The organism is Streptomyces sp. NPDC089919 (assembly GCF_040684615.1).
Taxonomy (GTDB): domain Bacteria; phylum Actinomycetota; class Actinomycetes; order Streptomycetales; family Streptomycetaceae; genus Streptomyces.
This window is the reverse complement of the sequence record NZ_JBFBGK010000044.1, coordinates 1-57,671: the sequence shown is the minus strand read 5'-3', so window position 1 is coordinate 57,671 and position 57,671 is coordinate 1. Positions and strand designations below refer to the sequence as shown.

Sequence of the window (57,671 nt, the reverse complement as noted above, 5' to 3'; positions counted from 1 at the left end):
CGGGCGACCTCCAGCCGGCGCTCCTCGGGGCCGGCGAAGAAGAGCCGGCTGCCGCTGTCCATCGTGTGCTCGATACGGCGCCAGGGGTGGGCGCGGTAGGTGGAGTACCGGTCCATGCCGCCGGCGACGGCCGGATGGGCCGCCTGCAGGACGAGCAGCCGCCAGGCGACCAGTCCGATCCGGCGTTCGCCGAGGGTCCGGCGCAGCGCGAGGTCGGCAGCGGGCGTGGGGTTGCTCGTCACTGGTGTACTCCTGAAGTGCGGGTGGGCGTCGCGGAGTTCAACGCCGCTCGCGGGTCTTCGGGCCCGCCCGCGGCAATGGATCACCCGCACGTGGGTCGGTGCGAACGCCCGCCCGCCGGACCGCCCGCACAATCGTGCGGCATCCGGCCGTTGTGTCGTTCGGCCGTTCCGCCGGATCCGGGAATTGCTGGTGCCGCAATACAAAGACCATTGAATTTCGATCGACCGTTTCCGGACCGGTATCCGTGGGCTTAGCGTGGCTTGAGCGGTGAACGAACGGTGAACGCAGGGATTCAAAACCGGCGGTGCTGTTTGTAGCATCGGATATCGATGCGGATTGTCGCAAACGGGGAGACAGAGCATATGGATTTCGCCATGGTGTCAGGGAGTCGACCGGTCCATGAGTTAGGCGGCGCGAACGTACGGGGCGTCGCGGGCCTGTCGGAGGTCCACCGGGTGAGGGTGGGTTCGCTGCTGGTGGCGGACTCGCCGCGGCGGGAGTCCTTACAGGACGAGCACGTCCGCCTGCTGGCCGACAGCGACGCGGAGTTACCCCCGATCGTCGTGCACCGGGCCACGATGCGCGTGGTCGACGGCATGTACCGGGTGCGGGCCGCGGTCCTGCGGGGCGAGGCCGAGATCGCCGCCCGGTTCTTCGACGGCTCGCCCGAGGACGCCTTCGTCCTCGCGGTCGAGGCCAACACCAGCCACGGGCTGCCGCTCTCCCTCGCGGAGCGCACGGCGGCCGCCGCCCGGATCCTGGCCACGCACTCGCAGTGGTCGGACCGGGCCATCGCCTCCATCACCGGGCTCTCCGCCAAGACCGTGGGGGTGCAGCGGCGCAAGCTCGGCGGGCCCGGGGCCGAGGTCACCTCCCGGATCGGGCGGGACGGCCGGGCCCGGCCGGTCAGCAGCGCCGAGGGCCGCCGGCTGGCCGCCCGGATCATCCTCGATTCCCCCGGCGCCTCGCTCCGGCTGATCGCCGAGCAGTCCGGCGTCGCCCCCGGCACCGTCCGCGACGTACGGGCCCGGCTGCGCCGCGGTGAGGACATCGTCCCCAACCGGCAGCGGGCCGAGGGGCCCCCGCCGCAGCCGGCCGGTGAGCCCGCGCCGCCGGAAGAGCGGCAGCCGGCGCCCGCCGTGCCCGCCGCCGACCTGGCCGGCATCTTCCGCAGCCTGTGCCGGGACCCCTCCATGCGGCTGACCCACAACGGCCGGCAGCTGCTGCGCATGGTGGAGCTGCACCTGCTCGACCCCCAGGGCTGGGACAGGGTCGCCGAGTCCGTGCCCCCGCACCGGGCGGAGGTCGTCTCCGCGATGGCCCTGGAGTGCGCCCGCAAGTGGGAGCGCTTCGCGCACCACGTCCACGACACCGCGGTCGATCCCGTCGCCTGAGCGGCGGCCCCGCACACCCCTTCCCGGCAGCCGGACACCACACCGCCCGCACGGCGGCGATTCCGGCTGCCGGAAACGCGTGCGGGCCCGGAAGCAGGTCCGGACATCTGGGAACACGTGCCGGTTCCGGAAACGCGCCCGCAAACGCCTCCGGCGCGTGCAATCGAGGAAAATCCCCGATTGCACGCGCCGGAGTGGGCCGCCCGCGGACCTCAGGCCGGCTGCGCCGCCCGGACCTCGGGCCGCGGGGCCGGCTCCCGCCCCAGCGCCAGGCAGCAGGCCACGGCCACCAACAGCACCGCCAGCGGCAGGATCATCGCCAGCCGCAGCGCCGGGGCGAGGGCGTGCCCGCCGAGCAGCCCCTGGAAGAGCGCGCCGACCGCGGCGCTGCCCAGGACGTTGCCGACCTGCCGGGTGGTGTTGTAGACCCCGGAGGCCGCGCCGGCCAGGTTCCGGTCCAGCTGCCCCATGGCGAGGTTCGACATGGGAGCGAAGACGCACCCGAGTCCGATGCCGCAGACCAGCATGGGCGCCAGCAGCCACCAGGCCGTGACGTCCGGGCTGGCCAGCGCGAGGGTGCCGCCGAGCCCGACCCCGTAGCAGACCAGGCCGCGGACCAGCATCCCCTTGCTGTTCTGCGCCGTGGAGCGGCGGCCCACGAAGATGCCGACCACGCCGAAGGCCGCCGACAGCGGCGCCGTGGTCAGGCCGGCCCGCAGCGGGGTGAGCCCCAGGGCGGTCTGGAGGTACAGCGTCAGCAGCAGCAGGCTGCCGGCCAGCGCGAAGGAGACGATGGCCACGATGCCGTTGGCCAGGGTGAAGTTGCGGTACGCCAGCAGGGAGCCGGGGATCAGCGGGTGCGGGCTGCGGCGCTGCTGGAGGGCGAACAGCCTCAGCAGCACCACCGAGGCCCCCAGGACCAGCGGGATGGAGAGCGGCCCGGCGATGGTGCCCCAGCCGTACCGCTCGCCCTCCAGGACGCCGAAGGACAGGGCGAAGAGCCCGCCGGAGACCAGCGCGATGCCGGGCAGGTCCAGACCGGTCCGCCGGGGCGCGTGGTGTCCGGGCACCAGCAGGACCACCATGACCAGGCAGACCACGCCGATCGGCACGTTGATGAAGAACAGCCACTCCCAGCCGAAGCGGGTGACGACCAGGCCGCCGAGCAGCGGGCCGGTGATCGTGGCCAGCCCCGCCACCCCGCTCCACATCCCGTACGCGGCGCCCCGCCGCTCGGGCACGAACAGCAGCGCGATGAAGGCCGTGGTCTGCGGGGTCAGCAGGGCCGCCCCCAGGCCCTGGAGGGCCCGGGCCGCGATCAGCGGGCCGATGCTGTCGACCAGACCGCACCAGGCCGAGGAGGCGGTGAAGACCAGCAGGCCGGCGAGGTAGAGCCGCTTCTGGCCGAAGAGGTCGCCCAGCCGGCCTGCCGCCACCAGCAGGGCGGCGTACGTCAGCACGTAGGCGTTGGCCACCCACAGCACCTGGTCCAGCCCGGCGTTCAAGTCCTCGAGAATGACCGGAACGGCGATGTTCACGATCGTGGTATCCACCATGATCATGAAAAATCCCAGGCACAGCGCGCTCAGTGCGATCCAGGGGTTTCGAGTGGGAGTCACGCATCTCTCCTCGCGATTTCGGACGGCCGCTCGCGCACGCCCTCATCAGCGTTTATACAACCGCCACTTGCCGATGGGTAACTGTGTACTTCCCTCAGTTGCCGGTGTTTGACGCGAAGTTGGGTCGGCTGTTTACCTGGCAAGCCGCGCCCCGCTGAAATGCCCTCGGTGGTCGGTGGAATTCCGCTAGAGAGGTTTTGTCAAATGACGGAAAGTGTGATCGCCCCGGATTCCGGGGCGCTGGCCGGGGAACTTCCGTTCAACCCGGCCGACCCCGCCTTCGCGGCGGACCCCTACCCCGGCTACGCCTTCCTCCGCGACCACGCCCCGGTGCTGCGCGGCCCGTTGGGTGCCTGGCTGGTCAGCCGCTACGAGGACTGCGAACTGCTGCTGCGGGACCGCCGGATGGGCAAGGACTTCGCCAACTCGAAGTTCTTCGAGCAGGTCATGGGCGCGGCCGGGGACGAGCCGCCGCCGTTCCTCGGCCTCGGCCTGGACGACTGGGACGCCAAGCTCTTCATGCTGACCGACCCGCCCGAGCACACCCGGCTGCGCGGCCTGGTCGCGCAGGCCTTCACCCCGGCCACCATCACCGCCCTGCGGACCTCCGTCACCGCGATCGTCGAGGAGCTGCTGGGCGAACTGCCCGCCGCCTTCGACCTCATGGAGCGGCTGGCCACCCCGATGCCCATCCGGGTGCTCGGCGCCATGCTGGGCATCCCGGCCGCCGACCAGGCGCAGTTCACCGAGTGGTCCGTCGAGATCGCCGGGCTCCTCGACCTGGACGTCGAGCTGTCCCCGGAGGTGGCCCGGGCCCGCCGCACCGCGGTGGCGGCCTGCACCACGTACTTCGTCGAACTGGCCGCCGCGCGGGCCGAGTCCACCGCCGACGACCTGATCTCCACCCTGGTCCGGGCACGCGACGAGGGCAGCGCCCTGACGACCCAGGAGATCGCCGCCACCTGCGTGCTGCTGGTGGTGGCGGCCCAGGAGACCTTCTCCAACCTGCTGGGCAACGCGGCCATCCTCTTCTCCCGGCACCCGGAGGCCTACGCCCGCCTGGTCGCCGACCCGGGCGCCATGGACGCCACCCTCGACGAGGTGCTGCGGCTGGAGCCGCCGGCCCACCAGGTGGGCCGGATCGCCCTCCAGGACATGGAGCTGCACGGCCGGCAGATCGAGCGGGGCGACGCCGTCATCCTGATGGTGGCCGCCGCCAACCGCGACGAGCGGGTCTTCACCGAGCCCGACCGCTTCGACATCGACCGCGGGGGCAAGGGCCACCTCTCCTTCAGCCGCGGCATCCACTACTGCCTGGGCGCCCCGCTGGCCGTCATGATGGCCAAGGAGGCCCTGACCGGCCTGACGTCCCGGGTCACCGCCATGGAACTGGCCGAGGAGGCCATCACCTACAAGCCCGGCATGGGCCTGCGGGGCCCGGCCCGGCTGCCCCTGCTCGTCACCAAGCGGGTCGGCTGAGATGGCCGGCCAGCGACGCCGGAGCGCCCCGGGGGAGCGGGCGGGCGGCACCCCGGCCGCCCTGCTCCTGCTGCGCAGTTGCAGCGTCCGGTTCACCGCCTACTACTGGGTCGGCTTCTCCGTCGGCCTGGCGGCCAACGGCCGCCTCGACCTGCCCTGGGCGCTGCTGGGCGTCCCCCTGTGGCTCGCGTACTGCGTCGGCACCGAGGCGATCAACCGGATCGCCGACCGTGACGCCGACGTCATCAACCGGCCCGAACGCACCCGCCTGTGCGAGGAGTTCGGCTGGGCCAGGCTCACCAGGGTCTGCGTGGGCGCCTGGGTGCTCTTCGCCCTCATCGGCGCGGCGCTGGTGTGGACGCACCCCGGGTACGCCCTGCCGGCGCTGCTGCTGGTCGACATGGGCGTGGCCATCGGCTACTCGATCGGCCCGGCCTTCAAGCGGCACCAGCTGCTGTCCCTGATGGCCCTCACCGCGCCCATGGTCACCCCGCTGCTGACCGGCTGGGCGGTGCACGGCGACCGCGACACGCTGCTCTCCCCGGTGCTGCCGATCGCGGCGGTGCTGGCGGCCTTCAGCCTGGGCCTGGCCGGGATCAAGGACATCACCGACGTCGAGGGCGACCGCGAACTCGACTACAGCAGCCTGTGGCTGGCCCTGATCAAGCTGCGCCGGGGCGCCGCGGTGTACGCGCTGATCGGCTTCCCCTTCGTCCTGCTGGCGGTGTTCACCGCCGTGGACCGGCTGCCGGACGTCTCGCTGACGCTGCTGCCGCTGGTGGTCCTGTCCGCACTGGTGGTGCTCGCGGCCGCCCGCGCCGAGGCCCCCGCGGACCGCGAGGCGGCCCGCGAGGTGATGCACAACTACACGTTCTACTTCCTGGCGCTCGGCCTGCTGGTGGCCGTGCCCGAGACGGCGACCGCCCTGGCCTTCGCCGCCGCCGTCGGCTGGTGGCTGCTGGCCTCGAAGGTCCTGCACTGGTCCGGCGGCATGACCGCGGCCCATCTCGGGCGCTGGGGAGCCCTGTCCGTCAAAACGGCTGGAAGGTGAGGCACACCATGAACGAGTCAGACATCAAGGTCGGGGTCCGGGAGATCGTCGCGGGCGTCCTGAGCCTGCCCGAGGACCAGGTCGAATGGGACGCCGACTTCTACGACGAACTCGGCGGCGACTCGCTCCAGAAGCTCGAGGTCATCGCGTACGTCGAGGACCGCTTCCGGGTCCGGCTCACCCACGACCAGGCCGCCAACAGCGACACGGTCAACGCCCTGACCCACGAGGTGGCCCTGAATGTGGAGTGACGAGGGGGGCCGGCCCCGGGTCGTGGTGACCGGCATGGGCCTGGCCTCCCCGCTGGGCGCCGAGGTCGAGACCTTCTGGGAGCGGCTGACCGCCGGCACGGTGGCGACCGGCCCGGTCACCCGCTTCCCGACGGACGGCTACCCCACGCACCGCGCGGCCGAGGTCGACGACCCGGTCCTGACGGCCCCGGACACCCCGGACGGGCGCGGCACCCCCCGTGCGGTCCGGTACGTCAGCCACTCCGCGGCCCGCGCGCTGGGCGACGCCAAGCTGCTGCCCGGGGCGGACCCGCGGCGGGTCGGGATCGTGGTGGGCACGGTCATGGGGACCCGCCCGCACCTGGAGGAACTGCGCCGCCAGGGGCGTGGGTTGGACACCGACCGGTCGTGGGACGAGCCCGCGCTGCTGGCGGACCTGCCGGCCCACGAGTTCGGGCTGCGGGGGCCCCGGCACGTGGTCGCCGCGGGCTGCGCGGCGGGTAACACGGCCATCGCCACGGCCGCGGACTGCATCCGCTTCGGTGAGGCGGACGCGATGGTCGCGGCGGGCGTGGACGAGTTGTCGCAGGCGGTGTTCCGGCTGTTCACGGCGTTGCGGGCGCTGGCTCCTGATGAGGTGCGGCCGTTCGACCGGGACCGGCAGGGCATGATGCCGTCCGAGGCGGGGGCGGTGCTGGTCCTGGAGTCGTTGGAGCACGCGGTGGCCCGGGGCGCGACGATCCTGGCCGAGTTGCGCGGGTACGCGGTGGCGGCGGATGCGCACCACATGACGGCCCCGCACCCGCAGGGCGCCGGGATGCTCCGCTGCATGCGCGAGAGCCTGGACCAGGCGGGTCTGGCCCCGGGGGACGTGGACTACGTCAGCGCGCACGGCACCGGCACTCCTGCCAACGACACCCTGGAGGCGGCGGGCATCGCCGAGTTCTTCCACCGGCACGGCCGCAGGCCCGCGGTCTCCTCCATCAAGGGCATGCTCGGCCACTCCCAGGGCGGCGCCAGCCTCCTGGAGGCGGTTGCCTGCGTGCTGGCCGTCCAGCACGGCCGGGTGCCGGGGAACCCGACCCTGCGCGAGCCGGAGGACGGCTGCGCGGAGCTGGACCTGGTCACCGGCCCGGCCCGGGACCTGCCCGTGAAGGTCGCCCTGAGCAACGCCTTCGGCTTCGGCGGCAACACCGCCACCGTCGTCTTCGGCCGCTACCCCGGCTGAGCCCGGCACCCCGCGCCGGGCCCCGTACCCGGGCGGGCCCCCGTACCCGTACCGCGCCCGGAGCGGCCGCCCGATCCCCCTCCTCTCACACCCCAAGGACTGATGTGCGTACCCCGAACCCGTCGCCACCGGCCACCGGCTTGGCGGTCACCGCAGTGGGCGCGGTGACGGCCTCCGGAACATCGGTCGCGGCACTCTTCGACGACCTGCTCGCCGAACACCGGCCGTTCGCCGGCCGGGAGGTCCCGCTGGTCGCCAACGCCATGCCCGGCCCGCCCGGCGAGCGGGCCCGCGGCCGGGCCCGCGAGCTGTACGCCGGCCACGTGCAGGCGCCCCTGGGCCTCGCCGAGGCGGTCGGCGCCCGCACCGACCGCACGCTCGGCCGCGACAGCCGGCTCCTGGTGTACGCCATGCACACCACCGGCGCCCCGCTCGCCGCACAGGAGCACCCCGCCACCGACCGGACCGGCGTGGTCCTCGGCACCCTGCACGCCGGCCGCAACGAGTACATCGCGATCCACGACGCCGCCGACGGCAACGCGGGACCGGTCAACCCCGTCTGGGGCCCGCAGTCCGGCTACAACGCCCCGGCCGCCCAGCTCTCCATCCAACTGGCCGCCCGCGGACCGAACCTGACCCTCTCCTCCGGCGCCACCGCCGGGCTGGACGCGGTGGTCACCGGCGCCCTCCAGATCCGGGCCGGGGTCTGCGACACCGTCGTCGCCGCCGGACTCGACACCCTCTCGGCCGCCGCCGGCGCCCCCGCACCGGGGCCCGGAGCGGTGCCCGAGGGGGAGGCCGCGGCCGTCCTGGTCCTCGAGGAGGCCGCGCCCGGCGACGCCCGGGTCCGCACCCGGCTGCTGGGCACCGGCCAGGCCGCCGGCATCCCGGCCGCCGGCCCGGGCGCGCCGCTGACCGTACGGGAGCTGGCCGACGCCGCCGAGGAGGCGGTGCGCGCCGCGCTCGCCGAGGCGGACCGGGACGCCGCAGAGGTCGGCCTGGCCGTCACCACGGCCGGCGACGCCGGCCCGGCCGCCCGGGCCGAGGCGGAGGCCCTGGCGGCCGTCTTCGGCCCCGGCCTGCCGGCCTGCAACGCCACGAGCACCACGGGGCGCACCGGCGGGGCCGACGGCGTGATCGCCGTCGCCGTCGCGGCCGAGGCCCTCGCCCGGGGGATCGTCCCCCCGGCCGCGGGGAGCCGGCCGCAGCCGGTCGCGCCGACCGGACCCCTGGCCCTGTGCCTGAGCGTGGACCGGGGAGGGAAGGCCACCGCCGTCCTGGTGGGCGGCACAGCAACGGAACGGGGAGAGACGGCATGAGCGCAGACACCGCGCACGGCACCGGCGCAGCCACCGTGCGGACCAACGCGGGCTGGTGGTACCTGGACCGGCACCTGGAGCAGGACACCGCCGACCGCCTCTGCCTGATCGACGGCGAGGAGGAACTGACCTACCGCCAGGTGCACGACCGGGTGTGCCGCACGGCCCGGGTGCTGGCCGAGGGCGGGATCGCCCCCGGGGACCGGGTGGTGACCGTGCTGGACGACGGCACCGACGCCGTCGCGGTGGTGCTGGCCGCCATCCGGCTGGGCGCGGTCCCGGTACCGGTCAGCCCGATGCTGACCGCGGACGAGAAGCTGTTCGTGGTCGCCGACAGCGGGGCCCGCGGCTTCGTGGCCGAGGAGGTCGGGGCCGCCCAGGCCGCCGACCTGGCCGACCGCTTCCCCGGCATGGCCGTGTGGAGCCGGACCCCCGGCGCGCCCGGCATCCGCAGCCTGACCGAGGAGGTCCGGGCGGCCGCGCCCCGGTACGAGGTGGCGCCGCGGGCGGCCGCCGACCCCGCCGTCGTCCAGTACACCTCCGGCAGCACCGGCCGGCCCAAGGGCGTCGTCCACCTGCACGGCGGCCTGCTGGCCTTCCCGCAGGGGCTGGGCGGCCGGCTGGGCCTGACCCGGGAGGACCGGCTGCTGTCCACCGCCAAGCTGTCCTTCGGGTACGGCTTCGGGAACTCGCTGCTGCTGCCCTTCTCCGTCGGCGCGAGCGTGGTCCTCTTCGGCGGGCGGTCCGAGCCGTTCGCGGTGGCCGGCCTGCTCAGCCGGACCCGGCCGACGGTGCTCTTCGCCGTGCCGACGCTCTACGCGGCGATGCTCGCCCTGCCCAACGCCCCCGAGCGGCTGGACTTCTCCTCGGTACGGCTGGCCGTCTCGGCCGGCGAGCACCTGGGGGCCAGCCTCAGCCGCCGGCTGTCCGGGGAGTTCGGCCTGCGGATGGTCAACGGCCTGGGCGCCACCGAGTGCCTGCACATCTTCATGGCCACCGAACCGGGCGTCTCCCCGCCCGGCACCACCGGCACGCCGGTCCCCGGCTTCGAGGCCCAACTCGTCGACGACGAGGGCCGGGTGCTGGGCGTCGGCGACACCGGACAGCTGCGGGTGCGCGGCGCCAGCACGGGCGACCACTACTGGGGCCGGCCCGGCCTGTCGGGGGAGACCTTCCGCGACGGCTGGGTGTACACCGGCGACACCATGACCCTGGACGCCGAACGCGGCTGGCTCTACCTGGGCCGCAACGACGCCATCCTCAACGTCGCCGGGATGAAGATCGTCCCGAACGAGATCGAGGACGCCATCCACGCCGTGCCCGGGGTCGAACTGTGCACCGTGATCGGCGTCCCCGACGAGGACGACGTCACCCGCATCGTCGCCCACGTCGTCCCGGCCGGCGGCGCCGGGGACGAGCTGCGCGGCCAGGTCCTCGCCTCGCTGCGCCGGACCCTGCCGCCGTACAAGCAGCCGCGCACCGTGCGCCTGGTGGACCGGATCCCCACCACCTCCACCGGCAAGACGGCCCGCTTCCTCAGCCGCGAGCGGGAGATGGAGAGCCGGCGATGAGGGGCGGACCCGACCGGGTGGTGCTCAAGGAGGGCCACACCTTCTCCCTGCTCTGCCTGCCGTTCGCGGGCGGCTCGGCGCGCTCCTACGTCCGGCTGGCCAACCACACCGACGGCTGGAACGTCACCGCCGTCCAGCCCCCCGCGGGCTTCGCGCAGACCCGGCCCGGCCTGGACGAACTGGCCCGGTGCTACCTGGAGATGCTGGCCGGGGACCTGCGCGGGCCCGGCATCCTCTTCGGCCACAGCCTGGGCGCGGCGGTCGCCCACCGCATGGTCCAGCTGCGCTCGAGCGACTGGCCCGAGGATCTGCAGGTGGTGCTCTCCGCACCGCCCGTACCGGGGCGGGACACCGGTGAACTGCTCGGTCTCGACGACGGGGGGCTCCTTGCGGCGGCGACGCGCACGGGCATGCTGCCCGACCTGGGGACCTCCGACGACTTCGCCATCCGGTTCCTGCTGCCCGGGCTGCGGGAGGACCTTGCGGTCCTCGGCTCCCGGGGCTGGCGGCCCGCGCCGGCGGCCGCGCCGGTCCACCTGCTCGGCGGCACCGACGACGGCTGCTGCCCGCCCGCCGCCCTGGCGGCGGTGGCGGACGCCCTGCGGCCCCGGTCCGTACGGCTGCTGGACGGCGGCCACATGTACGTCCTGGACCGCCCCGCGGAGACCGCCGCCGCCCTGACGGAGATCAGCACCGAGCTCGCCGCCGGCAGCGCGGCCGCCCGGGCCGGCTGAGCCGCCGGCGCCGGCCCCGACCACCCCACGTACCCGCCGGGCCGGCCGTACCGCCCGTACGGCCCGCCCGGCCGGTCCGACGTTCGACGCACCAATGAGGAGAACCGATGAGCAACGAGGCCCAGGCCGAACCGTTCGTGCTGGCGTTAGACGACCCGAGGGCGCTGGAACGCTCCGCGGTCGGCGGCAAGGCCGCCGTGCTGGCCCTGATGAAGCGCGCCGGGTTCCCCGTACCCGACGCCGTGGTCTTCACCGCCCCCGCCATGCTGGCGCACGTGGCGGGGCTGGCGGAGCCGGACAGCGAGGCGGTCTCCGGGCGCGCCCTGGACGCCGGCCTGCGCACCGCCGTCGAGGAGGTCGCCGCCCGGCTGACCGGCCCGCTGGCGGTCCGCTCCTCGGGCATCGACGAGGACGGCGAGCACGCCTCGCACGCCGGCCAGTACGACACGATCCTCGACGTCGAGGGCGCCGACGCGCTCGACGCCGCCCTGCGGTCCTGCTGGGCCTCGGCGTTCAGCACCGTGGTCCGCAGCTACCGCAGCGGCGCGGGCGCCGGGGACGATGCCCCGCTGGCCGTGCTCGTACAGCGGCTGGTGCGCGCCGACAGCGCCGGGGTGGCGTTCACGGTCAACCCGGTCACCGGCGCCCGGGACGAGGTCCTGGTCAGCGCGGTCAACGGGCTCGGCGAGCAGCTGGTCTCCGGTGAGGTCTCCCCGGACGAGTGGACCGTCCCGGCCGGCGGCGCGGGCGCCCCGGTGAACACCGACGGCCGGCACGGCGCCCTCACCGCGGAGCAGGCCCGCGAGATCGCCGCGCTGGCCGAGCAGGTGGCCGAGGTCATGGGCGGCCCCACCGACATCGAGTGGGCCCGCTCCGAGGGCCGGCTGTACCTCCTCCAGGCCCGGCCGATCACCGCCATCGCCGAGGCCCCGGCCGACGCGGTGGCCGTCCTCGCCGACCCGCCGCCGGGCTTCTGGGCCAAGGACAGCACCCACGCCCCGCTGCCGCTGCTGCCCATGACCCGCAAGCTCCTCGACCACAACAACGCCGTCCTGCGGGACGTGTGCGCCGAGTTCGGGCTGCTCCTCAAGGGCATGGCCTTCGAGACCATCGGCGGCTGGCGCTACATGGGCACCCTGCCGCTGGCCCCCGCGGACGTGCCGGCCCGGATCGGCGCCTGCATCGAGGCCGCACGCGGCGACCGGGCCGGCCAGGTGATCGACGAGTGGCTGGCCACCGTCCGCCCCGCCTTCGCGGAGCGCATCGCCGAGCTGGGCCGCGCCGACCTGACCGGGCTCTCCGACCGGGACCTGGCCGCCCACCTGGAGGCCGTACGCACCCTGCACCGCGAGGGCACCGAAGTGCACTTCCGGCTGCTGGGCGCCGTCTCCATCGCGCTCGGCCGGTTCGGCCTGTACGTGACCGGGGCCCTGGGCTGGGCGCAGACCAAGCCGTTCCAGCTGCTGGCGGGCCTCTCCACGGAGAGCACCGGACCGGCGGTGGCCCTGGCCGAGCTGGCCGGCACCGCCGCCAAGGCCGTCTCCGGCACCCCCACCCTCGCCGCGCTGCGCACCGCCCTGGAGCAGGACGAGGCCTTCGCCGCCGCCTTCGAGGAGTACCGCACCGCCTACGGCTGCCGGGCCCTCCAGTACGAGGTGGCCCAGCCGGCCCTGGGGGAGCGGCCCGAGCTGATCCTCTCCCTGCTGCGCGACCAGCTGACCCAGTCCACCGACCTGACCGAGGTCGGCGACGCCGCCGCGCAGGCCCGGCTCGCCGCCGTGGCCGAGGCGCACGGGCTGCTGGCCGGCACCGAGGAGGGCGTCCGCTTCGCCGCCCTGCTCTCCGCGGCCGAGCACGCGTACCCGGTCCGCGAGGACAACGAGTACTGGACGGTCAGCGCCCCCAACGCCCTGCTGCGCTGGGCGATGCTGGAGGCCGCCGGCCGGCTGGTCGGCCGGGGCCTGCTGGAGCGCCCCGAGCACGTCTTCTACCTGGAGCCCGCGGAGGCGGTGGACGCCTTCACCGAGGGCGCCGACCACCGCGAGCTGGTCCGGCGGCGCCGCGGCGAGCACCGCTGGGCGCTGGAGAACCCGGGCCCGGACAGCTACGGGGAGCGCCCCGGCCCGCCGCCCTCGATGGACCAGCTGCCCGCCGAGGTGCGCGAGACCATGGGCGCCTTCCAGTGGACGCTGGTGCACATGGGCGGCGCCCCCGCCGCGCCCCAGCAGGCCGACGGCGACCGGCTGACCGGGGTGCCCGCCTCCGCTGGCCGGTACACCGGGCTGGTGCGCGTGGTCCGCAGCGAGAGCGAGTTCGACAAGATCCGCGCCGGTGACGTGCTGGTCTGCCCGATCACCTCGCCCGTCTGGTCGGTGGTCTTCCCGAGCATCGGCGCGCTGGTCACCGACACCGGCGGGGCGCTCTCGCACGCCGCCATCATCGCCCGCGAGTACGGCATCCCGGCCGCCCTGGCCACCGGCAACGGCACCGAGGTGCTGACCGACGGGATGCTGGTGACCGTGGACGGCGGCACCGGCACCATCGAGATCCTCGAGCGGTAGCCACCCGGGACCGGGCGGTGCAGAACAGGGACCTCGCCGCCCGGATGTGCCCTGCCCCCGCAGCGGGGGCAGGGCACATCGTCGTGTTCCGGCCCTCAGAGCAGGCGCGCCCGCAGCCGTGCCAGGGTGGCGTCGTCGGCCCCCAGGCCGTGCCGGACGAAGGCCGGGAAGGAGCCGTACTGCCGGACCGCCTCGTCGAAGGCGGCGCCCAGGTAGTCCGCGTCCACGTCGAGGAAGGCGTCCAGCAGGTGCGGGTCCTGCATCCCGCCGGCTTCCAGCCGCCCGATCATGGCGGCCTTCCAGGCGGCGAGTTCGTCGTTGGAGCGCAGGTACTCGGCGAAGACGTCTTCCTTCGAAGCGCCCAGGATCCGCTGGACGACGGCGGCCATCCAGCCGGTCCGGTCCCGGCCACCGGTGCAGTGCACGAGGGTGGCCGAGGAGCGGGGCGCGTACGCGATGTCGTGCAGCGCCCGGGCGAACTGCGCGCGCTTGGCGGGGTCCGAGACGAACTCCCGGGACGAGCGGAGCATCATCGCCTTCGCCCGGCCGTCGCCCAGCAGCTCCTGCTGCTCGGCGGCCGTCATCCTCAGCACGGTGTCGATGGAGTCGATCTGCTCGTTCGCCACGACCGGGTAGGAGACCGCCGTCGTCCCGGCCGGCAGCCGGTCCTGCCCGGCCACGGCCTCCTTCTCGCTGCGGAAGTCGATGACCTTCCCGACCCGCAGGGCGGCCAGGCTCGCCACGCCCGCGTCGGTGGCGCCGTACAGGGCCGCCGAGCGGTAGAGCACACCGGTGCGGATGCGGCCGCCGTTCCGGGTCGCCAGCCCCCCGACCTCGCGGAAGTTGAGCACCCCCTCGACCGCCGGCGTGCTCGCCGCGGCCAGGGCCACCGAGTGCGGCGGCGACGGGAGTTGTACGGCGCCGGCCGCGGTGGTGGTGCCGGCGAGCAGTGCGGCGGCGGTGAGTGCCGCGGCGGCGGCCAGACGCGCCCCACCGCTTTTACCGGGACGCCTGAAGTCCTTCATCGATGAACCCCCTAGAGAATTGCCGGAACCGGCTCGAATATCGCCGGAATCAATTGGGCCGGCTGTGGCCCAATGGCTTGTCGCAGACGTGGACTTTCTCCCGAACCGGGCTTCCGAGACAAGGGGGATGGGGGTTGTCGCCGTTTGCGCCGCCGTTTCTCGGCAACTGTGGAAATTCCACGGTTGAGCGGGCCTTTGCACAAAGGTGTGCTGGGCGGTCCCGCGGTCTATCCTTCAGGCCTTGAGTTTCCCGACATCGAACTCCGGTCGTATGTCGAACGGACTTCGAAGCCCGGCAGCCTTGTGAGGAGGCAGATTCTCGATGGGATCTCAGCAATTAGGGACGGGTCTTCTGGAACAGGCCGGCCAGGTGGCGGCGAAACGCGTCGTCCTGGCCGAACCGCGGGGCTTCTGCGCCGGGGTCCGGCGGGCCATCGGCATCGTGGAGCGGGCCCTGGACCTCCACGGCGCCCCCGTGTACGTCCGCAAGGAGATCGTCCACAACCACCACGTGGTCGCCGAACTCGCCGCCCGCGGCGCGGTCTTCGTCGACTCCGAGGAGGAGGTGCCCGAGGGCGCGGTGTGCGTGTTCTCCGCACACGGCGTCTCGCCCGCGGTCCGCAGCTCCGCCGCGGACCGGCGCCTCGAGGTCATCGACGCGACCTGCCCGCTGGTGGCCAAGGTCCACCAGCAGGCGGTCCGCTACGCCCGCCACGAGCGCACCATCCTGCTGGTCGGCCACGCCGACCACGAGGAGGTGGAGGGCACCCGCGGCGAGGCCCCCGAGCGCACCATCGTCGTGGAGACCGAAGAGGACGTGGCCCGGCTGGAGTTGGCGGACGACGCCCCGGTGGGGTACCTGACCCAGACCACCCTCTCCTTCGACGAGACCGCCCGGGTGGTGGACGCCCTCAAGCGCCGCTTCCCGCAGCTGGCCGGACCCCAGGGCGACGACATCTGCTACGCCAGCCAGAACCGGCAGAACGCCGTCAAGGAGCTGGCCCGTACCAACGACCTGGTGCTGGTGGTCGGTTCCCACAACTCCAGCAACTCCATCCGGATGGTCGAGGTGGCCCGCGACCACGGCGCCCGGGCCCACCTGGTCCCCGACCCGGACCGGCTGGACGAGAGCTGGCTGGCGGACGTCCGGTCCGTCGGCGTCAGCTCCGGGGCCAGCGCCCCCGAATTCCTGGTCCGCCGGCTCGTCGAGCGGCTGGCCGAACTGGGCTACGGCGACGTCGAGGTGGCCTCCGGGGCCGTCGAGGACGTGGTCTTCGCCATGCCCGCCCGGTTGGCGGACCCCGCCACCGGACGGATCCCGAGCACCCCTTTGGCCGAGGAGCGGCATTGACCATCACAGTCGGCAACTCACCGCGCACCGCCGAGCCGGTGGCGGCCCTGCGGGCCGAGCGCAACGCGGTCCTGACGGACGTCGAGCAGGTCGTCGGGACGCTGCTGGACGGCGAACGCGCCCGCTGGCGGTACGACGCCGGCCGGGCCCTCGGCCTGGTCGACGGGATCGGGGACCTGTGCGCCGCCGGCGGCAAGCGGCTGCGACCGGCCTTCTGCGTCTCCGGCTTCCTCGCCGCCGGCGGCCGCCCCGGCGCCCCCGGCCTCACCGAACTGGCCGCTTCCCTGGAGCTGTTGCACGTCTCCGCGCTGATCCACGACGACGTCATCGACGAGGCCGACACCCGCCGCGGGCGCCCGGCCCTGCACACCGCCCAGTCCCGGCAGCACCGGGCGGCCGGCTGGCGGGGCGACTCCGGGCACTTCGGAGAGAGCGCCGCGATCCTCGCCGGCGACCTCGCGCTGGTCTACGCCGGCCGGCTGCTGGCCCGTACCGCCCCCGAGGTGCGGGAGGCCTGGGCGGACCTGTCCTCCGAGATGCTGGTGGGCCAGTACCTGGACGTGGCGGTGGCGGCGGAGTACGACGCCGACCCGGACACCTCCCGCTGGGTCGCGGTCTGCAAGTCCGGCCGCTACTCCATCCACCGCCCCCTGAGCATCGGCGCCCTGCTGGCCGGCCGCCGGGACCTGGAACCGGCCTTCGAGGTCTACGGACGCGCCCTGGGCGAGGCCTTCCAGCTCCGCGACGACCTGATCGACGCCTTCGGCGACGACGAGAGCGCCGGCAAGCCCACCGGGCTGGACTTCGAGCAGCACAAGATGACCCTGCTGCTGGCCCTGGCCATCCGCCGCGACGCGCGGGTCCGGGCCCTGGTCCTGCCCCGGGCCGGCGGCATCGACCGGGCCGACGCCGACGAGCTGCGCGCCCTGCTCGTCGACAGCGGCGTACGCGCCGAGGTCGAGGGGCGCATCGACGACCTGGTGGCCCGGGCCCTGGACGCACTGGAGCGCTCCCCGCTCGACGCGGGCTGGCGGCGCGAACTGACCGCGATGGCGTACGAGGTCGCCTACCGGGACCGGTGAAGCGGCGGCAGCGCTCGTGACGGACGCACAGCACACGACGGAGAAGGGAGAACCTCTCATGTCCTACCTGGACACCATCCAGGGGCCCGGCGACGTGCGGTCCCTGTCCCCGGACGGGGCGAGGGAGCTGGCCGGGGAGATCAGGGAACTCCTGGTGGAGAAGGTCACGCGGACGGGTGGCCACCTCGGGTCCAACCTCGGCGTGGTCGAGCTGTCGATCGCCCTGCACCGGGTCTTCGACTCCCCGCGCGACCGCATCCTGTGGGACACCGGGCACCAGACCTACGTCCACAAGATCCTCACCGGCCGGGCCGGCCGGTTCGACTCGCTGCGCCAGACCGGCGGCATGTCCGGCTACCCCAGCCGGGCCGAGTCCGAGCACGACGTCATCGAGAACAGCCACGCCTCCACCGCCCTCTCGTACGCGGACGGCCTGGCCAAGGCCCACCGGCTGCGGGGCGCGGACGACCGGGCCGTGGTCGCGGTGATCGGGGACGGCGCGCTCACCGGCGGAATGGCCTGGGAGGCGCTGAACAACATCGCCGCCGCCCCGGACCGCCCGGTGGTCGTCGTGGTCAACGACAACGAGCGCTCCTACGCGCCCACCGTCGGCGGCCTGGCCCACCACCTCGCCGCGCTCCGCTCCGGCGCCCGCACCCACAGCGGCTGCGACCGGCTCCTCTTCGAGGACCTGGGCCTGACGTACCTCGGCCCGGTGGACGGGCACGACATCGAGGCCCTGGAAGACGCCCTGCACCGGGCCCGGCGGGCCGGCCGCCCGGTCATCGTGCACTGCCTGACCGAGAAGGGCCGCGGGCACACCCCCGCCCTCCGGGACGAGGCCGAGCGCTTCCACGTGGTCCGGGCCCAGGCGCCGGCCCGGCCCGCGGCCGAGGTCCGGCACCCCTCCTGGACCGCCGTGTTCGGCCGCGAGCTGGCCGAACTGGGATCCAGCCGACCGGACCTGGTGGCGCTCACCGCGGCCATGCCGGGGCCCACCGGACTGACCGAGTTCGCCGAGCGCTTCCCGGACCGCACCTTCGACGTGGGCATCGCCGAACAGCACGCCGTCACCTCGGCGGCCGGGCTCGCGCTCGGCGGCCTGCACCCGGTCGTCGCCCTCTACGCCACCTTCCTCAACCGGGCCTTCGACCAACTGCTCATGGACGTCGCCCTGCACCGGGCGCCGGTGACCTTCGTCCTGGACCGGGCGGGCGCCACCGGCGACGACGGGGCCTCCCACAACGGCATGTGGGACCTGTCCCTCTTCCCGCTCGTCCCCGGCCTGCGGGTGGCCGCGCCCCGGGACGCGGCCACGCTGCGGTCGGCGCTGCGCGAGGCCGTCGCCGAGGACGGCGGGCCGACGGTGGTCCGCTTCCCCAAGGGCGAGACCGGCCCGGACCTGCCGGCCCTGGCCCGCGACGGCGGCCTGGACGTCCTGCACCGCTCCGCCGGCCGGGACGTCCTCCTGGTCAGCGTGGGCGCGATGGCCCCCACCTGCCTGGAGGCCGCCGAGCGGCTGGTCGGGCACGGCTTCGGCGTCACCGTGGTGGACCCGCGCTGGGTGACCCCGGTACCGCAGCGGCTGGTCGAACTGGCCCGGGACCACCGGACGGTGGCCGTCGTGGAGGACAACGGCCGTATCGGCGGCATCGGTTCGGCCGTCATCCAGGCCCTGTCCGACCAGAGCGTCCGCACCCCGGCCCGGACCTTCGGCATCGCCCAGCGCTTCCTGGACCACGGCTCGCGCGGCGAGATCCTCGCCCGCAGCGGCCTCACCGGGCGCAACATCTCCCGGGTCCTGGTGGAGGACCTGGCCCGGATGGCCGAACAGCTGCCGGTGGCCCGGCCTTTGGCGGCCGCCGCCGAGCACCGGTCCGGCTGAGGCGCCCGAGCACACCCCGCGCACGGATCCCGCGTACCGACCCCATCCGACAGACGTCGAGAGGAATCATCATGCCGGTCTCCCTCGGAATGCCCCAGGCACCCGCCCCCGTCCTCGCCCCCCGCCGGGCCACCCGTCAGCTCGACGTCGGCGGCGTGGGTGTGGGCAGCGCGTCCCCGATCGCGGTGCAGTCCATGACCACGACCCTGACCAGCGACGTGAATGCCACGCTCCAGCAGATCGCCCAACTCACCGCGGCCGGCTGCGACATCGTGCGGGTGGCCTGCCCATCCCAGGACGACGCCGACGCCCTGCCGGAGATCGCCCGCAAATCCAAGATCCCGGTGATCGCCGACATCCACTTCCAACCGCGGTACGTCTTCCAGGCGATCGAGGCCGGCTGCGCCGCGGTCCGGGTCAACCCCGGCAACATCAAACAGTTCGACGACAAGGTCAAGGAGATCGCCCGGGCCGCCAAGGACCACGGCACGCCTATCCGCATCGGCGTCAACGCGGGCTCGCTGGACCGCCGGCTGTACGGCAAATACGGCAAGGCCACCCCCGAGGCGCTGGTGGAGTCGGCCCTGTGGGAGGCGGGCCTGTTCGCCGAGCACGGCTTCCACGACATCAAGATCTCGGTGAAGCACAACGACCCGGTCGTCATGGTGCGCGCCTACGAGCTGCTGGCCGAGTCCTGCGACTACCCGCTGCACCTGGGCGTCACCGAGGCCGGACCGGCCTTCCAGGGCACCATCAAGTCCGCCGTGGCCTTCGGCGCCCTGCTGCGGCAGGGCATCGGCGACACCGTCCGGGTCTCGCTGTCGGCCCCGCCCGTCGAGGAGGTCAAGGTCGCCACCCAGATCCTGCAGTCCCTCAACCTGCGGCCGCGCAAGCTGGACATCGTCTCCTGCCCGTCCTGCGGACGCGCCCAGGTGGACGTGTACACCCTCGCCGAACAGGTCTCCGCCGGTCTCGAAGGCATGGAGGTGCCGCTGCGGGTCGCGGTCATGGGCTGCGTGGTCAACGGCCCCGGCGAGGCCCGTGAGGCCGACCTGGGCGTCGCCTCCGGCAACGGCAAGGGCCAGATCTTCGTCAAGGGCGAGGTCATCAAGACCGTCCCCGAGTCCAAGATCGTGGAGACGCTGATCGAGGAGGCGCTGCGCATCGCCGAGGAGAGCGACCTGGGCATCGGCGCCCCGGAGGTGGTGGCGGCGGGCTGACCGGGCGGGGACAGCGAGGGGCGGGGACGGGGCAGGTTCCCGTCCCCGCTTCCGTGCGACCCGTCACCGTCCGGACGGACGACGACACGTGAGAGGGCCCCGACCGGTCCAGCCGGTCGGGGCCCTCCACCGTCGTGCGGGCTAGCGGGCCGCGCCGTGCGCCAGGGCCGGCCGCAGCGCGGCGACCGCGTTCTCCACCAGCCGCCGGCCGGTACCGCTCTGCGCGCTCATGATGGACTCCGGGTGGAACTGCACCGCCGCCCACGGCAGTTCGCGGTGCTCCACGGCCATGACCACGCCGTCCCCGGTCGCAGCCGTGACCCGCAGCCGCTCCGGCACCGCGTCCACCGGCGCGTACAGCGAGTGGTAGCGCCCCACCTCGAACCGCTCCGGCAGGCCGGTCAGCAGCCGGGAGTCCGGGGCGGTCACCCGGATCGCGGAGGGTTTGCCGTGCACCGGCCGGTCCAGGACCTCCAGCGCCCCGCCGCAGTACTCGACCATGCCCTGGAGCCCCAGGCACACCCCGAAGACCGCGCAGCCCAGCCGCTCCGCCTCCGCCAGCGTCTGCGCCACGCCGAAGTCCGCCGGCCGTCCCGGACCCGGGGAGAGCACGACCAGGTCCGGCCGCTCCCGCCGCAGCACCGGCAGGTGGCTGCCGCTGCGGAAGGTGGTGACCGCCGCCCCCGTCTGCCGCAGGTAGTCCGCCAGGCAGTGGGCGAACGAGTCGCGGTGGTCCACCATCAGGACCCGCAGCCCGGCCCCGGGGCCCGTCCCGGGCCGGCGGTGCGCCCCCCGGCGGCGGTCCCGGTCCACCCGCGGGGCGGTGGCCCCCGCGGCCCCGGGGCGCTCGTCCAGGACGCTCAGCAGGGCCTTCGCCTTGAGCTCGGTCTCCGCCTCCTCCGCCGCCGGGGAGGAGTCGTGCAGCAGGGTGGCCCCGGCCCGCACGGTGGCGACCCCGTGGGCGATCTGGATGGTGCGCAGGGTCAGCACGGTCTCCAGGGTCCCGTCGAAGCCCAGCCGTCCCACCGCGCCGCCGTACCAGCGCCGCGGGGAGCGCTCCTGGCGCTCGATGAAGTCCACCGCGGCCAGCTTGGGCGCCCCCGTCACCGTCACGGCCCACAGGTGCGCCAGGAAGCCGTCCAACGCGTCGCAGTCCGGCCGCAGCACGCCCCGTACCCGGTCCACGGTGTGGATCAGGGCCGAGTACATCTCGATCCGGCGCCGCTCCACGACCTGTACCGAACCGGGCACGCAGACCCGGGACTTGTCGTTGCGGTCGACGTCGGTGCACATCGTGAGCTCGGACTCCTCCTTCACGGAGCCCAGCAGCTCGCTCACCCGCCGGGCGTCCTCCAGGGCGTCCCGGCCGCGCGCGATGGTGCCGCTGATCGGGGAGGACTCCACGACCAGGCGGTCGGCGCCGGGGACGTGGGTGCCGGGGCCGCCGGGGCCGTCCGCGCCGTGGCCGCGCGCGCCGTACCCGTCCGTGCCGTGGCCGTCCGCGCCGTGGCCCGGTTCGCGGCGCACCCGGACGAACATCTCGGGGGAGGCGCCCACCAGGTACTCGCCGTCGCCGAGGTTCATGAAGAGGCTGTGGGGCGCCGGGTTGACCTCCCGCAGCCGCCGGAACAGCGCGGCGGGGGAGCGGTGGCACGGCCGCCGGAAGACCTGGCTCGGCACCACCTCGAAGAGGTCCCCCGAGCGGAAGAGCGGCATGGCCTCCGCCACCACCCGTGCGTACCCGCCCGGCGGGTGGTCGCGGTACTCGGCCGGCTCGGCGGGCACGAAGGCCCGGGCCGGGGTGGTCCGGGGCAGCCCGTCGGTCCGCCCGGCCGCTCCGCCGAACTCGTACCGGTGGCGCACGGCCTGGTCGGTGCGGAGGTCCAACTCCCATATCTCGTCCGGCAGGTGCAGGACCAGGTCGCGGTCCCCGGCGGCCCGGTCCTGGCGCCGGGGCAGCGGGTCCACCTGGAAGATCAGGTCGTAGCCGAAGGCGCCGTACAGCCCGAGGAGCGGATCGGCCGGGGCCGGGCCGCCGACCGGCGCGAAGGCCCCGAGCAGGGCCCGGACCGCGGCGAAGGCGCCCGCGTTGCGGGTGCGGTCCTCCTCCGCGAAGACCTCCGGCGCCGGCCGGGACCGCCCCCGCACGGTCCCCGCCCCGGCCGGTACCAGCTCCAGCGCCCCGGCCAGCGCGGCGCGCAGCGCGGGCAGCAGGACCCGGCCGCGGTCGTTCAGCGCGCGGGCGGTCACCTCGGTGCCCCGGACGCTGATCTCCACCGGCGGATCGCAATAGCCGATCAACCGGTCCGGCCCGCGGAAGAGCAGCATTCCCCGCCTGCTGTCGAGCGCGGATTCCAAACGCGACCGCGCAGCGGCGGCACTCCCCGCCGGATCGCTGTCCAGGCTCACCTCCAGCCCGGCTCCGGTGGCCCACCGCCGGCCCGCGGAGCCTCCCGTCACGGCGGAATCCAGCGCACCGAAGGTGTCCAAGGTGTCCAGGGCGTCCAGTAAAGACATAGGACCTCACATCCAATGCAGAAGTCATACACGGATCGGTCGGGATATTCCCATGGTGGGGAGAGAAATGGAGGAGCGCTCGATTCCGATCACTGCCGGAAGGGGCAACTGAGAACCGAATTCCTCAGTCGCACAGGGCGCTTTTCTGCAGGTCGACGGAAGTTGACGGAATTCCCCGGGTGCCCCTTAAATGCAGGGAGGCCCCCGCCGACCACCACGGGACGGAACACCCCATGCACCAGTCGAACGCGATCCCGGAAGGCCCGGACGCCCCGATCGGGGCCGGCGTCCCGGAACGTCAGTCCGGCGTCTCGGAACGTCAGGACGGCGTCTCGGTCGGAGCCGGCGTCCCCCAAGGCCTCGACCACATCGTCTACGCGACCCCGTCCCTCGAGGACACGGTCGCGGAGTTCGCCCGGCGCACCGGCGTGCACCCGGCCCCCGGCGGTTCCCACCCCGGCCTCGGCACCCGCAACCACGTGGTGGGGCTGGGTGGTTCGGCCTACCTGGAGATCATCGGCCCGGACCGGGGGCAACCGGCCCCGGACCACCCCCGCCCCTTCGGCATCGACGGCCTGCGGGAGCCGGTGGTGGCCACCTGGGTCCTCCGCCCGCCCGACCTCGACGAGGCGGCGGCCCGCCTGCGCGCCCTCGGCCACGACCCCGGCCCGGTCCGCACCATGTCCAGGACCGCCCCCGACGGCACCACCCTCTCCTGGCGCCTCACCGACCCCGCCGCCGCCGGCCTCCTCCCCTTCCTCATCGACTGGGGCACCACCCCCCACCCCACGACGGCCCCCCTCCCGCAAACCCCCCTGACCTCCTTGACCCTCCATTCCCCCACCCCACCCACCCCCCTCCTCGCATCCCTCAACACCCACCCCACCCTCCAACCGGGCCCCACCCGCCTGACCTTCACGGTCACCACCCCCCGGGGCGCCGTCACCTTCGGGTGAAGTCAGGCCCCGGTACGACGTGTTGGCCTACGGTGAAGCCGGAGGCGGGCTGACCGGCGGTGGAGGGGAGGCGGGGTGCGGCTGTCGCGGGAGGTGACCGGGTGGGCGTTCGTCGCCGAGGTGGCGGGGGTGCGGCATGCCGGGCTGGCCGTGGGGCCGGTGGGGGTGAGCCCGTTCGTGACGGGCCACGGGGCGGGCGGCAGCCTGTTCGCCCGGGCCCGCGGGTGGGGTCTGGCGCCGCTCCGGTCGTTGGACGAGTTGCCCTTCGGCGGCCCGGTCGCCCCCGGGTGCCGCGTCACGCAGGACGAGGCCGGCGTACTCGCCGTACGGGGCCCGGGCGGTGCACCGCTGGTCCACGACCTCCTCCTGGAGCAGCCGCCCGGATGGTCCGCGGCGGCGGCCGCCGCGGGCTCGGTCCTGCTGGTCGTGTCCCACGTCCTGCCCGCCACGGACGATCCGCTGGGCGCACTGGACTTCGAGACGCGGCGGGGGATGGTCTGCGCCGGGCCGGTGCGCTTCGGTGCGCCCGGTGCCCCGTCGGACGATCCGCATGAGGCCGGCGAGCCACGCGAGGAGGGTGACCCGCACCAGGCGGACGACGAACCGCACGAGGGAGGCGAGCCGCCGACGGTGCGGGTCGTGGTCGATCCCGTCGGGATCCTCATGGAGCTGGCGCTCTCCGTGTGCGACCGGATCATGTCTCTGGAGGAGGCCAAGCGCCGGGCGCGGGGCGTGGAGGAGGCGAGGCGGGCGCTGGCCGCACACCACCGGCTGTCCGCCGGGGAGTTGGTCGATCTGTTGTGCCTCGACGACCTGCGTGCGCACCGAGGGGGTGCGGAATTCCCCTACGTGTACTGGAGGTTGGTCGCCGAGGTCGCAGAGGTCGGCGCCGTGCCGTCGGCCTGGCGGATCGCCGCGCTCCGGACGGTCGAGGCGGCGGTCCGGGTGGTCGAGGAGCGGTGCGACCGCGAGGTGTTCGAGGAGGCGGCCGCCCTGGCGGCCCGGCTCGTCGAGGGGGCGGAGGGTGCCGCCGGGCTGGAGGCCGCGCTGCTGGCCGCCGCATCCCTGCGGATGGCGGTGCGGGGGCCGGCCGAGCTGGCGGCCGACCGGTACGCCGACCGGCTGCTGACCACCTGGTCCGCGCGGTTGACCGCCGAGCTGTACCGCCTGTGGTCCACCCCTGCGGAGCCATTCGTGGCGGAGTCCCACCGGCTGCTGGTGGAGGCGGGCCATCTCGTCGTACGGGCACTGGAGTTGACCGGCGGGGCGCGGCGTCCCCGGCTGCTGGCGCTCCTGGCACAGCTCCTCGTCGACGAGGAGGAGGTCCACGCCGACGCCCTGCGGGCCGCCTGGGCGGCCTGGCTCGACGAGCCCGAGGGCGAGCCGGACCTCGGGCTGTTCCTCCTGAGGACGGCCGACGGGATCGCTCCGGAAGCCGCCGACCGCCTGCTCGTGGACGTCTTCGGGATGCCGCCCGCCGCCTTCGCCGCCGCGTACGGCACCGCGGTGACCGCGCGGGTGATCAGCCAGGGCGTCAACCTGGCCCGTGAGAGGGCCGACCGACGGCTGCTGCGGGCCGTCCTGAGCTGGGCCGGAGAAATCGACCTGCACTGGGACGCCGCCCACCGGAGGCAGTTGACCGAGGCGCGGCTGCACGTCCTGCCCGACGATCCGACGGAGTGCCCCGGGCCCGACGAAGCGATGCCGGTCTCCTCCCCGCCGGTCTTCCCGGCGTCCTGGCCGCCCGCGCGCCGGTCCGCGGCCCTCCTGCACGCGGCCGCACACGCCCGCGACCGGCAGCAACCAGCCCTGGGAATTGCCCTGTTGCGGCAGGCCGGCGACGACGGGAGCGAGGAGGTCCGGCTGCTCACGGCCGACCTGTACCACCAGGCGGCGACGGCGGGTGAACCCGGCCCGGGCCCGGTTCCGTTCCCCTGGGGCTACTTCACGTACGCCGCTCTCGCCTATGCCACGCTCCGCTTCGAGGAGTTGGCGCGGGCCAGCCTGGTGCCGTTCGTCCAGCAGCTGGCGGGACTGAGCGGCGACGGGCTCCGGGACGCCCTGTACGCGATCATCGTGGACGTACCGAACTTCGACCCGAGGGACGCCGTGGAACTGGGCGCGATCCTGCGCGACCTCGTCCACGGCGCGCACTGGCAGCTCGTCGCCCAGGCCGAGAGCCAGCCGGTGGGGCTGCTCCTCGGCCTGCACCAGGCGGGCAAGGGCTCCCAACTCGGCGTGTGGTGGCGGATCGAAGGCCCGCTCGCGCTCCCCGTGCACGTCCAGCACTTCCTCGGGCGGCTGCGGGACCTGGAGGATCAGGCGAGCACCGAGCCGGCACCCGGCGCGGAACCGGCGAGCCTGCTGACCGCCGCGGACGGCGACCGCCGGCCCGGCGGGCAGGACCATGCGCAGCTCGCCCGGAACCTGCGCCGGCGCATCTCGTCCTTCATCGACGAGGAGCTGTTCCGCCGCTCGGCCCCGCTCGTGGACGACCGGCGGCTCTGGGCCGACGCCTCCGCCCTGCTGGACGACCGGACCGTGCTGCTGACCTGGTTCCTGCCCACCGCCGTGAACGGAGCGGCCGTACTGCTCGCCGTCACCCGGGAGGGCCGTGAGCTCGTGGTGCAGCTCGGCGAGGGGGCGGAGGACGACGACGAGCGGCACCCGCTCGCCGACCGCATCGAGGCCATCCGCACCGAGATCGAACGCGACCCCCTCTTCGGCGAGGTGACCCCGGAGGGCGCCCGGCTCCTGGCGGAGCCCGGACTGCCGCTGGGCAGGCCCGAGTTGTGGGACCGGTGGCGTGCCCGGGGCAAGGACCGCATCCTCGCCTGGCCGCACGGCGCGCTCCACTACCTCCCCCTCCCGCTCTGCCGCACCGGCGGCCGGCTGATCGTCGACGACTGGACGGTCACCACCATCGCCGGTCTCGAAGCCCTGGCCCCCGTCGAGGTCGCCGCGCGGGAGCGCCGTACGGTCGTACTCGCCTCCGCCGCGGGCGGGGTCCCCTACGGCCTGCCGGCCGAACCGGCGCTCGAGGAGCACGCGCGGCAGGTCGCCGCGGCGGTGGGCAGCGCCGCGCTGACCGGTCGCGCGGCCACCCGCGACCGGCTGCTCGCCGAGATCGCCACGGCGGACGTGGTCCACATCGCCGCCCACGGCACCCTGGACGAGGACGCGCCCTGGCTGCACTGCCTCTACCTCTCACCGGACGGCGACGACGACGGCCGGCTCTTCGCCTACGACTTCCTCGGCGCCGACCTGCGCGGCGTCCGCCTGGTCACCGTCGCCGCCTGCGAGTCGGCGCTCGGCCGGTTCGACCGCGGCGACAACGTCCGCGGCATCCCGTCGGCGCTGATCACGGCCGGGGCGCAGGCGGTCGTCGGATGCCTGTGGCCGGTCCGCCCGGAACCGACCACCTACTTCCACCACCACCTGCACCGTACGGTCGCGGCCGGTGCGGACCCGGAGCCGGCCTTCCGGGCCGCCCAACTCGCCACGCGTGAGGCGTACCCGCACTACCGTGACTGGGGAGCATTCACCTATCTGCACGGCAGGAACAAGGGAGCGGCCCCGTGACGGAGATCCGGCTGCACGACGTCGAACTCCTGCCGGAGCGCACCCTCGGCACCCCCGCGGACGACCGACCGCTGCGCGGCCGGCTCACCTTCGGCTGGGACCTGCTCCCGGCCGGCCACGCGGGCGCGCCGACCGGCTGGTCCTCCTACCTCGAGGCCGCGCCCGAGCGGGAGTTCCGCCACCTCCTGATGGTGTGTTCGTTCCGGCCCGAAACCCCGGAGAACAAAGGGGTGTTCCGGCACGCCGCGCTCGGCGTGGCCCTCGCCACGCCCGACCCCGCCCACCGCCCCGTCGCCCGGCTGATCGACCCCGGCGAGCGCACCCGCCCCGTCCCCGGCACCGGCACGGGCGTCAGCTTCACCGTCACGACCGGCGTCCTGGACGTGGGCGTGGAACGGCCCCCGGGCGCGACCCCCGCCCGCGAGGAGTGGATCGTACGCGGCCACGGCGCCTCCCAGCCCGACCCCCAATGGGAGTTCCGCCGCCTCAAGGCCTTCCCGCTGCTGGGCGACCACCCGGTGTCCGCCCTGGTCGAGCTGGTCCCCGACCACCCCAACACCGCCCACATCCTCCTCTCCGCCGAACTCCACAACCGCACTCTCCGCCGCTACCGAGCCCACCTCACCCCGACCCCGATCACGCTCTGAACTACGCGCAGCGGGACGACAGTTCACTTGCGCCCCGGGGTCCACTTCATCCCGAGCCGGTAGGCCCTGGAGATCACATCCTGTACTCCGGGTCCGTCCTGGGGGGTGAACCACCGCACCTCGCGCTCGATCACCAGCTCACCTTTCCGCCGCCGGATCAGGGCGATGGCACACGCACGGGCGTGCGGCGGACACTCGTCGAGCACGACCCGGAAGCTGTCCCCGCGGTCGGAGGTGAGGGTCACCACTGCATCGAGCCCGCGAAAGTCGCCCGAGCCCTCGTAGATGTAGACGAAGAGCAGGAGCTTCTGGAACTCGTCCTGGTGGTCCAGGTTGATGACGAGGTTCTCCCCGGCGTCGTTCGCCCCGGTCCGGTCGTCCGCATCCAGCGCGACATAGGGGAAGCTGCGTACCGCGCCGAAGGCGTTCCCGAGCGCCTGCACCACGGTCTTGGTTCCGTCGGTGCACACGATCATGCAGCCCAGATCGAGATCCACGTCCCTGGCGGCCGCGGCCTGCAGCGAGGCCCGGATCCGTCCGAACACCCCGCGCGCCTCTCCCCTCGACCGCTCGGCGGCGGCACCGGGGGACGTCCAGTTCAGATTGACCTTGATCAGCCCTGACGTCACCCCGTGCTTGGCGAGCGACACGACGGGCGAACTCTTGGTCAGGCTGACACGGGCAGGCTCGCTCATGCGCCCCACCCTCGCACGGGATCCCATACGGGGGCGAGACCAGCCCGGTGCGCTGTGGTCATCCCTTCCGGGATGACCACAGCGGCTGGAGTGTCAGTGAGGCGAGCAGAAGTTGGCCGTGCCGGGTCCGCTGCGCTGACAGCGCGACATCTCTTCAGGGCGATCCATCAGGAGTCGTAGCGCTTGGTCACCACCATCGTGGTCCCCGCGAGCGCCGTTTCCATCGGGGTCTCAGCCCACTGAGCGATCAGCAGCGGCTCCTCGTCCACCGACTTCAGCAAGTGTGTGATCGCGTCCGCATCTGGTGCAGCCGGAAGAACACACCCGACCAGGGGGCTACCTGTCGCGCTGGTGTGTTCTCCATACTCTTCGTCTGGATTGTCCGACTCCCAGCGCCCGATCTCGATTTCCCACAACCCGTCGGCGTCACCGGGTTCCGGCGCGTGGACCGCCAAGTAGAAGCCGTCAGAGTCGTATGGCTCTGCAAAGAGCTCGCAACTGGGGTCATCCAGTGAAGCCCACATCCCGCTGCTCCTGGAGTGTGCGGTGACCAGCACTCGGAGGTTACTGACGGCCCTCTCTCGATCCACCGAGGTGAACTGCTCCTCATGGAGGTCGAGCTGTGAGCGCGTCTCGTCGCTCAACGTGTTCATTCCGTCGTCATACTTCACGAAGGGATGGGCGAACTCCCAGTGGCGCTCGATCTCGGGCCCGTCTCCCGAAGAAGTCCCCGAAAAATCATCGAGCGCCGCACACAACTCACGTTGCTCTGACTCTAGTTCGGAGCGGATTGCCCTGCTGACCGTATCTGGCACAGCCGCCAAGGCGTTCTCGAGAGCAACCAGTGCCTGATGAAGTCGTAGGCAGACGTACTCGTACCACAGGCTGTGGGTGCCGCTGAGGAGATCGGCTCGGGCGGCAGCGTCGGTCAGCGCCGCAAGATGTTGGCGTGGGTAGTAGCCCACACGCCGTTCCCGGCGGTCGTGGACACTGACAGGGACGGTAGCGAAGGCGGAGATCCGATTGAGAGCGTCGACGATCGGAGCGGCAAGGTAAACGTCGCCAAGACTCGTCACAGTCTTGGACACGACGCCGTCCGGCCCCTGGTAGGTCGCCAGGATCTGCGTCTTCCCACGGTTGGCATGCTGGGAGTAGATGGTCAAGGGAACGCCTTTCGCCTGTCCGGCAGACGGCAGCCGAGACAGGATGGGTGCGTAGAAGTCTGGAGGGAGGTGGTGGCGAAGGCGCTGTCCGACGCTCCGTACCTCAAGATGATCAGCGGTGGCCCAGGTACTGTCCCGAGCTCCGTGCCTATCGGCAGGCTAGAGAGATTCCTAGTGTGCCGCAAGCGGATTTCCCAGGCGCCCTCTCGTGGTCTAGATCGTCAACCCTGACGCAGGGGATTAGGTCAGGGCTGTGCGCTGCCGACCGCCTGCGAGACCAACTCGTCGAAGGCGACGAGCTGCCCGGCGGGATGATGGCCTTCCCCGTCGAGAAGCAGCTGCTCTACGCCAGCAGCACGCACTTGTGGCTGGCGGGCACGCAGCACCTCAGCGACGCCGAAGCCCGGGCCGACGAAGCGGTGGAGCCGTTCCAGTCCGTGCCTCCGGGGCAGCAGCGACTTGGTGAGATGTCCCTGGCCCGTATGGATTTGGCGATGGCTCGGTTGGGCCGAGAGGACATCGACGCAGCGGCGACCCAGATCCACGCGGTCCTCGGGGTCAGTGTCCGGCGCCGCACAGAGAGCGTCGACCGCCGGATCGGCCACTTCAGCCGTCAGCTCGCGCTGCACCCCGGGGCCGGATCGCCTGCCGCGATCGGCCTCCGTGAGGTGATCATTGCTCATCAGGAAGGCATGCCCGCTCAGCTCCCGCCAGGAGGCAGCCAGTGACGACCTTGACCCTCTTGCACCCCGGCGCCATGGGCGCGGCGGTCGCCGCCCAGGCCGTCGCCGCAGGCCACGAGGTCCTGTGGGTGTTGGAAGGCCGAAGCGAGGCGACCCACCGGCGGGTGAAGGAAGCTGGCGCCACCACCTGTGACTCGCTCGCCGAGGCGCTGGAGCACAGCGAGATCGTCCTGTCGATCTGTCCGCCGCAGGCTGCCGAAGAGGTGGCGGCCACGGTCGCCGGCCACGCCTTCGCCGGCGTGTACGTGGATGCCAACGCGATCAACCCTCAGCGCATGCAGCGCATCGCGGAGGAGATCAGACCCGGCGGCACGGTCCTCGACGGAGCGATCTTTGGTCCGCCGCCCGGTGGCCAACGGGCTGCTCGTCTCTACCTGGCTGGCGAAGCCCAGGCCATGGACACGATGGAGTCCTTGTTCAAGGACACCGCGTTGCACGTCCGCCGAGCGAGCGGCAGCGTCGGCTCCGCCTCCGCGCTGAAGATGGCGTTCGCCAGTTACCAGAAGGCCGCCCGAACCCTTGCCGGTGTGGCCCACGCGCTCGCCGATGCCCACGGAGTCGGTGACGAGCTCACGGCCGAGGCGCAGACGATGGCGTCCAACATTCTCTCCGACCCCGGATACCTGCCCAGCGTGGCCGCACGCGCCTGGCGCTGGGCTCCGGAGATGGAGGACATCGCCGAAACGCTCCGCGCCGCCGGGTTGCCTGTGGACATGGCCGAAGCGGCGGTCGCGGTCATGGCTCGATGGGCAGGAGACAAGGACCACTACGACCTGCCGGTCGCAGAGGTCTTGTCCCATCTGAGGGAGCAGCCTGCTCGCTGACTGGCGGCCGCCTCAGACTGATCGCACAATGTTGCTCGCCCGCTCACGCGCCACCTCCCGGCACCCGAAAGCCGAGCGCCCTGTGGGTCGAAGCTGCCGCGCCTACGCCCAGCAGGGCCGCCTGGCCGACGGCTACCAGGCCCTGCGGATCGCCGAGACCTGCGCCGCCCAGGACGTACGACGTCCCGCCGTCCGCGAGCTGGTTGCCGACATGGCTGCGCGGGACCGACGTCGTACGCTGCCGGAGCTCCACCACTTCTGCCGCCGACTGGGAGTACCCGCGTGACCGAGCCGCAGTCCGAGCCCTTCCTGTACGTCGTCGTGTGCGCCGCCGGTATCGCCGGCGACGTCGGCAGACTCGTCACCGCGGCGCAGGAACGGGGCTGGGAGGTCGGGGTCATCGCCACCCCGCAGGGTCTGGAGTTCCTCGACGTCCGGGCGATCGAGGAGCAGACCGGGTACCCGGTCCGGTCCGCCTGGCGCTCGCCCGGCGAGGCACGGACGTATCCGCGGGCCGATGCCATCGCGGTCGCGCCGGCCACGTTCAACACGGTCAACAAGTGGGCCGCGGGCTTCGCCGACAACCTGGCCCTCGGAATCCTCTGCGAAGCCCCCGGTATGGGCGTCCCCACGGTCCTGCTGCCCTACGTGAACACCGCGCTCGCCGCCCACCGTGCCTACCGGCGCAGCATCGACGAGCTCCGGGAGATGGGCGTGCTGATCGGCAGCTACGAGCCCCACCGTCCGAAGTCCGGCGGTGGGGCGGACCGCTTCCCCTGGGAGGAAGTGGTCGATCTGCTGGCGCCGCTCCTCCGCGCCGGGGCCGAGCAGCAGTGAACGTGCCGGCTTCGCCCCTCGAGGCGGCGGCCGGCCCACCCGGTCTGGAGGAGATTGTGGAGCAGCAGAACGCTGAGGGGCGGCCGGCCATCGCGGCGGCCGTCGTGGTGCACGAAGGCCGGGTGCTGATCGTGCGGCGTCGGGTCAGCGAGGGGCGGCTCTCCTGGCAGTTCCCCGCCGGTGCGGTCGAGCCGGGCGAAGCCCGGGAAGAGGCCGCCGTACGGTTCGAGCCGGTGCAAGAACACCTCGACGCCGTCCTGGAGCGTTGCTGACGCGGACTCATCGCGCAGGGCGACAACACGGCAACCACCGGAGGTCCTGACTCGTACGGCCGGGACCTACAACCAGTCGCGCTTCTTGAAGATGACGTAGAGGCTGGTGCAGACGACGGCCATCAGGACGATGGCGAAGGGGTAGCCGCCGGCCCACTTCAGCTCCGGCATGTCTTCGAAGTTCATGCCGTAGATGGTGCCGACCAGGGTGGGGGCGAAGAGGATGGCGGCCCAGCTGGAGATCTTCTTGATTTCTTCGTTCTGTTCGAAGCCGGCTTCGGCCAGGGCTCGCATTTCGGCGTTCTGTTGTTGGGTGACCAGGGTGGCGTTGACGGTGAGGATGTCGGTGAGGGCCTGGCGGAAGCCGTCCACGCGCTCGCTGGTGTGGGTGACGTGGTCGGCCACGTCGCGGAGGTAGCGCTGGAGCTCTTCGTCGGTGCCGTACTTGGCGAAGCCGGCCATCAGGGCGTGGAGCATGCCGACCAGGGGGCGGGTGGCGCGTTGGAACTCGACCATTTCGCGGGAGAGTTCGTAGATGCGGCGGGAGACCTCCGGGTCGCCGCGGAAGACCTCGGTCTCGATCTCGTCGATGTCGATCTGGACCCCCTCGACGACGGGGGCGTAGCCGTCGACGACCGCGTCGAGGATGGCGTACAGGACCGCCTCCGGTCCCAGGCGCAGGAGTTCGGGGGTCTCCTCCATGCGGCGGCGGACCGCCGAGAGGTCGGGGGCGGCGGCGTGCCGGACGGTGATGAGGAAGTCCGGGCCGACGAAGACGTGGAGTTCGCCGAAGTCGACCTCCTCCGGTGCGTCCAGGTAGCGGGCGGCCCGCAGGACGACGAAGAGGGTGTCGCCGTAGCGCTCCAGCTTCGGGCGCTGGTGGGCCTCCAGGGCGTCTTCGACGGCCAGCGGGTGGAGGTTGAACTCGGCGGCCAGCGAGTGGAGTTCGGATTCGGTGGGCCGGTGCAGGCCGATCCAGGCCATGCCGTCCTGCTGTTCGCGCAGCCGCCGGAAGGTCTCGGCGAGCGTCGCGGGGGAGGCGACCCGGCGGCCGTCGCGGTAGAGCGCCGCCTCGACCACGCTGCGGTGGTCGGCCGGCGCGGCCGCGGGCGGCGGGGTGGGGGCGGGCGCGGCGGGGCCGGCCGGCGGTGCGGAGGCCGGGGGAGCGGTGGGCCGCCGCCAGGTGTGGCGCTTGGGGGACGGGGCGGGCCGGTGTTCTCGACGCTCCGGCATGACCTTCAGCTCCCCTCGTCCGATCGATGCCCTGCCCGGTGTCCTGATCGGCGATCCATGGCCCGGCCGGTGTCCCGATCCACGTCCCGGCCCCCTGTCCCGGCCGGCATCGTGGTTGATCACGTTTCCCGCCCAGGATATACGGATGAATCGGTACGGGTCGTTCCGCTGCATCCGTGCCTTGCGGACCGTATCTGTCCGCAAGGCGGGCTAGCGTGGGTGTCATGAACGCCACCAAGGTCCCCGTGCTCGGTGCCCGTGCCCTGGGGCGGGCCACGCTCGCCCGGCAGCTGCTGCTCGAACGGTCCCCGATGTCCGCCGAGGACGCGGTCGGGCACCTGCTCGGGCTCCAGGCGCAGAACGTCCAGCCGCCGTACTACCAGCTGTGGTCCCGGCTCGAGGGCTTCGTGCCGGAGGACCTGTCCGCGCTGATGGAGTCCCGCGCGGTGGTCCGGATGGTCACCATGCGGTCCACCATCCACACCCACACGGCCGAGGACGCCCGGACCCTGCGCCCCCTGGTCCAGCCGGCCCGCGACCGGGAGGTCGGCCTCTTCCGCAAGGGGCTGACCGGGGTGGACCTCGACCGGCTCACCGAGCTCAGCCGGGCCTTCGTCGAGGACGGACCCCGCACCATGGCCGAGATCCGGGCCGAGCTGCTGCAGGAGTGGCCCGAGGCCGACCCGCAGTCGCTCGCGGTGGCCGCCCGCTGCCGGCTGCCGCTGGTCCAGGTCACGCCCCGGGGCCTGTGGGGCCGCTCCGGGCAGGTCCGGCTGACCACCCTGGACAACTGGCTCGGCGAGCCGGCCGCGCCGGACCGGCCGGCCCCGGTCGAGGACGCGGTGCTGCGCTACCTCGGCGCCTTCGGCCCCGCCTCCGTCAAGGACATGCAGATCTGGTCCGGGCTGACCCGGCTGCGCGAGGCCTTCGAGCGGCTGCGGCCCCGGCTGCTCGTCTTCCGCGACGAGCACGGCGTCGAGCTCTTCGACCTCCCGGACGCGCCCCGCCCCGACGAGGACGTCCCGGCTCCGCCGCGCTTCCTCCCCGAGTTCGACAACCTCCTCCTCTCCCACGCCGACCGCACCCGCGTCATCCCGGCCGACCTCAAGGGCCGTTCGTTCAAGGGCAACCAGGCCTACCGCACCCTCCTGGTCGACGGCGCCCTCGCCGGCATCTGGCGGACCACCGGCGCCGGGGACGAGAGCGTGCTCACCGTCGAGGCCTTCGGCCGGCTCACCGCCGCCCAGCGGGCCGAGGTGGTCCACGAGGGCGAGCGGCTGCTCGCCGCCATGACCTCCGCCACCGTCCGGAAGGTGGAGTTCGGGTCGATCGCCGACTGACCGCGGCTCGACCCCACCACCCACCACCCCGCCCCACCAGCGGATCCCCCGTCAATCACCGGCTGACCCACACCTGGTGCAGGCCCGCCCCCGACCGGCACGATGGGCCGCGAAGCCGACAACGGCTCGAGGCGGAGACGAGCGCAGCACCAGACGCACCAGAAGTGATATCTGCTGGGACCCCGAGCGAAAACCGACGCGGACCGACGCGGACCGACGCGATGACCGATGCGAACGCCCACGTGACAGCCATGCGACAGCCGTGCGACAGCCGTGCGGTACCCGCGCGACGGACCCGATGCAGATGTTCCGGACACAGGAGTGAGCACATGCGGATCCCGATGACGGTCTCGGACTTCCTCGACCGGGCGGAGCTGGGGTTTTCCTCCAGCCTCGGCGTGGTCGACGAGCCCGACCAACCCGGCCTGGTCGTACCGGAGTCGACGTACGGGCGGCTCGGTGAGCGGGTCCGGGCCTGGCAGGCGGGGCTGGACGCGCTCGGGGTCGGCGAGGGCGAGCGGGTGGCCGTGGTCAGCCACAACTCCGCCCGGCTGCTGGAACTCCTCTTCGCCGTGCCGATGAGCGGCCGGATCTGCGTCCCCGTCAACTTCCGCCTCAAGCCGGAGGAGATCGAGTACGTGGTCCGGCAGAGCGGGGCCTCGGTCCTGCTGGTCGACCCGGAGGTCGCGGCCGTCACCGCGGGCATCCCGGTACGCCACCGCTTCGTGCTCGGCGAGCAGACCGAGACCGAGCTGATGCGCTTCGGCGTCGAGCCGCGGCCCTGGTCCCGGCCGGACGAGGACGCCACCGCGACGATCAACTACACCTCCGGCACCACCGCCCGTCCCAAGGGCGTGCAGCTCACCCACCGCAACATCTGGGTGAACGGGCTCACCTTCGGACTGCACACCCGGGTCTGGGAGCAGGACGTGTACATGCACACCCTGCCGATGTTCCACTGCAACGGCTGGGGCATGCCGTACGTGATGGCCGGGCTCGGGGTCAAGCAGGTGGTGCTGCGCAAGGTGGACGGGGCCGAGATCCTGCGCCGGGTCGAGCAGCACGGCGTCACCCTCATGTGCGGGGCGCCCGCCGTCTGGAACGCCGTCCTCGACGCGGCCGCGACCTGGGACGGCGAGATCCCCGGCCGGGACAAGGTCCGCATCGTCTGCGCGGGCGCCCCGCCGCCCAGCAAGACGATCCAGCGGGTGGGCGAGGAGCTGGGCTGGGAGTTCACCCAGATCTACGGCCTCACCGAGACCTCCCCGCTGCTCACCTTCAACCGCGCCCGGCCCTCCGACGCGCAGCTGCCGGCCGAGGAGCGGGCCCGCAAGCTGACCCGGGCCGGGCTGCCCGCGCTCGGCGTCAAGCTGAAGTTCTCCGGCTCCGGCGAGGTGCTGGCCCGGTCGAACGTCGTGCTCGACGGGTACTGGGAGAAGCCCGAGGAGACCGCCGACGCGCTGGCCGACGGCTGGTTCCACACCGGGGACGGCGGCACCCTCGACGAGTCCGACGGGCACCTGACCATCTCGGACCGCAAGAAGGACGTGATCATCACCGGTGGCGAGAACGTCTCGTCCATCGAGGTGGAGGACACGATCTTCAGCCACCCGGCGGTGGCGGAGGTCGCGGTGATCGGCGTGCCCGACGAGAAGTGGGGCGAGACGATCAAGGCGCTGGTGGTGCTGGCCGAGGGGGCCACGGCCGAGGAGGCCGAGATCATCGCGCACTGCAAGGCGCGGATGGCCGGGTACAAGGCGCCGACCACGGTGGAGTTCCGGGACGCCATCCCGCGCACCGCCACCGGCAAGATCCAGAAGTTCCTGCTCCGTCGGCCGTACTGGGAGGGCATGGAGCGCGGGGTCAACTGACGACCCCGGGCACACGGCGGGGGTGCTGACCGCGGCCCCGGGCCAAGGTCAGCACCCCCGTCCGTACCGCACTACGCCGGCAGGACCGCCTCGATCGCCGCCAGCAGCTCGGGGGCCTCCGGCTCGGTGCGCGGCCGGAAGCGGCCCACGACCTCGCCGGCCGGCGAGATCAGGAACTTCTCGAAGTTCCACTGGACGTCCCCGGCCTCGCCCTCGGCGTCGGGCGTCTTGACCAGCTCGGCGAAGAGCGGGTGCCGGTTCTCGCCGTTGACCTCGCTCTTCTCCAGCATCGGGAAGGTCACCCCGAAGCCGGCCGCGCAGAAGGTCTGGATGTCGTCGGCGGTGCCGGGCTCCTGGCCGCCGAACTGGTTGCACGGCACGCCGATGACGGTGAAGCCCTTCTCGGCGTACTTGAACTGCAGCCGCGCCAGCCCCGAGTACTGGGGGGTGAGGCCGCACTGGGAAGCGGTGTTCACCACCAGGACGGCCTTCCCCTTGAACGGGGCCAGGCTGGTGGGCTCGTCGGACAGGGTGGTCAGCGGGATGTCGTACAGGCTCAAGGCGCATCTCCTCGACAGGATGTTCGTGCGCCCCCGATGATGCCCGACGCCGGGCGCCCCCGTCCCGCGCGGGCCGCCCCCGCGCTCACCCGCCCGCCCCCACCAGCCGGTCCGCCGGGTCGTTCAGCGGCTGGGGCATCCCGGTGAGGTCCATGACGAAGAGCGGTATGGCCAGCTCGTCCGCCCGGACCCGGGCCTCCTCCGTGTACCCGGCCAGGGCGAAGTACACGGTCGTCGCGGAGGCGGTCAGGCCGTTGAGCCAGACGCACTCCACCGCGCGCAGGTCGGCCGGGGCGGTGGTGGGGTCGACCTGGGCCACCAGCCCGGGGGCCCGCAGGTCCACCGCGGCCGAGGGCACCGGCCGGGCGTCGGGCTGCCGGACGTCCTGGAAGCCGAGCCAGCGCAGGTAGAGCGCGGCGGTGGCGACCGCGTCCCGGGCGGTGCGGATGGTCACCGGCCGGAAGGCGGGCCGTTGGGGCGGCCGGCCCGCGAGCGGCCCGCCGGCCGCGCCGCCGGTGCGCCCGCCCGCGCCGGGGGTGCCGGCGGCGGCCGCGGTCCCCGGCGGGCCGGTGGGCCCGGCCGGGCCCGTACCGGACGCGCCCCCGGCCGGTGCCTCCCCGCTCCGCGGGACCCCGGCCACCGGTTCCGCCTCCGGCGGCCGGACCGGGATCCGCGCCACGGTCCCGCAGGCGCAGCCGACCTCCGGCTGGGGCCACTCGTCCTGCCGCCCGCAGGAGCCGCAGCGCACCGTCACCCAGGTCTCCGACCAGTTGCGGTGGGTCAGTTCGACGGGGCTCGCGACCGGGTCCAGCGGCGGGGTCACCGGGGAACCGCAGGCGCACGGGAAGACCGGTGGCGTGTACGAGTTGGCCCGCCCGCAGGCCGGGCAGCGCACCGGAAACGTCTCCGCCATCCCCAGGACCCCCTCCGTCGTCGCTGTGCGTACTCCATCGTCCACCACGGGCGACGGTGCGGGCGCCGGTCCTCGTGATTTGTTCAATCCACCGGTTGAAACGCGCCTTTTGGTGGCTTCCGGGGTACCGCACCGCCTTGACGCGTCGAAAGTCGCCTCCTAGATTGTTTCGTATAGCAGAAGCGAAATTCCGGATGACGGAAAAAGCCTGATCGCAGGAGTACTCGATGCCTCGTATGACAGCCGCCGCCGCGGCAGTGGAGATCCTCAAGCTCGAAGGAGTCGACCAGGCCTTCGGTGTGCCCGGCGCTGCGATCAACCCCTTCTACCGCGAGCTCAAGAACGTCGGCGGCATCAGCCACACGCTGGCCCGCCACGTCGAGGGCGCCTCGCACATGGCCGAGGGGTACACCCGCGCCAAGGCCGGCAACATCGGTGTCTGCATCGGCACCTCCGGCCCCGCCGGCACCGACATGATCACCGGCCTGTACTCCGCGATCGCGGACTCGATCCCGATCCTGTGCATCACCGGCCAGGCCCCGGTCTCGAAGCTCCACAAGGAGGACTTCCAGGCCGTCGACATCGCGACCATCGCGAAGCCGGTCACCAAGGCCGCGACCACGGTCCTCGAGGCCGCCCAGGTCCCCGGCGTCTTCCAGCAGGCCTTCCACCTGATGCGCTCCGGCCGTCCCGGCCCGGTCCTCATCGACCTGCCGATCGACGTCCAGCTGACCGAGATCGAGTTCGACCCGGAGACCTACACGCCGCTGCCGGTCTACAAGCCGACCGCCAGCCGCGCCCAGGCCGAGAAGGCGATCAACTTCCTGCTCGAGGCCGAGCGCCCGCTGATCGTCGCCGGCGGCGGCATCATCAACGCCGACGCCTCGGACCTGCTGGTCGAGTTCGCCGAGCTGGTCAACGTCCCGGTCATCTCCACCCTGATGGGCTGGGGCACCATCCCGGACGACCACGAGCTGGCCGCCGGCATGGTCGGCGTGCAGACCGCCCACCGCTACGGTAACGCGACCTTCCTCGAGTCGGACGTGGTCATCGGCATCGGCAACCGCTGGGCCAACCGCCACACCGGCTACAACCTGGACGCCTACACCAAGGGCCGCAAGTTCGTCCACGTCGACATCGAGCCCACCCAGCTCGGCAAGATCTTCATGCCCGACTTCGGCATCGCCTCCGACGCCAAGGCCGCGCTGGAGCTCTTCATCGAGGTCGCCAAGGAGCTGAAGGCCGCGGGCAAGCTGCCGGACTTCACCGCCTGGGCCGCCTCCGCGCAGGAGCGCAAGGCCACCCTGCAGCGCCGCACGCACTTCGAGAACATCCCGATGAAGCCGCAGCGCGTGTACGAGGAGATGAACCGCGTCTTCGGCCCGGAGACGCGCTACGTCACCACCATCGGCCTCTCCCAGATCGCCGCGGCGCAGTTCCTGCACGTCTACAAGCCGCGCCACTGGATCAACTGCGGCCAGGCCGGCCCGCTCGGCTGGACCATCCCGGCCGCCATCGGTGCCGCCACCGCGGACCGCGACACCCCGATCGTCGCCCTCTCCGGCGACTACGACTTCCAGTTCATGATCGAGGAGCTGGCGGTCGCCGCCCAGCACAAGGTCCCCTACGTCCACGTGCTCGTGAACAACGCCTACCTGGGCCTGATCCGTCAGGCGCAGGGCGGCCTGGGCATCAACTTCGAGGTCAACCTCGAGTTCGAGAACATCAACACCCCGGAGATCGGCGTCTACGGCGTGGACCACGTCAAGGTCGCCGAGGGCCTGGGCGTCAAGGCCATCCGCGTCACCGACCCCGAGAAGCTGGGCGAGGCGTTCGAGCAGGCCAAGAAGCTGGCCCAGGAGTTCCAGGTCCCGGTCGTGGTCGAGGCCATCCTGGAGCGCGTCACCAACATCGCGATGAGCAAGACCGTCGACATGAGCGACGTCACCGAGTTCGAGGAGCTGGCCACCGAGCCCGGCCACGCCCCGACCGCGATCAAGGCCCTCCAGGTCTGATGACCGTCCGCCGGAGCTGATCCGGCCGGACCCCGTACGCACCGACGGCCCCCGCTCCTCCTCCGGGAGGGACGGGGGCCGTCGGCGTGCTCCGGGCCACCCGGGCTACCGCGTCCGCGGCGCCAGCCCCTCGATCAGCACCTCGATGCCCAGGGCCAGCCGCTCCTGCGCGGAGCCGGTGCGCAGTTCCCCGGCGCTGGCGGCCAGGTGCGGGTGCCGGGCCGGGTCCAGCGCCCCCAGCCGCTCCTCGATCCCGGACGCCTCGTGGCGCCGGTCCAGGGCCGCCTGGAGGGGGTCCGGCGGGGCGTCCTGCGGCGCGGCCACCGAGACCTCGTACGTCACCGCGCCGATGTGCAGGGAGATCAGGTCGCAGCCCCAGGCGGCCCGCTGCCGGGGCACCCCGCCGGCCAGCAGCAGGCCCAGGACCCGGTCGAAGAAGTCCACGCAGGCCGGGCCGGTCGGGATGTGCCCGAGGACCACCCGGCCGATGCCCGGGTAGGCGTTGAGCGCGTGCACCACGTCCATCAGCGCGCCGGCCAGCCGCGGGCGCCAGCGCGGGTCGCCCGCCTCGGGCACCTCGGGCAGCGGCACCCCGGCCACCACCTCGTCGAGCATCCGGCCCAGCAGCTCGTCCCGGCCCTGTACGTAGACGTAGAGCGAGGCGGGGCCGGTGTCGAGGGCCGTCGCGACCCGGCGCATGGTGACCGCGGCCAGCCCCTCCTCGCGCAGCACGGTCAGGCCCGCCTCAACCACGGCTCGCTCACTGAGTGGGAGTTTCGCGGGACGGGACCGGGTGCTGCGCCGAGGGGAACTCATGGAGGCAGGCTAGCACTTGACAACGAACACCGTTCGGCACGAACGTTGTTCGTCACGAACACCGTTCGTTCGCGCTTTCGCGCCGCTCGTTCCGCCCTGCCGCCGGGGCCGCTGTGAGGAGTCCGCTGTGGAAACTGCCGTATCCCTGCCCGAGGCGCGTCCGGCCGCGCCTCCCTATCCGTACCGGTGGGCCGTGCTGGCCTTAGTGCTGGCCGCGGACATCATGGACCTGCTCGACGCGACCATCACCGGCATCGCCGCCCCGGTGATCGCGAAGGACCTGGGCGGCGGCCACGAGCTGAGCCAGTGGCTCCAGGCCGCCTACACGCTGCCGTTCGCGGTCTTCCTGATCACCTCGGGGCGGCTGGGCGACAAGTACGGCCGCCGCAAGCTCTTCCTCCTCGGCACGGTCGGCTTCACCCTCGCCTCGGTCGGCTGCGCGCTGGCCACCGGCCCCGGCTGGCTGATCGCAGGCCGTGCGGTCCAGGGCGCCCTCGGCGCGCTGCTGCTGCCGCAGGGCTTCGGCATCCTCAAGGAGACCTTCCCGAAGGAGGAGATCGGCAAGGCCTTCGGCTTCTTCGGCCCGGTGCTCGGGCTGTGTGCGGTCGGCGGCCCGGTGCTCGGCGGCCTGCTGGTCGGCGCGGACCTCTTCGGCCACGGCTGGCGCATGATCTTCCTGGTCAACGTGCCGGTCGGACTGCTGATGGTGCTCGGCACGCTGCGCTGGATCCGCCCGGGCCGGCCGGACCGCGCCATCCGGATGGACGTGCGCAGCATGCTGCTCACCGCGTTCGCCTCGGCCGCGATCATCTACCCGCTGGTCCAGGGCCCCGAGATGGACTGGCCGCTGTGGTCGCTGGTGCTGCTGGCGGCGGGCCCGGTGGGCTTCGTGGTCTTCGTCCGGATGCAGCCCCGCCGGCCCTCCCCGCTGGTGCTGCCCAGCCTGATGCGCAACCGCGGCTACACCGGCGGCATCCTGGTGGTCAGCGCCTTCTTCGCGGCCTTCAGCGGCCTGATGCTGGTCCTCTCGCTCTTCCTCCAGGGCCCGCTGGAGCTCTCCCCGGAGGGCGCCGGGTACGCGATCGCCCCGCTGGCCCTGGGCATCGCCGTGACGGCCGGCCCGGCCGGGAAGCTGGCCGAGACCCACGGCCGCCGGGTGGTCCAGGGCGGTATAGCGCTGGCCTTCGCGGGCCTGGGGCTGCTGGCCTGGATGGCCGGTCCGGGGGAGTGGGCCACCAGCGGCTGGCACCTGCTGCCGGCCACCCTGCTGACCGGCCTGGGCATGGGGCTGGTCATCCCGCCGCTGTTCGGCATGATCCTCTCGGGCCTGACCGAGGAGGAGACCGGCTCCGCCTCCGGCGTGCTCAACGCCGTGCAGCAGCTGGCGAACTCCGTGGGCGTGGCCCTGCTGGTCACCGTCTGGTCGGCGTACGGGGACCACGGTTACGCCCCGGGCAGCGCGCTGGCGGGCACCGCCGGGGCGGTGGCGGTCCTGCTGCTGCTCGCGCTGGCGGCCACGTACCGGCTGCCGAAGCCGGCGGACGCGGTACCCGCGCCGGCGGACGCGGTGCCCGCGGCCTGACGGCTGCGCCGCCGGGAACGGCAAAGCGCCGGGTCACGGGACCGTCCGTGACCCGGCGCTCTGGCCTGGTGGTGGTGGGATGAGCTGTTGCAGACACCACCGAGGTGTGACCGCCCGACGGAACGAGGCTGGCGCGACAGGACGTTCGCACCGCCGGGCGGGGTATCGGGTCCATATACAGGGGCACTGTGCGTTGCCCCTCTATATAGAGGAGTGGCTGGGACCGTGGCGGCGAGCGACGGGAGCCTCGGCGTCGTCCCCCTCAGGTCAAGGGACGGGCCTCGAGAACCCATTACCACCGCACTGGCTCGCAAGCCGCCACGGTCCTCGTCCTGAACCCTTCACCGACGAACCACCCCTCATCCGGGTCCGCGGTGGCGGGCTCAGCGCCCAGTGCCTGACCTCCCGTCAGGCTCCGGGCGCGGCTTGTGTCAGCGGTCCTCGCGCAGGGCGCGGACCGCCTCCTCGACGCGCTTGCCGTAGTCGGCGTCGGCGGCGTGGAAGTGGGCCAGGTTCTTCTCGACGACGTCCTCGCGGGAGACCTGCGAGAGGCCACCGGCGATGTTCGCCACCAGACGCTGCTTCTCGTCCTCGGACATCAGGCGGAAGAGCTCACCGGCCTGGAAGAAGTCGTCGTCCTTGGTGTGGGCCGGCGCGGCGTGGGTGCCGGTGTAACCGGAGACCGCCAGCGGGGCGCCGAGGGCGTCGCCGGTCTCGGCCGGGCCCTGGTGCGAGTTGGGCTCGTAGTTCTTGTCGTACCGCGAGCCGTTGCGCAGCGCCATGGCGCCGTCGCGGCCGTAGTTCTGCGCGGTGGTCGCCTTGGGGGCGTTGACCGGCAGCAGGGTGTGGTTCACACCGAGGCGGTAGCGCTGGGCGTCCGCGTAGGCGAACAGGCGGCCCTGGAGCATCTTGTCCGGCGAGGCGGTGATGCCCGGGACGAAGTTGTTCGGGGAGAAGGCGGACTGCTCGACCTCGGCGAAGACGTTCTCCGGGTTGCGGTCCAGGACCAGGCGGCCCACGCGCTGCAGCGGGTAGTCGGCGTGCGGCCACACCTTGGTGAGGTCGAACGGGTTGAAGCGGTAGTCCGCGGCCTCGGCGGCCGGCATGACCTGGACGTACAGGGTCCACGAGGGGTTCACACCGCGCTCGATGGCCTGCAGCAGGTCGGTCTGGTGCGAGTTGCCGTCCTTGCCGGCGAGCTCGGCGCCCTGCTCGGAGGAGAGGCAGCGGATGCCCTGGTTCGTCTTGAAGTGGTACTTGACGAAGAAGGCCTCACCCTGGGCGTTGGTCCACTGGTAGGTGTGGGAGCCGTAGCCGTTCATGTGGCGGTACGAGGCCGGGATGCCGCGGTCGCCCATGAGCCAGGTGATCTGGTGCGTCGCCTCGGGGGCGTGCGCCCAGAAGTCCCAGACGTTGTCCGCCTCCTGCTTGCCCGTGAAGGGGTCGCGCTTCTGGGAGTGGATGAAGTCGGGGAACTTGATCGGGTCCTTGATGAAGAACACCGGGGTGTTGTTGCCGACGAGGTCGTAGTTGCCGTCCTCGGTGTAGAACTTCAGCGCGAAGCCACGCGGGTCGCGGACGGCGTCCGCGCCACCGAGGGAGTCGGCGACGGTGGAGAAGCGCAGGAAGGTCTCGGTCTTCTTGCCGACCTCGTTCAGGAACTTCGCCGAGGTGTAGGCGGTGACGTCGTCGGTCACCTCGAAGTAGCCGTACGCGGCGGAGCCGCGGGCGTGCACGACGCGCTCCGGGATGCGCTCACGGTTGAAGCGGGCGAGCTTCTCGAGGAGCTGCTGGTCCTGGATCAGGAGCGGGCCACCGACGCCGGCGGTGGCGGAGTTCTGGTTGTCGGCGACCGGAGCGCCTGACTCGGTCGTAAGCACGCGCTTCGACATGGTGACCTTCCGTACGGGAGCTGCTGACGGAAAGCGTCTTCCGCCATGCGGATGAGCCTAAATTCAGGCGGAACGCATCGTCAACAGTTTGTTGAAGAAAGATGGAGAGGTGATCCGGACGGCGCCGGCGCTTGGGCGCGACAGGACAGGTGTCAGCACCGGCGCCATCCGGAAACTCGGGGTCCCCTCAGCGGGGAGGCGCTCAGATCTGGGCGCCGGAAAGGCGCTCGACGGCGCGCAGCAGGGCGGAGTGGTCCAGGCCGCCGTCACCCTGGGCGCGCAGCGAGGCGACCAGCTGGGCGACCACGGCGCCGACCGGGAGGGCCGCACCGACGTTGCGGGCGGCGTCGGTGACGATGCCCATGTCCTTGTGGTGCAGGTCGATCCGGAAGCCGGGCTTGAAGTCGCGGTTCAGGAAGTTGTCCTTCTTGCGGGTCAGGACCGTGGAGCCGGCCAGACCGCCGTTGAGGACGTCCAGGGCGGCCTGGAGGTTCACGCCGGACTTCTCGAGGAAGACGACGGCCTCGGCGCAGGCCTGGATGTTGACCGCGACGATGAGCTGGTTGGCGGCCTTGACCGTCTGGCCGGAGCCGTGCGGGCCGCAGAGGACGATGGTCTTGCCCAGCGCCTCGAGGATCGGCAGGGCGGCGTCAAAGTCGGCCTGCTCGCCACCCACCATGATCGACAGCACGGCCTCGATGGCGCCGGCCTCGCCACCGGAGACGGGCGCGTCGATGACGCGGATGCCCTTCTCGGCGGCGTTCTTGGCCAGGTCGACCGAGGTCTGCGGGGTGATCGAGGACATGTCCACGATCAGCGCGCCGGACTTGGCGTGCTCCAGGATGCCGTCGGGGCCGTAGTTGATGGCCTCGACGTGCGGGGAGGCGGGCACCATCGTGATGATCACGTCAGCGTCCTTGACGGCCTCGGCGATCGAGCCGGCCGCGGTGCCGCCGGCGGCGGCCAGGCGCTCCAGCTTGTCCTGCTCCAGGGTGAAGCCGGTGACCGAGTAGCCGGCCTTCAGAAGGTTCTCGGACATGGGGGAGCCCATGATGCCGAGACCGATCCACGCGATCTTGGGGAGGTTGCTCATGATGAGGGTCCTTCTCTTAAAGCTTCGTACGAAAAGTGCGAGTGCGGTCTGGGCCTTCGCCCGGACTTACTTCGCCGGACGGGCCTCGGCGGGCAGCCACGCGAAGGAGGCGGCGGCGTCGGCGGCCTTGTACTCCAGGCCCACGTAGCCTTCGTAACCAGCCTTGTTGAGCTGGTCGAGAAGGTCCTCGAGGGGCAGTTCGCCGGTGCCCGGAGCACCACGGCCCGGCTTGTCGGCGATCTGGACGTGCCCGGTCTTGGCGGCGTACTTTTCGATGACCTCGGAGAGGTCCTCATCGTTCATCGCCAGGTGGTACAGGTCGAGCAGGAACTTGGCGTTCCCGAGGCCCGTGGCGGCGTTGACCTTGTCCACGACCTCGATGCCGGCCGGCGCGCTCACCAGGGGGTAGAGCGGCGACTCGGGCTTGTTCAGGGTCTCGATCAGGAGGACCGCACCGACCCGGTCCGCGGCGCGGGCCGCGATCACCAGGTTCTCCAGGGCGAGCTCGTCCTGGACGGCCGGGTCCACGCCCTCGACGCGGTTGCCGTACAGCGCGTTGAGCGCCTTGCAGCCGACCGAGGCCGCGAAGTCCGCGGCGACGTCGATGTTCGCACGGAAGCGGTCCGACTCCTCGCCGGGCACCGATACGGCGCCGCGGTCCGGGCCGGGCAGCTGGCCGGCGTAGAAGTTCAGGCCCACCAGCTGGGTGCCGGCGTCCTCAAGAGCCTTCTTGAGGGCGTCGAGCTCCGACTGGGCGGGGGTGGGGGTCTCGATCCAGGGCCACCACAGCTCGACCGCGGTGAAGCCCGCCGCGGCGGCGGCCGCGGGGCGCTCCAGGAGCGGGAGTTCCGTGAAGAGGATCGAAAGGTTCACATCGAAGCGCTGGTCCGAGTATCCCATGAGGGGTATGCGCTCCTTCCGTATTGCGGAAGTTGTTTTCTGCTTGATGGAAGGTTGCAAGCCCCGCGGGGTGCTTGTCAAGTGGGGGCTGCCGCTTTTTGTCTACCTCGGGGTAGCTTGACCGCGTGCGATTGAGAGTGGAGTTCACGACCGAGCCTTTCGACCTCGAGGAGGCTCCGGCCCATGCCGTGGCGGCCCGGGAGGTCATCCAGAAGGCGCAACTGGACGCGGTGGACGTCGGCCCCTTCGGCAACACCGCCGAGGGCGAGGCCGGGGACGTCCTGGGCGCCGTGACCGACCTGCTGCGCGACGCGCTGGGGGCCGGCGCCACCCGCGTCTCGCTCCAGGTGAACGTGATCCGGGAGGACACCTGATGGCCGAGTCCCCCGATCCGACCGAGCCCCGCGACCACCCGTTCGTCGCCGCGGTCAAGCCGTTGGTCGACGCCATGGGCGGCGAGCTGATGGACCCGGCCCGGGCCCAGCCCGACGACGTGGTGCTGGCCTGGGAGGGCGCCGAGCTGGTCGCCGTCCGGCTGCCGCAGCTGTCCGACTCACTGGACCACATCCTGGCCGCGCTGGAGCGCCGGCACGGCCGGCCGCTGGCCGAGCTGGACCGCAGGTCCAAGCAGGACGTGGTGCGCATACTGGAGGCGCGGGGCGCCTTCTCGGTGCGGCACGGCGTCGAGACGGTGGCCGGCGCGCTGGGCGTCAGCCGCTTCACCGTCTACAACTACTTGAACAGGGAAAATCCCAACAAGAACAGCCAAGCGTGAGATCGTCCTCACCGACCGTCACCGGCCGCCGCCCGAAAGAACCGGGCGGCGGCTTTTGTGTACCGGAAGTTTCAACAAAGTGTTGACGCGGTGTTGCGGAGGGCGTTAGCTATGCGAAGCCCGTCCAGCACAAGGCCACGGAGGCAAACCCGTGACTTCGAGTCCGACACCGGGCCTCGCCCGGTTCAACACCTTGGTGGAGTCCGCGGCCCAGGCCGAGCTCCACGAGGTGTGCGCCAGTTCGGCATGGGGGAGCAAGCTGCTCGCCCAGCGCCCCTTCGCCACCGCCGACGCCCTGTTCACGGCCAGCGACGCCGCCATGGCCGAGCTCACCGCGTACGACCTGGGAGAGGCGATGGCGGGCCACCCGCCGATCGGCCGCCCGAAGCCGGGGGACCCGACCTCCGCCCGCGAACAGCGGGGGATGGCCGGTGCCTCGGAGGAGCTCAAGGCCGAGCTGCTCGAACTGAACCTGGCCTACCAGGACAAGTTCGGTCACGTCTTCCTGATCTGCGCCACCGGTGCGACCGGTGAGCAGATGCGCGACGCGGTCAAGGTCCGGATCGAGAACACCGCCGAGGTCGAGCGCGAGATCGCCCGCGGCGAGCTCGTCAAGATCAACCGGATCCGGCTGACCCGTCTCGTAGAAGGAGAGTGAGAGCGCATGAGCACTGACACCACCGCTTCGGTGTCCACGCACATCCTGGACACCAGCATCGGCCGCCCCGCGGAGGGCGTCGCCATCTCCCTGTCGGCCCGCAGCGGCCTCGACGCGGAGTGGACGGCCCTCGGTGGCTCCGCCACCGACGCGGACGGACGCTGCAAGGACCTGCCGGCGCTGCCGGAGGGCACCACCCACGTACGCCTCGACTTCGAGACCGAGACGTACTTCGCCAAGAAGCAAGCCGCCGAGGCGCAGCAGGACGCCCCCCGCGTAAGGGACAGCGGTGCGTTTTTCCCCGAGGTCACGATCACTTTCGCCGTGAACCCGGGTGAGCACTACCACGTACCGCTGCTGCTCAACCCGTTCGGCTACTCCGTTTACCGAGGGAGCTAGCAGACCATGCCCACGATTCTCGGCCAGAACCAGTACGGCAAAGCAGAGAACCGCGTCGTCAAGATCACGCGGGACGGCGACACGCACCACATCAAGGACCTGAACGTCTCCGTCGCCCTCTCCGGCGACATGGACGACGTCCACTACTCCGGCTCGAACGCCAACGTCCTGCCGACGGACACCACCAAGAACACGGTGTACGCGTTCGCCAAGGAGTACGGCATCGAGTCCGCCGAGCAGTTCGGCATCCACCTGGCCCGTTGGTTCGTCAACAGCCAGGAGCCGATCCACCGGGCGCGCATCCGCATCGAGGAGTACTCCTGGGAGCGGATCGCGACCTCGGACGCGAACTCCAAGTTCATCGGCTCCGACGAGGTGAAGCACTCCTTCGTCCGCAAGGGCCAGGAGACCCGCGTCACCCAGATCACGTACGACGGTCAGAACTGGGAGGTCATCTCCGGCCTCAAGGACCTGGTCGTCATGAACTCCACCAACTCGGAGTTCTGGGGCTACGTGAAGGACAAGTACACGACCCTGCGGGAGGCGTACGACCGCATCCTGGCCACCCAGGTGTCGGGTCGCTGGCGGTTCAACTGGACCGACGACGAGCAGCGGATGCCCAACTGGGAGAAGTCCTACGAGGCCACCCGCAAGCACATGCTCGAGGCCTTCGCGGAGACCTACTCCCTCTCGCTGCAGCAGACCCTGTACCAGATGGGTTCGCGCATCATCAACCACCGTTCGGAGATCGACGAGGTCCGCTTCTCGCTCCCGAACAAGCACCACTTCCTCGTCGACCTTGAGCCGTTCGGTCTCAAGAACGACAATGAGGTGTACTTCGCCGCGGACCGCCCGTACGGTCTCATCGAGGCGACGATCCTCCGTGACGGCGCCGACGCGCTCATCCCGGTGGACATGACCAACCTCTAAACGAGGCCCGGCCCGCACCCCGGGGTTCCGCAGTGGCCCCGGGGTCCGGCCCCCCCTTCGCACCACCGCTACTTCCTGAATCGGCACCCGGAGCATCACACGGGGCGGCAGTACTGTCAGCTGCCAGGCCCCCGGTTTCGGCACTCAAATCCCCTGGGTCCTGCCGTGCCCGCACCGCCACTGAAAGCACGAGGAAGCCCCCATGGCAGCCACTGACAGCGCGGTCGAGCGCATCGTCATCGAGAACTGTGCCATCGCGACCGTCGACGCCGGCGACACCGAGTACGCCTCGGGCCACATCGTCATCGCGGGCAACAAGATCGAGGCCATCGGCGCCGGCCAGGCCCCCGCGGGCCTGGAGAACGTGGTACGCCGGATCGACGCCTCGGGCCACCTCGTGACCCCCGGTCTGGTCAACACGCACCACCACTTCTACCAGTGGATCACGCGTGGCCTGGCCACCGACCACAACCTCTTCAACTGGCTCGTCGCGCTGTACCCGACCTGGGCGCGCATCGACGAGCAGATGGCCCACGCCGCCGCGCAGGGCTCGCTCGCGGCGATGGCCCGCGGCGGTGTCACCACCGCCATGGACCACCACTACGTCTACCCGAAGGGCGCCGGCGACCTCTCCGGCGCGATCATCGGGGCCGCCTCCGACATGGGCGTCCGCTTCACCCTCGCCCGCGGCTCGATGGACCGCAGCAAGAAGGACGGCGGCCTGCCGCCGGACCACGCCGTCGAGACCCTTGAGGGTGCGCTGGCCGACACCGAGGCGACCGTCAAGAAGTTCCACGACGCGTCCTTCGACTCGATGACCCAGGTCGCGGTCGCCCCCTGCTCCCCCTTCTCGGTCTCCACCGAGCTGCTGAAGCAGGGCGCCGAGCTGGCCCGCCGCCTCGGGGTGCGCATGCACACCCACGGCAGCGAGACCGTCGAGGAAGAGAAGTTCTGCCACGAGCTCTTCGGCATGGGCCCGACCGACTACTTCGAGTCGACCGGCTGGCTCGGCGAGGACGTGTGGATGGCGCACAGCGTCCACATGAACGACTCGGACATCGCGGCCTTCGCCCGCACCAAGACCGGTGTGGCGCACTGCCCGTCCTCCAACGCCCGTCTGGCCGCCGGCATCGCCCGCGTCCCCGACATGCTCGCCGCCGGTGTCCCGGTCGGCCTCGGCGTGGACGGCACCGCCTCCAACGAGTCCGGCGAGCTGCACACCGAGCTGCGCAACGCCCTGCTGATCAACCGCCTGAACCCGGTGCACCGCGAGGCCGCGCTCAACGCCCGCCAGGCCCTGCGCCTGGGCACCTACGGCGGTGCGCAGGTCCTCGGCCGCGCCGACAGCATCGGTTCGCTCGAGGTCGGCAAGCTCGCCGACCTGGTGCTCTGGAACCTGAGCACCTTCCTGCACTCCTCGATCGCCGACCCGGTGACCGCCCTGGTCTTCGGCGCGGCCGCCCCGGTGACGGCCTCCTTCGTCAACGGCAAGCAGATCGTCGAGAACAACCGTCTGCTGACCGCGGACGAGGACGAGATCGCCCGCTCCACCCGGGACGAGGCCCAGCGCCTGGCGCGGATCGCCGCCCAGGGCTGATCTCCCACGGAATCCGGCCGGGGGGGACGGCCCTCGGCCGGTGGCCGCGGACCCGAGCGGGGTCCGCGGCAACCGTCCCCGGGGGGCGCGGACCTCGTGCCCGCGCCCCCCGGGCCGGTGAACCGTACCGGCGCACGTGCGATGCGCCCACCCTCCTCCGGCTGACGCCGGGAGGGGCCCCGAGCTTTGTCATGCACCAAACAAAGACCCCCCACGCTTCATATCGATTCGCCTCCCGAAACCCACGTCCCCTGCCGACGTGTTACCCGCCCGGAGGAAGCCGCCGTGGTCGCCATGCCCAGGTTTCGCAAAGAAGCAGTCGTCGTACCCGCCGCCGCGGGGTCCGCACCGGACGGGACGTCCGAGCCGGTGCCACCGGCCGGACCGGAGGGGGAGCGGCATCCGGTCGACGAAACCCTGCCGCCCGTGCGGATGTTCACCAGTGGGCTCCAGCACGTGGCCGCCATGTACGCGGGCGTCGTCGCCCCGCCCATGATCGTCGGCCCGGCCGTCGGGCTCTCCGCCACCGACACCGCCCTCCTGATGGGGGCCTCGCTCTTCACCGCCGGACTCGCCACCCTGCTCCAGACCCTCGGCTTCTGGAAGATCGGGGCGAAGCTCCCCTTCGTCAACGGCGTCTCCTTCGCCGGGGTCACCCCGATGATCGCCATCGGCAAAGGGGCCGGGGCCGACGCCCTGCCCGTGATCTTCGGCGCGATCATCGTCGCCGGCCTGCTGGGCTTCTTCGCGGCCCCCTACTTCGGCCGGCTGGTCCGTTTCTTCCCGCCCGTGGTCACCGGTACCGTGATCACCCTGATCGGCGTCTCCCTGCTGCCGGTCGCCTTCAACTGGGCCCAGGGCGGCGTCCGTACCGCACCCGACTACGGCTCCCTGCCGCACATCGGGCTCGCCGCGGCCACCTTGGTGATCGTCCTCCTCCTGCGGCGGTTCCTCACCGGCTTCCTCCAGCAGATCGCCATCCTGCTGGGCCTCGCCGCCGGCACCCTGATCGCCATCCCCGCCGGGCTCACCGACTTCTCCGCCCTGGGCGACGCCGACCTGATCGGCCTGCCCCAGCCCTTCCACTTCGGCGCCCCGCAGTTCCAGCTCGCCGCCGTGGTCTCCATGTGCATCGTGATGCTGGTCTGCATGACCGAGTCCACAGCCGACATGCTGGCCCTCGGCAAGATCGTCGGCCGGCCCGCGGATGCCCGCACCATCGAGGGCGGCCTGCGCGCCGACGCCCTCGGCAGCGCGCTCAGCCCGGTCTTCAACGGCTTCATGTGCAGCGCCTTCGCCCAGAACATCGGCCTGGTCGCGATGACCAAGGTGCGCAGCCGCTTCGTGGTCGCCACCGGCGGTCTGATCCTGATCGCCCTGGGCCTGTGTCCGGTGGCCGCCTCCGTCATCGCCCTCGTACCGCTCCCGGTCCTGGGCGGCGCCGGCATCGTCCTCTTCGGCTCGGTGGCCGCCAGCGGCATCCAGACCCTGGCCGGCGCGGCCATGGAGCGGGGCGAGAACGCCCTGATCGTCGCCGCCTCCCTGGGCGTCGGCCTGATCCCGATCGCCGCCCCGGGCTTCTACCACGCCTTCCCCGACGACCTCCTGGTCGTCCTCGACTCCGGCATCAGCACCGGCTGCATCGCCGCCATCACCCTCAACCTCGCCTTCAACCACTTCCGCCGCACCCCGCTCCCGCTCCCAGAGCCGGTACTGCACCACTGAGGCGGCGGCGTTCAGCAGCCCACCGCCCGCAGGCCCGGTCCCGTCGATAACGGGGCCGGGTCGGCGGCCGTGGGGGCCGGGTCGGACCAGAGGTCCGGCGGGACGCAACGGACCCGGCGACCCTGGGCGTCGAGTTCCTGGGCCGAGGACTTGCGGATGTACAGGGAGACCGCGCAGTCCGCGATGCGCAGCGACGGCAGCCGCCGGGTCAGCTCCGCCGTGTAGCGGGACAGGTCCTCCACCGTCCGCAGCCGGGCGCTGAGGAAGAGGTTCCAGGGCCCGGTGGTGGACATGCAGGCCCGGGTCTCGCGCAGGCCCGCGGCCGTGGCCGCGCACTCCGCCACGTCGTACTCGGCCACCTCCGCCCACACCGTCGCCGAGACCGGCCACCCCGAGTGCACGTGCGCCAGCGAACAGCTGAAGCGCAGGCAGCCACCGGCCTCCAGGCGCCCCAGCCGCCGCCGTACGGTCGACTCGCTCATGGCGCACTCCCGCGCCAGCGCGGCCACGCTCAGCCGGGCGTCCCGGGCCAGCGCCAGCACCAGCGGCCGGTCCTCCGCCGTCAGCGCGGTGGCCGGTGGCACCACCGGATGGTGCGCGTACTGCGGCCGCCGGTCGGTCAGTTGAGCGGTCTGCGCCGGGCTCAGTTGGTCCAGCCGCCAGCGGTTCGGCGAGTGGTGCACCGTGGTCACCATCGAGGACCGGGTCGCCACCACCCCGGGGATCAGCTGCACGCGGTACGAGAGGTAGCGGTACAGGGCCGGCAGGTCCGGCACCGCCACGAACAACAGCAGGTCCCGGCCGCCGGTGGCGTGCTCGATCCGCAGTGTGTGCGCGTCCCCCGTCAACTCCCGGCCCACCGCCGGCGAGCTGCCCGCGGTGCAGGTCACCTCCACCCAGGCCATGCAGGGCGCATCCGCTCCGGTGCGCAGCCCCAGCCCCGAGGTCCAGGCGTCCCCGGCCGCGGTCAGCCGCTCCCAGCGGCGGGCCAGGGTGTCGGGTCGGGCGCCGAGGACCGGCGCCAGCCGCTCCCAGCTGGCCCGCGGGGCGAGTTGGAGTGCGTGGACGAGCGCCCGGTCCATGTCGTCCATGGTGGAAACGGCTGAATTCATACCTTCCCCTGGTGGTTCTCCCGGCGACACGCCGGGGGGCCGGTGCGACATCCGATGATCTCCCTTGGGTGCATCCACCTCACCACGGGGGTAGTTGTGTGCATCTTCCGTACATCGGGGGAGGAAGCGTGAGCTCGTCCGGCTCGGGCGTGCGCGCCACCGTGCCCGCCGAACTGTCCAGCCTCATCGGCCGGGAGCGGGAACTGGCCACCACGACGGCGCTGCTCGCCACCGAGCGTCTGGTCACTCTGACCGGACCGGCCGGGATCGGCAAGACGCGGATCGCGGTCCGCGCGGTCCGGGCGCTGCGCGAGGCGGACCGGGCCGGCGGGCGGGAGGTGGTCTGGGCCGATCTGGCCGGTCTGCCGGAGGCGCACTGGGCACCGCTCGAAGGCGAGCTCCTCGAACGACTGGCCGGGCGGCCGGTGTTGCTGGTGCTGGACGGCTGCGAGCAACTGGGCGAGGTGTGCGGCGGTCTGGTCGCCGAACTGCTGGTCCGGCTGCCGGGGCTGAGCGTGCTCGCCACCTCCCAGCGCCGCCTGGGCGTACCGGGCGAGGCCGCGCTGACCGTACCGCCGCTGGCCGTGCCGCCCCAGGAGCCGGCCACCGCCGCCGGTCCGGCGGGCAGTTGGCAGGAGGTGCTGGCGCCGGCCGGCCCCGCCGCCCCGGACCCCGCTTCCCGGCGTGACCGGTCCGCGGGGCCCGCGGACCGGCGCCCGGCCGGCTTCCCGGCGGCGACCCCGTACGCGGCCGTCCGGCTGATGGTCGAACGGGCCCGCGGCGCCGACCCGTTCTTCGAGATCACCGGGCGCAACGCCGAACCGGTCGCACGGCTGTGCCAGGCCCTCGACGGCATCCCCGGCGCGCTGGAGCTGGCCGCCGGCCGGCTCCACCAGTACGCCCCCGACCAGGCGCTGCGCCGCCTGACGGCCGACCCGCTGACCTTCCTCGCCGGCGGCGCGGGCCGCGGCGCCCGGGCCGACGCCGAACGCAGCCACCGGCTCTGCTCACCGGCCGAACGCCTCCTGTGGGAACGCCTCTCGGTCTTCGCCGGCTCCTTCGACCGGGCGGCCGTCGAGGCGGTCTGCGGCTACGGCCGGCTCAGCGGCCGGGAAGCCGGGGAGGCGCTGCAACGGCTCGCCCCCGGCCTGCTGTCGGACGCCGGTCCCGGCCGCTACCGGCTGCCGCTGTCCGTACGGGCGCACGCCGCGCGGCTGTTGCACGCCCGGGGCGAGCGGGCCGAGGCCGCCCGCCGGCACCACGACTGGTACCGGGCGCTGGCCGAGCGGGCGGACCGGCTGTGGCGCGGCGGCAGCCAGCGCGCGGCCCGCGAGCTGGCCCTGCGCGAACTGCCGGACCTGCGGGCCGCGATGAACCCGCTGGCCGGGCCCGGGCCCGGCGCGGCCCTGCAGACCGCCGTCTCGCTGTGGTTCCTGTGGGTGGCCTGCGGCCTGCCGGCCGAGGGCCGCCGGCACCTGGAGCGGGCGCTGGCGGTGCACCCGGCCCCCCGGCCGGCCCGGGCGCTCTGGCTGACCTCCTGGATCGTGGCCCTGCTCGGCGAGTGCGACGGGGCCGACCCGCTGCTGGTGGAGGCCTGGACCGCCGCCGTCCAGGAGGGCGAGGACACCTGCCTGGCGTACCTGGCCCACACCCGCGGCACGGTCGCGCTGTGGGAGCTGCGCCCGCGCGATGCGGTACGGGAGTTCGAGGAGGCCCTGGAACTCCTGCCACCGGAGCCGGAGTTCGGTCCCGGCCGGGCCCCGCTGCTGGCCTCCCACACGCTGGCGCTGTCCGATGCCGACCCCTTCGCGGTGCCCGTGGAGGACGGCCCGCCGGGCGGCGGCGGAGACCTGTGGGCCCGTTCCTGGACCGGCTTCGCGCACGCCCGGGTGTGGCGGCTGGAGGCGCGGGGGGAGCCGGCCCGGGCGGAGCTGCTGAAGGTGCTGGAGATCCAGCTGTCCCTCGGGGACCTGCTCGGCCAGGCCGCGGCGGCGGAACTGCTGGCCGCCCTCGAAGCCGACCTGGGGCGGCACGCGACCGCGGCCCGGCTGCTGGGCGCGGTGGACCGGATCCGCGCCGCCTTCCTCACCGACGAGCGGGCCCGGGCCCACTGGGCCCGGGCCCGGGTACCCGCCGAGACGGTGCTGCGCGCCCGGCTGACCGGAGCGGTCTTCACCCGGACGTACGCGGCCGGGGGACGGGCGGGGCTGCGGGCGGTGCTGGCCGGTCTGCCGCCGGGGTGAGCGGCGGCCGGTGAGCCCGGGGGCTCGGGTGCCGTGAGCGGAGGGGCCGTCGTGGGGTGACGGATGGGGCCGTCGTATACGAGGGCCCCTCCGCCGGCGCGGGGGCCGGGTCAGGAGACGGGGCTGAGGTACATGCCCGAGGCGTCCTTGCCGGCGGTGTTGCGGCAGGTGTAGTTGCCGGTCGGCTGCGCGTACACCAGGGCCAGGCAGCGGCCCGCGGAGAGCTGGCCGAAGTAGTTCGGGTGCATCGACTCCTGGATCTGGCCCTGGGTCTCGCTGCTGTCCACCCAGCGGGCCCACTCGCTGGTGGTCGCCGAGGCGGGCTGGCTCGCGCTCACCAGCTTGCTGGAGCGGGCGCAGACCTCGTGGCCCTGGAGCATGTCGCGCAGGTCCATGAACTGCGCGCCCTTGGCGGCCGCGACGCCCTTGAGGCGGTTCGCGATCTGCGGGACGAGCGAGTCGCGGGCCCAGTCGGAGTCCCGGTTCCAGAACGGACAGCCGCCGGTGTTGACCCTGCTCCAGCCGCTCTCGGAGTACCGGTTCTCGGCCGCCCGGGGGATCGGGGACGGGTAGGACTGGAGCACGATGCGGTAGGCGGAGGAGGAGTAGCCGGCCGTGGACATCACGGCGCGGATCTCGTCGATGGCCTTGCCGACCTTGGCCATCGCCCCGTCGATCTTGGAGTCGACCACGCCCTGCTGGTCGTCGTAGCAGTACGAGTACCAGACGATGTAGTCGGTGGCGCAGGTGGTGATGATGTCGGCGAAGCCGAGGTCGTTGCCGCCGACGGAGAGGGCGATGACCTTGACGTCGTTGGCGGCGGCGACGGACGCGAGCTGGTCGGCCTGGGGGGCCTCGCCCTTGTAGGAGACGCCGCCGTTGGAGGAGCGGAAGACGTTGTCCGTGACGGCCCCCGAGCAGGCCAGGTTGATCAGCGCGGTGGTGGTGCCGGTGGCGCTCTTGACCTCCGAGGAGTCCGAGCGGTGGCAGCCGTTGGCGGCAGTGGCGCCGTAGACCTTGCTCGGGTCGTAGGTACTGCCGCTGACCCAGCCGCGGTCGGTGCCGTCGCGGCTGCCGCTGTTGGTCAGGCTGTTGCCCTTCCAGCGGCCGGCCTCGCCGGAGATGTAGCTGTCACCCATGGCGACGATGGCGGTCGGGCCGTTGCCGGGGCTGGCGGCGGCGCCGGTGGTGCCGGCGGCCAGCAGCGAGCCGACGAGCAGCGGGAGGGCGAAAGCGGCGGCGGCGAGCCGCTTCCGGGCGGTGGGGGGCGTGCTGACGGTGCGGGATCCGATCATCGCGGAACTCCTGCGGTCGGCTGCGCCCGGTTGCCGTCGACGAAAAAGTGACAACTCGGGCGCATGGCTGGGGAGGTGGGGGTCTGACCGCCGGCCGGTGGCAACGGAAAGGTGCCACGCCGCGAATTGTTACCGCTAGGTAGCCGCGGATTTCGTTTTGGTAACGACCGACCGGTCGTTCGGTGGCGTATACCAATGCCCGAAGGTGGCTTGATCGCCGGGGTTACCGCCGGGAACCTTTGGGCCCGGAGGGTGACCTGGAGGGATGGGCCACGGTGCCCTACCGGACGGTAGGCCTCCGACGAATTGGCGCCCCACCTGGGGCGGAACGTACCGACGTGACGAATGGGGCCCCTGTGGCGCCCACTCGAGCCCGGCTCCAGGGCCGCTCGGCGTCCGCTGGGGGCCCGGACACCCCGGCGGGCCGTCGCCGCGGGGGTGCCCGGGCGGTGCAAACGCCGCTGCCCCCGGCGTCGGAGGACACCGGGGGCAGC

The 57,671-nt window shown here is 72.6% G+C and carries 46 protein-coding genes and 2 pseudogenes (1 of these 48 running past the window's edge); 32 read left to right on the top strand and 16 right to left on the bottom strand.

Annotation, left to right across the window (positions count from 1 at the left end; genetic code table 11):
• On the bottom strand, positions 1–242 hold the beginning of the coding sequence (locus AB0O40_RS19295; RefSeq protein WP_365042690.1) for an oxygenase MpaB family protein. 1,162 nt of this gene lie to the left of the window's left edge; the window shows 242 of its 1,404 coding nt (coding positions 1–242); the start codon lies at positions 240–242; its stop codon lies beyond the left edge, outside the window.
• A gap of 456 nt (positions 243–698) precedes the next feature.
• On the opposite strand from AB0O40_RS19295, the gene AB0O40_RS19290 reads away from it, so the two are divergent.
• Positions 699–1,637, top strand: coding sequence for a streptomycin biosynthesis regulator (locus AB0O40_RS19290; RefSeq protein WP_365042687.1), 939 nt, complete (start codon positions 699–701; stop codon positions 1,635–1,637).
• Positions 1,638–1,849: 212 nt separating this feature from the next.
• On the opposite strand, the gene AB0O40_RS19285 is transcribed toward AB0O40_RS19290, so the two are convergent.
• Positions 1,850–3,256 carry a DHA2 family efflux MFS transporter permease subunit gene (locus tag AB0O40_RS19285; RefSeq protein ID WP_365042684.1) on the bottom strand — a complete coding sequence of 469 codons (1,407 nt, stop codon included), beginning with the start codon at positions 3,254–3,256 and terminating at the stop codon, positions 1,850–1,852.
• Between the two features lie 204 nt (positions 3,257–3,460).
• Here AB0O40_RS19285 and AB0O40_RS19280 point away from each other — a divergent pair, with 204 nt between their 5' ends.
• The 8 genes from AB0O40_RS19280 (at position 3,461) to AB0O40_RS19245 (ending at position 13,429) form a co-directional block, all read left to right on the top strand.
• Positions 3,461–4,735 carry a cytochrome P450 gene (locus AB0O40_RS19280; protein WP_365042681.1) on the top strand — a complete coding sequence of 425 codons (1,275 nt, stop codon included), beginning with the start codon at positions 3,461–3,463 and terminating at the stop codon, positions 4,733–4,735.
• 1 nt (position 4,736) lies between these two features.
• The gene (locus AB0O40_RS19275; protein ID WP_365042679.1) at positions 4,737–5,786 is read left to right on the top strand and encodes a UbiA family prenyltransferase; all 1,050 of its coding nucleotides are present in this window, start codon (positions 4,737–4,739) and stop codon (positions 5,784–5,786) included.
• An 8-nt stretch (positions 5,787–5,794) separates the two neighbouring features.
• Entirely contained in the window at positions 5,795–6,037 is a 243-nt protein-coding gene (locus AB0O40_RS19270; protein WP_365042676.1) for an acyl carrier protein, read from the top strand.
• Positions 6,027–7,244, top strand: coding sequence for a beta-ketoacyl-[acyl-carrier-protein] synthase family protein (locus AB0O40_RS19265; RefSeq protein ID WP_365042673.1), 1,218 nt, complete (start codon positions 6,027–6,029; stop codon positions 7,242–7,244). The genes AB0O40_RS19270 and AB0O40_RS19265 overlap by 11 nt, the downstream gene beginning before the upstream one ends.
• Positions 7,245–7,348: 104 nt before the next feature.
• Positions 7,349–8,563, top strand: coding sequence for a beta-ketoacyl synthase N-terminal-like domain-containing protein (locus AB0O40_RS19260; RefSeq protein WP_365042670.1), 1,215 nt, complete (start codon positions 7,349–7,351; stop codon positions 8,561–8,563).
• Positions 8,560–10,134, top strand: coding sequence for a benzoate-CoA ligase family protein (locus tag AB0O40_RS19255; protein ID WP_365042667.1), 1,575 nt, complete (start codon positions 8,560–8,562; stop codon positions 10,132–10,134). The genes AB0O40_RS19260 and AB0O40_RS19255 overlap by 4 nt, the downstream gene beginning before the upstream one ends.
• A complete protein-coding gene (locus AB0O40_RS19250; RefSeq protein WP_365042664.1) occupies positions 10,131–10,868 on the top strand; it encodes an alpha/beta fold hydrolase in 738 nt (245 codons plus the stop codon). Before AB0O40_RS19255 ends, AB0O40_RS19250 begins: the two co-directional genes overlap by 4 nt.
• Before the next feature lie 107 nt (positions 10,869–10,975).
• Entirely contained in the window at positions 10,976–13,429 is a 2,454-nt protein-coding gene (locus AB0O40_RS19245; RefSeq protein WP_365042661.1) for a PEP/pyruvate-binding domain-containing protein, read from the top strand.
• A 95-nt stretch (positions 13,430–13,524) separates the two neighbouring features.
• On the opposite strand, the gene AB0O40_RS19240 is transcribed toward AB0O40_RS19245, so the two are convergent.
• Positions 13,525–14,454, bottom strand: coding sequence for a tyrosine-protein phosphatase (locus AB0O40_RS19240; protein ID WP_365042659.1), 930 nt, complete (start codon positions 14,452–14,454; stop codon positions 13,525–13,527).
• A gap of 322 nt (positions 14,455–14,776) precedes the next feature.
• On the opposite strand from AB0O40_RS19240, the gene AB0O40_RS19235 reads away from it, so the two are divergent.
• From AB0O40_RS19235 to ispG, 4 genes are all read left to right on the top strand, one after another.
• Complete coding sequence (locus AB0O40_RS19235; RefSeq protein ID WP_365042657.1) at positions 14,777–15,805, top strand: 4-hydroxy-3-methylbut-2-enyl diphosphate reductase; 1,029 nt, start codon at positions 14,777–14,779, stop codon at positions 15,803–15,805.
• A complete protein-coding gene (locus AB0O40_RS19230) occupies positions 15,802–16,887 on the top strand; it encodes a polyprenyl synthetase family protein (protein WP_365042654.1) in 1,086 nt (361 codons plus the stop codon). The genes AB0O40_RS19235 and AB0O40_RS19230 overlap by 4 nt, the downstream gene beginning before the upstream one ends.
• Positions 16,888–16,945: 58 nt before the next feature.
• Positions 16,946–18,772, top strand: coding sequence for a 1-deoxy-D-xylulose-5-phosphate synthase (locus AB0O40_RS19225; protein WP_365042652.1), 1,827 nt, complete (start codon positions 16,946–16,948; stop codon positions 18,770–18,772).
• Positions 18,773–18,840: 68 nt separating this feature from the next.
• Positions 18,841–19,992, top strand: coding sequence for a flavodoxin-dependent (E)-4-hydroxy-3-methylbut-2-enyl-diphosphate synthase (gene ispG, locus AB0O40_RS19220; protein ID WP_365042699.1), 1,152 nt, complete (start codon positions 18,841–18,843; stop codon positions 19,990–19,992).
• Between the two features lie 141 nt (positions 19,993–20,133).
• On the opposite strand, the gene AB0O40_RS19215 is transcribed toward ispG, so the two are convergent.
• Positions 20,134–22,320: a chorismate-binding protein gene (locus AB0O40_RS19215; RefSeq protein WP_365042650.1), complete on the bottom strand. Its 2,187-nt coding sequence runs from the start codon at positions 22,318–22,320 to the stop codon at positions 20,134–20,136.
• A 422-nt stretch (positions 22,321–22,742) separates the two neighbouring features.
• Between AB0O40_RS19215 and AB0O40_RS19210 the strand changes: the two genes are divergently transcribed.
• The 3 genes from AB0O40_RS19210 to AB0O40_RS19200 all read left to right on the top strand — a co-directional run bounded on the left by AB0O40_RS19210 (position 22,743) and on the right by AB0O40_RS19200 (position 27,694).
• A complete protein-coding gene (locus AB0O40_RS19210) occupies positions 22,743–23,465 on the top strand; it encodes a VOC family protein (RefSeq protein ID WP_365042647.1) in 723 nt (240 codons plus the stop codon).
• A 75-nt stretch (positions 23,466–23,540) separates the two neighbouring features.
• The gene (locus AB0O40_RS19205) at positions 23,541–27,047 is read left to right on the top strand and encodes a CHAT domain-containing protein (RefSeq protein ID WP_365042644.1); all 3,507 of its coding nucleotides are present in this window, start codon (positions 23,541–23,543) and stop codon (positions 27,045–27,047) included.
• Entirely contained in the window at positions 27,044–27,694 is a 651-nt protein-coding gene (locus AB0O40_RS19200) for a hypothetical protein (protein WP_365042641.1), read from the top strand. Before AB0O40_RS19205 ends, AB0O40_RS19200 begins: the two co-directional genes overlap by 4 nt.
• Positions 27,695–27,717: 23 nt before the next feature.
• Here the strand turns inward: AB0O40_RS19200 and AB0O40_RS19195 are convergent, their stop codons facing one another.
• From AB0O40_RS19195 to AB0O40_RS19185, 3 genes are all read right to left on the bottom strand, one after another.
• Positions 27,718–28,389 (bottom strand): hypothetical protein, encoded by a 672-nt coding sequence (locus tag AB0O40_RS19195; protein WP_365042638.1) that lies wholly within the window; start codon positions 28,387–28,389, stop codon positions 27,718–27,720.
• A gap of 167 nt (positions 28,390–28,556) precedes the next feature.
• A complete protein-coding gene (locus AB0O40_RS19190) occupies positions 28,557–29,552 on the bottom strand; it encodes a hypothetical protein (protein WP_365042636.1) in 996 nt (331 codons plus the stop codon).
• A 245-nt stretch (positions 29,553–29,797) separates the two neighbouring features.
• Entirely contained in the window at positions 29,798–30,235 is a 438-nt protein-coding gene (locus tag AB0O40_RS19185) for a hypothetical protein (protein WP_365042633.1), read from the bottom strand.
• 41 nt (positions 30,236–30,276) lie between these two features.
• On the opposite strand from AB0O40_RS19185, the gene AB0O40_RS19180 reads away from it, so the two are divergent.
• The 4 genes and pseudogenes from AB0O40_RS19180 to AB0O40_RS19165 form a co-directional block, all read left to right on the top strand.
• A complete protein-coding gene (locus AB0O40_RS19180; protein ID WP_365042630.1) occupies positions 30,277–31,119 on the top strand; it encodes a DUF1932 domain-containing protein in 843 nt (280 codons plus the stop codon).
• Positions 31,120–31,193: 74 nt separating this feature from the next.
• Positions 31,194–31,405 (top strand): annotated as a pseudogene (locus AB0O40_RS19175) (transcriptional regulator); the annotation flags it as partial.
• On the top strand, positions 31,402–31,956 hold the full coding sequence (locus AB0O40_RS19170; RefSeq protein WP_365042627.1) for a flavoprotein: 555 nt from the start codon (positions 31,402–31,404) through the stop codon (positions 31,954–31,956). The pseudogene AB0O40_RS19175 and the gene AB0O40_RS19170, both read left to right, overlap by 4 nt.
• Before the next feature lie 56 nt (positions 31,957–32,012).
• A pseudogene (locus AB0O40_RS19165) lies at positions 32,013–32,180 on the top strand (NUDIX domain-containing protein); the annotation flags it as partial.
• 114 nt (positions 32,181–32,294) lie between these two features.
• On the opposite strand, the gene AB0O40_RS19160 reads toward AB0O40_RS19165, so the two are convergent.
• The gene (locus AB0O40_RS19160) at positions 32,295–33,461 is read right to left on the bottom strand and encodes a magnesium and cobalt transport protein CorA (RefSeq protein WP_365042624.1); all 1,167 of its coding nucleotides are present in this window, start codon (positions 33,459–33,461) and stop codon (positions 32,295–32,297) included.
• Positions 33,462–33,685: 224 nt separating this feature from the next.
• Here AB0O40_RS19160 and AB0O40_RS19155 point away from each other — a divergent pair, with 224 nt between their 5' ends.
• Together AB0O40_RS19155 and AB0O40_RS19150 are read left to right on the top strand one after the other, a co-directional pair.
• Positions 33,686–34,801: a winged helix DNA-binding domain-containing protein gene (locus tag AB0O40_RS19155; protein ID WP_365042621.1), complete on the top strand. Its 1,116-nt coding sequence runs from the start codon at positions 33,686–33,688 to the stop codon at positions 34,799–34,801.
• 329 nt (positions 34,802–35,130) lie between these two features.
• The gene (locus AB0O40_RS19150; protein ID WP_365042618.1) at positions 35,131–36,672 is read left to right on the top strand and encodes an AMP-binding protein; all 1,542 of its coding nucleotides are present in this window, start codon (positions 35,131–35,133) and stop codon (positions 36,670–36,672) included.
• Between the two features lie 71 nt (positions 36,673–36,743).
• Here the strand turns inward: AB0O40_RS19150 and AB0O40_RS19145 are convergent, their stop codons facing one another.
• On the bottom strand, positions 36,744–37,232 hold the full coding sequence (locus AB0O40_RS19145; protein ID WP_365042615.1) for a glutathione peroxidase: 489 nt from the start codon (positions 37,230–37,232) through the stop codon (positions 36,744–36,746).
• An 85-nt stretch (positions 37,233–37,317) separates the two neighbouring features.
• Positions 37,318–38,145: a hypothetical protein gene (locus AB0O40_RS19140; protein ID WP_365042612.1), complete on the bottom strand. Its 828-nt coding sequence runs from the start codon at positions 38,143–38,145 to the stop codon at positions 37,318–37,320.
• Positions 38,146–38,372: 227 nt separating this feature from the next.
• On the opposite strand from AB0O40_RS19140, the gene gcl reads away from it, so the two are divergent.
• A complete protein-coding gene (gcl, locus tag AB0O40_RS19135) occupies positions 38,373–40,160 on the top strand; it encodes a glyoxylate carboligase (RefSeq protein ID WP_365042609.1) in 1,788 nt (595 codons plus the stop codon).
• Between the two features lie 105 nt (positions 40,161–40,265).
• Here the strand turns inward: gcl and AB0O40_RS19130 are convergent, their stop codons facing one another.
• Complete coding sequence (locus tag AB0O40_RS19130) at positions 40,266–40,913, bottom strand: TetR/AcrR family transcriptional regulator (RefSeq protein WP_365042606.1); 648 nt, start codon at positions 40,911–40,913, stop codon at positions 40,266–40,268.
• A 190-nt stretch (positions 40,914–41,103) separates the two neighbouring features.
• Between AB0O40_RS19130 and AB0O40_RS19125 the strand changes: the two genes are divergently transcribed.
• Positions 41,104–42,558 carry an MFS transporter gene (locus AB0O40_RS19125; RefSeq protein ID WP_365042603.1) on the top strand — a complete coding sequence of 485 codons (1,455 nt, stop codon included), beginning with the start codon at positions 41,104–41,106 and terminating at the stop codon, positions 42,556–42,558.
• A gap of 431 nt (positions 42,559–42,989) precedes the next feature.
• Here AB0O40_RS19125 and AB0O40_RS19120 read toward each other — a convergent pair whose 3' ends face one another.
• From AB0O40_RS19120 to AB0O40_RS19110, 3 genes are all read right to left on the bottom strand, one after another.
• On the bottom strand, positions 42,990–44,450 hold the full coding sequence (locus AB0O40_RS19120; protein WP_365042600.1) for a catalase: 1,461 nt from the start codon (positions 44,448–44,450) through the stop codon (positions 42,990–42,992).
• A gap of 202 nt (positions 44,451–44,652) precedes the next feature.
• Entirely contained in the window at positions 44,653–45,543 is an 891-nt protein-coding gene (locus AB0O40_RS19115) for a 2-hydroxy-3-oxopropionate reductase (RefSeq protein WP_365042597.1), read from the bottom strand.
• Between the two features lie 66 nt (positions 45,544–45,609).
• Positions 45,610–46,443 carry a TIM barrel protein gene (locus AB0O40_RS19110; RefSeq protein ID WP_365042594.1) on the bottom strand — a complete coding sequence of 278 codons (834 nt, stop codon included), beginning with the start codon at positions 46,441–46,443 and terminating at the stop codon, positions 45,610–45,612.
• Positions 46,444–46,568: 125 nt separating this feature from the next.
• Here AB0O40_RS19110 and AB0O40_RS19105 point away from each other — a divergent pair, with 125 nt between their 5' ends.
• The 7 genes from AB0O40_RS19105 (at position 46,569) to AB0O40_RS19075 (ending at position 52,527) form a co-directional block, all read left to right on the top strand.
• A complete protein-coding gene (locus AB0O40_RS19105; protein ID WP_365042591.1) occupies positions 46,569–46,817 on the top strand; it encodes a hypothetical protein in 249 nt (82 codons plus the stop codon).
• Entirely contained in the window at positions 46,817–47,218 is a 402-nt protein-coding gene (locus AB0O40_RS19100) for a helix-turn-helix domain-containing protein (RefSeq protein ID WP_365042588.1), read from the top strand. Before AB0O40_RS19105 ends, AB0O40_RS19100 begins: the two co-directional genes overlap by 1 nt.
• A gap of 151 nt (positions 47,219–47,369) precedes the next feature.
• A complete protein-coding gene (gene uraD, locus AB0O40_RS19095; protein WP_365042585.1) occupies positions 47,370–47,876 on the top strand; it encodes a 2-oxo-4-hydroxy-4-carboxy-5-ureidoimidazoline decarboxylase in 507 nt (168 codons plus the stop codon).
• A gap of 6 nt (positions 47,877–47,882) precedes the next feature.
• A complete protein-coding gene (uraH, locus tag AB0O40_RS19090) occupies positions 47,883–48,275 on the top strand; it encodes a hydroxyisourate hydrolase (RefSeq protein ID WP_365042582.1) in 393 nt (130 codons plus the stop codon).
• Positions 48,276–48,281: 6 nt separating this feature from the next.
• Positions 48,282–49,205, top strand: a complete 924-nt coding sequence (gene pucL / locus AB0O40_RS19085) for a factor-independent urate hydroxylase (RefSeq protein ID WP_365042579.1) — start codon at positions 48,282–48,284, stop codon at positions 49,203–49,205.
• Positions 49,206–49,407: 202 nt separating this feature from the next.
• A complete protein-coding gene (locus AB0O40_RS19080; protein ID WP_365042576.1) occupies positions 49,408–50,802 on the top strand; it encodes an 8-oxoguanine deaminase in 1,395 nt (464 codons plus the stop codon).
• A gap of 294 nt (positions 50,803–51,096) precedes the next feature.
• Positions 51,097–52,527, top strand: coding sequence for a nucleobase:cation symporter-2 family protein (locus AB0O40_RS19075; RefSeq protein WP_365042573.1), 1,431 nt, complete (start codon positions 51,097–51,099; stop codon positions 52,525–52,527).
• A gap of 11 nt (positions 52,528–52,538) precedes the next feature.
• Here AB0O40_RS19075 and AB0O40_RS19070 read toward each other — a convergent pair whose 3' ends face one another.
• Positions 52,539–53,639: an Lrp/AsnC family transcriptional regulator gene (locus AB0O40_RS19070; RefSeq protein ID WP_365042570.1), complete on the bottom strand. Its 1,101-nt coding sequence runs from the start codon at positions 53,637–53,639 to the stop codon at positions 52,539–52,541.
• Positions 53,640–53,767: 128 nt separating this feature from the next.
• Here AB0O40_RS19070 and AB0O40_RS19065 point away from each other — a divergent pair, with 128 nt between their 5' ends.
• Positions 53,768–55,882, top strand: a complete 2,115-nt coding sequence (locus tag AB0O40_RS19065) for a hypothetical protein (RefSeq protein WP_365042567.1) — start codon at positions 53,768–53,770, stop codon at positions 55,880–55,882.
• 110 nt (positions 55,883–55,992) lie between these two features.
• Here AB0O40_RS19065 and AB0O40_RS19060 read toward each other — a convergent pair whose 3' ends face one another.
• Positions 55,993–57,177 (bottom strand): hypothetical protein, encoded by a 1,185-nt coding sequence (locus tag AB0O40_RS19060; RefSeq protein WP_365042565.1) that lies wholly within the window; start codon positions 57,175–57,177, stop codon positions 55,993–55,995.
• Between the last annotated feature and the right edge of the window lie 494 nt (positions 57,178–57,671).

Coding starts and splice junctions, on each gene's coding strand:
- AB0O40_RS19280 (WP_365042681.1), top strand. CDS start 3,461: ATGACGGAAAGTGTGATCGCCCCGGATTCCGGGGCGCTGGCCGGGGAA.
- AB0O40_RS19275 (WP_365042679.1), top strand. CDS start 4,737: ATGGCCGGCCAGCGACGCCGGAGCGCCCCGGGGGAGCGGGCGGGCGGC.
- AB0O40_RS19270 (WP_365042676.1), top strand. CDS start 5,795: ATGAACGAGTCAGACATCAAGGTCGGGGTCCGGGAGATCGTCGCGGGC.
- AB0O40_RS19265 (WP_365042673.1), top strand. CDS start 6,027: ATGTGGAGTGACGAGGGGGGCCGGCCCCGGGTCGTGGTGACCGGCATG.
- AB0O40_RS19255 (WP_365042667.1), top strand. CDS start 8,560: ATGAGCGCAGACACCGCGCACGGCACCGGCGCAGCCACCGTGCGGACC.
- AB0O40_RS19250 (WP_365042664.1), top strand. CDS start 10,131: ATGAGGGGCGGACCCGACCGGGTGGTGCTCAAGGAGGGCCACACCTTC.
- AB0O40_RS19245 (WP_365042661.1), top strand. CDS start 10,976: ATGAGCAACGAGGCCCAGGCCGAACCGTTCGTGCTGGCGTTAGACGAC.
- AB0O40_RS19240 (WP_365042659.1), bottom strand. CDS start 14,454: ATGAAGGACTTCAGGCGTCCCGGTAAAAGCGGTGGGGCGCGTCTGGCC.
- AB0O40_RS19235 (WP_365042657.1), top strand. CDS start 14,777: ATGGGATCTCAGCAATTAGGGACGGGTCTTCTGGAACAGGCCGGCCAG.
- AB0O40_RS19225 (WP_365042652.1), top strand. CDS start 16,946: ATGTCCTACCTGGACACCATCCAGGGGCCCGGCGACGTGCGGTCCCTG.
- AB0O40_RS19215 (WP_365042650.1), bottom strand. CDS start 22,320: ATGCTGCTCTTCCGCGGGCCGGACCGGTTGATCGGCTATTGCGATCCG.
- AB0O40_RS19210 (WP_365042647.1), top strand. CDS start 22,743: ATGCACCAGTCGAACGCGATCCCGGAAGGCCCGGACGCCCCGATCGGG.
- AB0O40_RS19195 (WP_365042638.1), bottom strand. CDS start 28,389: ATGAGCGAGCCTGCCCGTGTCAGCCTGACCAAGAGTTCGCCCGTCGTG.
- AB0O40_RS19185 (WP_365042633.1), bottom strand. CDS start 30,235: ATGAGCAATGATCACCTCACGGAGGCCGATCGCGGCAGGCGATCCGGC.
- AB0O40_RS19160 (WP_365042624.1), bottom strand. CDS start 33,461: ATGCCGGAGCGTCGAGAACACCGGCCCGCCCCGTCCCCCAAGCGCCAC.
- AB0O40_RS19155 (WP_365042621.1), top strand. CDS start 33,686: ATGAACGCCACCAAGGTCCCCGTGCTCGGTGCCCGTGCCCTGGGGCGG.
- AB0O40_RS19150 (WP_365042618.1), top strand. CDS start 35,131: ATGCGGATCCCGATGACGGTCTCGGACTTCCTCGACCGGGCGGAGCTG.
- AB0O40_RS19140 (WP_365042612.1), bottom strand. CDS start 38,145: ATGGCGGAGACGTTTCCGGTGCGCTGCCCGGCCTGCGGGCGGGCCAAC.
- gcl (WP_365042609.1), top strand. CDS start 38,373: ATGCCTCGTATGACAGCCGCCGCCGCGGCAGTGGAGATCCTCAAGCTC.
- AB0O40_RS19120 (WP_365042600.1), bottom strand. CDS start 44,450: ATGTCGAAGCGCGTGCTTACGACCGAGTCAGGCGCTCCGGTCGCCGAC.
- AB0O40_RS19115 (WP_365042597.1), bottom strand. CDS start 45,543: ATGAGCAACCTCCCCAAGATCGCGTGGATCGGTCTCGGCATCATGGGC.
- AB0O40_RS19110 (WP_365042594.1), bottom strand. CDS start 46,443: ATGGGATACTCGGACCAGCGCTTCGATGTGAACCTTTCGATCCTCTTC.
- AB0O40_RS19100 (WP_365042588.1), top strand. CDS start 46,817: ATGGCCGAGTCCCCCGATCCGACCGAGCCCCGCGACCACCCGTTCGTC.
- uraH (WP_365042582.1), top strand. CDS start 47,883: ATGAGCACTGACACCACCGCTTCGGTGTCCACGCACATCCTGGACACC.
- pucL (WP_365042579.1), top strand. CDS start 48,282: ATGCCCACGATTCTCGGCCAGAACCAGTACGGCAAAGCAGAGAACCGC.
- AB0O40_RS19080 (WP_365042576.1), top strand. CDS start 49,408: ATGGCAGCCACTGACAGCGCGGTCGAGCGCATCGTCATCGAGAACTGT.
- AB0O40_RS19075 (WP_365042573.1), top strand. CDS start 51,097: ATGCCCAGGTTTCGCAAAGAAGCAGTCGTCGTACCCGCCGCCGCGGGG.
- AB0O40_RS19070 (WP_365042570.1), bottom strand. CDS start 53,639: ATGAATTCAGCCGTTTCCACCATGGACGACATGGACCGGGCGCTCGTC.
- AB0O40_RS19060 (WP_365042565.1), bottom strand. CDS start 57,177: ATGATCGGATCCCGCACCGTCAGCACGCCCCCCACCGCCCGGAAGCGG.